The sequence below is a fragment of the Streptomyces sp. NPDC055013 genome (genome assembly GCF_053608645.1).
The window spans coordinates 1-57671 of record NZ_JBSGVW010000033.1 but is presented as its reverse complement, the minus strand read 5'-3'; the positions used below and the strand labels follow the sequence as shown (position 1 = coordinate 57671).

The 57671-nt window shown below is 69.9% G+C and carries 47 protein-coding genes, 1 rRNA gene, 1 pseudogene and 1 riboswitch (1 of these 50 running past the window's edge); of the genes and pseudogenes, 16 read left to right on the top strand and 33 right to left on the bottom strand.

Annotated features, from left to right (window positions below; all coding sequences use genetic code 11):
* Positions 1-666: the 3' portion of a PhzF family phenazine biosynthesis protein gene (locus ACWGDB_RS32075; protein ID WP_453825645.1), read on the top strand. Its footprint begins 144 nt before the window's first position; 666 of the gene's 810 nt are visible here — the last part of the coding sequence; the start codon falls outside the window, past its left edge; it ends in the stop codon at positions 664-666.
* Positions 667-775: 109 nt separating this feature from the next.
* Here ACWGDB_RS32075 and ACWGDB_RS32070 read toward each other — a convergent pair whose 3' ends face one another.
* Positions 776-1576 carry a CPBP family intramembrane glutamic endopeptidase gene (locus tag ACWGDB_RS32070; protein ID WP_453825644.1) on the bottom strand — a complete coding sequence of 267 codons (801 nt, stop codon included), beginning with the start codon at positions 1574-1576 and terminating at the stop codon, positions 776-778.
* A gap of 194 nt (positions 1577-1770) precedes the next feature.
* Between ACWGDB_RS32070 and ACWGDB_RS32065 the strand changes: the two genes are divergently transcribed.
* Positions 1771-3564 carry a substrate-binding and VWA domain-containing protein gene (locus ACWGDB_RS32065; protein WP_453825643.1) on the top strand — a complete coding sequence of 598 codons (1794 nt, stop codon included), beginning with the start codon at positions 1771-1773 and terminating at the stop codon, positions 3562-3564.
* A 41-nt stretch (positions 3565-3605) separates the two neighbouring features.
* Here ACWGDB_RS32065 and ACWGDB_RS32060 read toward each other — a convergent pair whose 3' ends face one another.
* Positions 3606-5123, bottom strand: coding sequence for a glutamate--cysteine ligase (locus ACWGDB_RS32060; RefSeq protein WP_453825642.1), 1518 nt, complete (start codon positions 5121-5123; stop codon positions 3606-3608).
* Between the two features lie 578 nt (positions 5124-5701).
* On the opposite strand from ACWGDB_RS32060, the gene ACWGDB_RS32055 reads away from it, so the two are divergent.
* Both ACWGDB_RS32055 and ACWGDB_RS32050 read left to right on the top strand, forming a co-directional pair.
* On the top strand, positions 5702-6304 hold the full coding sequence (locus ACWGDB_RS32055) for a hypothetical protein (protein WP_453825641.1): 603 nt from the start codon (positions 5702-5704) through the stop codon (positions 6302-6304).
* 463 nt (positions 6305-6767) lie between these two features.
* Positions 6768-6974, top strand: a complete 207-nt coding sequence (locus ACWGDB_RS32050) for a DUF5999 family protein (protein ID WP_453825640.1) — start codon at positions 6768-6770, stop codon at positions 6972-6974.
* A gap of 135 nt (positions 6975-7109) precedes the next feature.
* Here ACWGDB_RS32050 and ACWGDB_RS32045 read toward each other — a convergent pair whose 3' ends face one another.
* The 10 genes from ACWGDB_RS32045 to ACWGDB_RS32000 all read right to left on the bottom strand — a co-directional run bounded on the left by ACWGDB_RS32045 (position 7110) and on the right by ACWGDB_RS32000 (position 18364).
* Positions 7110-8183, bottom strand: a complete 1074-nt coding sequence (locus tag ACWGDB_RS32045; RefSeq protein WP_453825639.1) for an endo-1,4-beta-xylanase — start codon at positions 8181-8183, stop codon at positions 7110-7112.
* A gap of 55 nt (positions 8184-8238) precedes the next feature.
* Positions 8239-9003: a carbohydrate ABC transporter permease gene (locus ACWGDB_RS32040; protein WP_453825703.1), complete on the bottom strand. Its 765-nt coding sequence runs from the start codon at positions 9001-9003 to the stop codon at positions 8239-8241.
* A gap of 86 nt (positions 9004-9089) precedes the next feature.
* Positions 9090-10088 (bottom strand): carbohydrate ABC transporter permease, encoded by a 999-nt coding sequence (locus ACWGDB_RS32035; RefSeq protein WP_453825638.1) that lies wholly within the window; start codon positions 10086-10088, stop codon positions 9090-9092.
* A 6-nt stretch (positions 10089-10094) separates the two neighbouring features.
* Positions 10095-11390, bottom strand: a complete 1296-nt coding sequence (locus ACWGDB_RS32030) for an extracellular solute-binding protein (RefSeq protein WP_453825637.1) — start codon at positions 11388-11390, stop codon at positions 10095-10097.
* A gap of 248 nt (positions 11391-11638) precedes the next feature.
* A complete protein-coding gene (kdpA, locus tag ACWGDB_RS32025) occupies positions 11639-13288 on the bottom strand; it encodes a potassium-transporting ATPase subunit KdpA (protein WP_453825636.1) in 1650 nt (549 codons plus the stop codon).
* A 4-nt stretch (positions 13289-13292) separates the two neighbouring features.
* A complete protein-coding gene (locus tag ACWGDB_RS32020; RefSeq protein ID WP_453825635.1) occupies positions 13293-14171 on the bottom strand; it encodes a potassium-transporting ATPase subunit C in 879 nt (292 codons plus the stop codon).
* 2 nt (positions 14172-14173) lie between these two features.
* On the bottom strand, positions 14174-16339 hold the full coding sequence (gene kdpB, locus ACWGDB_RS32015; protein ID WP_453825634.1) for a potassium-transporting ATPase subunit KdpB: 2166 nt from the start codon (positions 16337-16339) through the stop codon (positions 14174-14176).
* Positions 16339-16428, bottom strand: coding sequence for a K(+)-transporting ATPase subunit F (kdpF, locus tag ACWGDB_RS32010; RefSeq protein WP_453825633.1), 90 nt, complete (start codon positions 16426-16428; stop codon positions 16339-16341). Before kdpF (ACWGDB_RS32010) ends, kdpB (ACWGDB_RS32015) begins: the two co-directional genes overlap by 1 nt.
* 132 nt (positions 16429-16560) lie before the next feature.
* Positions 16561-17901 (bottom strand): diaminopimelate decarboxylase, encoded by a 1341-nt coding sequence (gene lysA / locus ACWGDB_RS32005; RefSeq protein WP_453825632.1) that lies wholly within the window; start codon positions 17899-17901, stop codon positions 16561-16563.
* Positions 17902-17914: 13 nt separating this feature from the next.
* Entirely contained in the window at positions 17915-18364 is a 450-nt protein-coding gene (locus ACWGDB_RS32000) for an SAV_915 family protein (RefSeq protein WP_453825631.1), read from the bottom strand.
* A 325-nt stretch (positions 18365-18689) separates the two neighbouring features.
* On the opposite strand from ACWGDB_RS32000, the gene ACWGDB_RS31995 reads away from it, so the two are divergent.
* Positions 18690-19253 carry a universal stress protein gene (locus ACWGDB_RS31995; protein ID WP_453825630.1) on the top strand — a complete coding sequence of 188 codons (564 nt, stop codon included), beginning with the start codon at positions 18690-18692 and terminating at the stop codon, positions 19251-19253.
* 35 nt (positions 19254-19288) lie between these two features.
* On the opposite strand, the gene ACWGDB_RS31990 is transcribed toward ACWGDB_RS31995, so the two are convergent.
* The 7 genes from ACWGDB_RS31990 to ACWGDB_RS31960 form a co-directional block, all read right to left on the bottom strand.
* Positions 19289-21832 carry a DUF4118 domain-containing protein gene (locus ACWGDB_RS31990; protein WP_453825629.1) on the bottom strand — a complete coding sequence of 848 codons (2544 nt, stop codon included), beginning with the start codon at positions 21830-21832 and terminating at the stop codon, positions 19289-19291.
* Positions 21833-21834: 2 nt separating this feature from the next.
* Complete coding sequence (locus ACWGDB_RS31985) at positions 21835-22518, bottom strand: response regulator (protein WP_453825628.1); 684 nt, start codon at positions 22516-22518, stop codon at positions 21835-21837.
* 133 nt (positions 22519-22651) lie between these two features.
* Positions 22652-23320, bottom strand: a complete 669-nt coding sequence (locus ACWGDB_RS31980; protein ID WP_453825627.1) for a potassium-transporting ATPase subunit C — start codon at positions 23318-23320, stop codon at positions 22652-22654.
* A 5-nt stretch (positions 23321-23325) separates the two neighbouring features.
* On the bottom strand, positions 23326-25458 hold the full coding sequence (gene kdpB / locus ACWGDB_RS31975; RefSeq protein ID WP_453825626.1) for a potassium-transporting ATPase subunit KdpB: 2133 nt from the start codon (positions 25456-25458) through the stop codon (positions 23326-23328).
* Positions 25458-27119 carry a potassium-transporting ATPase subunit KdpA gene (kdpA, locus tag ACWGDB_RS31970; protein ID WP_453825625.1) on the bottom strand — a complete coding sequence of 554 codons (1662 nt, stop codon included), beginning with the start codon at positions 27117-27119 and terminating at the stop codon, positions 25458-25460. The genes kdpB (ACWGDB_RS31975) and kdpA (ACWGDB_RS31970) overlap by 1 nt, the downstream gene beginning before the upstream one ends.
* 8 nt (positions 27120-27127) lie before the next feature.
* A complete protein-coding gene (gene kdpF, locus ACWGDB_RS31965; RefSeq protein WP_016434100.1) occupies positions 27128-27217 on the bottom strand; it encodes a K(+)-transporting ATPase subunit F in 90 nt (29 codons plus the stop codon).
* A gap of 241 nt (positions 27218-27458) precedes the next feature.
* Positions 27459-29300 carry an APC family permease gene (locus ACWGDB_RS31960; protein WP_453825624.1) on the bottom strand — a complete coding sequence of 614 codons (1842 nt, stop codon included), beginning with the start codon at positions 29298-29300 and terminating at the stop codon, positions 27459-27461.
* A gap of 263 nt (positions 29301-29563) precedes the next feature.
* Between ACWGDB_RS31960 and ACWGDB_RS31955 the strand changes: the two genes are divergently transcribed.
* Positions 29564-30124 (top strand): hypothetical protein, encoded by a 561-nt coding sequence (locus ACWGDB_RS31955; RefSeq protein ID WP_453825623.1) that lies wholly within the window; start codon positions 29564-29566, stop codon positions 30122-30124.
* 72 nt (positions 30125-30196) lie between these two features.
* Positions 30197-30532: pseudogene (locus tag ACWGDB_RS31950) on the top strand (cation transporter); the annotation flags it as partial.
* Between the two features lie 155 nt (positions 30533-30687).
* Here ACWGDB_RS31950 and ACWGDB_RS31945 read toward each other — a convergent pair.
* On the bottom strand, positions 30688-33186 hold the full coding sequence (locus ACWGDB_RS31945; protein ID WP_453825622.1) for an ATP-binding protein: 2499 nt from the start codon (positions 33184-33186) through the stop codon (positions 30688-30690).
* 1131 nt (positions 33187-34317) lie between these two features.
* Here ACWGDB_RS31945 and kdpB (ACWGDB_RS31940) point away from each other — a divergent pair.
* The 6 genes from kdpB (ACWGDB_RS31940) to ACWGDB_RS31915 all read left to right on the top strand — a co-directional run bounded on the left by kdpB (ACWGDB_RS31940) (position 34318) and on the right by ACWGDB_RS31915 (position 41525).
* Positions 34318-36471 carry a potassium-transporting ATPase subunit KdpB gene (gene kdpB / locus ACWGDB_RS31940; protein ID WP_453825621.1) on the top strand — a complete coding sequence of 718 codons (2154 nt, stop codon included), beginning with the start codon at positions 34318-34320 and terminating at the stop codon, positions 36469-36471.
* A gap of 341 nt (positions 36472-36812) precedes the next feature.
* Positions 36813-37622 (top strand): SDR family NAD(P)-dependent oxidoreductase, encoded by an 810-nt coding sequence (locus tag ACWGDB_RS31935; RefSeq protein ID WP_453825620.1) that lies wholly within the window; start codon positions 36813-36815, stop codon positions 37620-37622.
* A 269-nt stretch (positions 37623-37891) separates the two neighbouring features.
* Positions 37892-38089 (top strand): hypothetical protein, encoded by a 198-nt coding sequence (locus ACWGDB_RS31930; RefSeq protein ID WP_453825619.1) that lies wholly within the window; start codon positions 37892-37894, stop codon positions 38087-38089.
* A gap of 20 nt (positions 38090-38109) precedes the next feature.
* Positions 38110-38667 (top strand): GNAT family N-acetyltransferase, encoded by a 558-nt coding sequence (locus tag ACWGDB_RS31925; protein WP_453825618.1) that lies wholly within the window; start codon positions 38110-38112, stop codon positions 38665-38667.
* A 278-nt stretch (positions 38668-38945) separates the two neighbouring features.
* A complete protein-coding gene (locus ACWGDB_RS31920) occupies positions 38946-40901 on the top strand; it encodes an amino acid transporter (RefSeq protein WP_453825617.1) in 1956 nt (651 codons plus the stop codon).
* Between the two features lie 102 nt (positions 40902-41003).
* A complete protein-coding gene (locus ACWGDB_RS31915) occupies positions 41004-41525 on the top strand; it encodes a hypothetical protein (RefSeq protein ID WP_453825616.1) in 522 nt (173 codons plus the stop codon).
* Here the strand turns inward: ACWGDB_RS31915 and ACWGDB_RS31910 are convergent.
* A complete protein-coding gene (locus ACWGDB_RS31910; RefSeq protein WP_453825615.1) occupies positions 41503-42087 on the bottom strand; it encodes a DUF1707 SHOCT-like domain-containing protein in 585 nt (194 codons plus the stop codon). The genes ACWGDB_RS31915 and ACWGDB_RS31910 overlap by 23 nt on opposite strands.
* Before the next feature lie 108 nt (positions 42088-42195).
* On the opposite strand from ACWGDB_RS31910, the gene ACWGDB_RS31905 reads away from it, so the two are divergent.
* The gene (locus ACWGDB_RS31905; RefSeq protein ID WP_369269756.1) at positions 42196-42591 is read left to right on the top strand and encodes a TOBE domain-containing protein; all 396 of its coding nucleotides are present in this window, start codon (positions 42196-42198) and stop codon (positions 42589-42591) included.
* A 102-nt stretch (positions 42592-42693) separates the two neighbouring features.
* Positions 42694-43113, top strand: a complete 420-nt coding sequence (locus tag ACWGDB_RS31900) for a TOBE domain-containing protein (RefSeq protein ID WP_453825614.1) — start codon at positions 42694-42696, stop codon at positions 43111-43113.
* Between the two features lie 65 nt (positions 43114-43178).
* On the opposite strand, the gene gcvP is transcribed toward ACWGDB_RS31900, so the two are convergent.
* Complete coding sequence (gene gcvP / locus ACWGDB_RS31895) at positions 43179-46064, bottom strand: aminomethyl-transferring glycine dehydrogenase (protein ID WP_453825613.1); 2886 nt, start codon at positions 46062-46064, stop codon at positions 43179-43181.
* Between the two features lie 176 nt (positions 46065-46240).
* A riboswitch (glycine riboswitch) is annotated at positions 46241-46337 on the bottom strand.
* Between the two features lie 114 nt (positions 46338-46451).
* On the opposite strand from gcvP, the gene ACWGDB_RS31890 reads away from it, so the two are divergent.
* Positions 46452-46859: a PRC-barrel domain-containing protein gene (locus ACWGDB_RS31890; protein WP_328882999.1), complete on the top strand. Its 408-nt coding sequence runs from the start codon at positions 46452-46454 to the stop codon at positions 46857-46859.
* Positions 46860-47201: 342 nt separating this feature from the next.
* Here the strand turns inward: ACWGDB_RS31890 and ACWGDB_RS31885 are convergent, their stop codons facing one another.
* From ACWGDB_RS31885 to rrf, 11 genes are all read right to left on the bottom strand, one after another.
* Positions 47202-48686 (bottom strand): DNA polymerase IV, encoded by a 1485-nt coding sequence (locus ACWGDB_RS31885; RefSeq protein WP_453825612.1) that lies wholly within the window; start codon positions 48684-48686, stop codon positions 47202-47204.
* A 130-nt stretch (positions 48687-48816) separates the two neighbouring features.
* Positions 48817-49479 carry a MerR family transcriptional regulator gene (locus ACWGDB_RS31880; RefSeq protein ID WP_383616950.1) on the bottom strand — a complete coding sequence of 221 codons (663 nt, stop codon included), beginning with the start codon at positions 49477-49479 and terminating at the stop codon, positions 48817-48819.
* Positions 49480-49742: 263 nt separating this feature from the next.
* Positions 49743-50216: a bifunctional nuclease family protein gene (locus ACWGDB_RS31875; RefSeq protein WP_004002801.1), complete on the bottom strand. Its 474-nt coding sequence runs from the start codon at positions 50214-50216 to the stop codon at positions 49743-49745.
* Positions 50217-50301: 85 nt separating this feature from the next.
* The gene (gene ftsR / locus ACWGDB_RS31870; RefSeq protein ID WP_453825611.1) at positions 50302-51039 is read right to left on the bottom strand and encodes a transcriptional regulator FtsR; all 738 of its coding nucleotides are present in this window, start codon (positions 51037-51039) and stop codon (positions 50302-50304) included.
* 41 nt (positions 51040-51080) lie between these two features.
* Entirely contained in the window at positions 51081-51986 is a 906-nt protein-coding gene (locus tag ACWGDB_RS31865) for an FHA domain-containing protein (RefSeq protein ID WP_453825610.1), read from the bottom strand.
* A gap of 61 nt (positions 51987-52047) precedes the next feature.
* Complete coding sequence (locus ACWGDB_RS31860) at positions 52048-52902, bottom strand: DUF881 domain-containing protein (protein WP_453825609.1); 855 nt, start codon at positions 52900-52902, stop codon at positions 52048-52050.
* 5 nt (positions 52903-52907) lie between these two features.
* Positions 52908-53240 (bottom strand): small basic family protein, encoded by a 333-nt coding sequence (locus tag ACWGDB_RS31855; RefSeq protein WP_003988855.1) that lies wholly within the window; start codon positions 53238-53240, stop codon positions 52908-52910.
* Positions 53237-54142, bottom strand: a complete 906-nt coding sequence (locus ACWGDB_RS31850) for a DUF881 domain-containing protein (protein ID WP_453825608.1) — start codon at positions 54140-54142, stop codon at positions 53237-53239. Before ACWGDB_RS31850 ends, ACWGDB_RS31855 begins: the two co-directional genes overlap by 4 nt.
* Before the next feature lie 106 nt (positions 54143-54248).
* The gene (locus ACWGDB_RS31845) at positions 54249-56744 is read right to left on the bottom strand and encodes a sugar phosphate nucleotidyltransferase (protein ID WP_453825607.1); all 2496 of its coding nucleotides are present in this window, start codon (positions 56742-56744) and stop codon (positions 54249-54251) included.
* A gap of 114 nt (positions 56745-56858) precedes the next feature.
* A complete protein-coding gene (locus ACWGDB_RS31840) occupies positions 56859-57467 on the bottom strand; it encodes a CDP-alcohol phosphatidyltransferase family protein (protein WP_383616935.1) in 609 nt (202 codons plus the stop codon).
* 109 nt (positions 57468-57576) lie between these two features.
* A 5S ribosomal RNA gene (rrf, locus tag ACWGDB_RS31835) occupies positions 57577-57671 on the bottom strand; the annotation flags it as partial.

Sequence of the window (57671 nt, the reverse complement as noted above, 5' to 3'; positions counted from 1 at the left end):
CACCCGTTGGAGGAGGGCGGGGAGGCGGACTGGGCGCTGCGGTGGTTCACGCCCGTCGACGAGGTGGCGATGTGCGGGCACGCCACGCTCGCCACGGCCCACGTACTGCAGAGCACCGGCGCCCACGAGGGGCCCGTACGGTTCGCCACCCGCAGTGGCGTCCTCGTCGCCACGCCCCGCGAGGACGGCTCGATCACGCTCGACTTCCCGACGGCCCCGCTGACACCGGTCGAGGTACCGGACGGGGTCGCACAGGCCCTGGGCACCGAGCCGCTCGTCGCCTTCGACACCGGCCCGAACGTCGGCGACCTGCTCCTCGAGGTCGCCGACGAGAAGACGGTCCACTCGCTGCACCCCGACCTCAAGGCCCTGGGCGCCCACTCCGAGCGCGGCATCATCGCCACCGCCCGCGCCGAGGACCCCACCCGCGGCCACGACTACGTCTCCCGCTGCTTCTTCCCGAACCTCGGCATCGACGAGGACCCCGTCACCGGCAGCGCCCACACGGCCCTCGCGCCCTTCTGGTCCGAGCGCCTCGGACGCACGGACCTCACCGGCCTTCAGGCCTCCCGCCGCTCCGGCCACGTCCGCACGGAACTGCGCGGCGACCGCACGCTGCTGAGCGGCCGCGCGGTGACCGTGATCGACGGCGAACTGATCGCCTAGACGCGTCGGCCGGTCCGCACGGCGAGCAGACCGGCCGGGCATACGGAAGGGGGCGTACGACGGTCTCGTACGCCCCCTTCGGCACGTTCCTGGCGACCGCCGACCGGCGTCACGCCGTAGGCAGCCACCCCACCTTCCCGGCCAGGAGCGCATATCCCACGAACGCCCCTATGTCGAGCAGGGAATGGGCCACGACCAGCGGGCCCACCCGGCCCCAGCGCCGGTACAGGTAGACGAACACCACGCCCATCGCCATGTTGCCGAGGAAGCCGCCGATGCCCTGGTAGAGGTGGTACGAACCGCGCAGTACGGAACTGGCCACCAGCGAGGCCCCGGGCGTCCAGCCCAACTGGTCCAGCCGACGCAGCAGATAGCCGACGACGATGACCTCCTCGACGATCGCGTTCTGCATCGCCGAGAGGATGAGCACCGGGTACTTCCACCACACGTCGGGCAGCGCCTCGGGCACCACGGTGAGGTTGAAGCCGAGTCCGCGCGCGGCCAGGTAGAAGGCGATCCCGGTGCTGCCGATCACCGCCGCGATGCCCGCGCCACGGCCGAGGTCCGGCCAGGGGCGAGTGCGGTCGAAGCCGAGGCTGCGCAGGCTCCGCCCCTCGCGCATCAGGAAGTGCGCGACGAGCGCGACGGGGATCAGGGCGGTGGTGATCCCGAACAGCTGCCAGGCGAGATCCAGCCAGGGACGGCCCGGCGCGGCCGAGGCGTTGAGCGTGGCCGCCTGGTCCTTGAGGCCTCCCGGTTTGGTGACCGAGCCGACAAAACTGATCAGCGCGGACACACCACTCGCACCGAGCGACAGCCCCAGAACGAGCAACGTCTCATCACGGAAGATCCGCCGCGAGGGCCGCTCATGCGGAAAAGAATCGGCCACGGGGCCTGCCTCGCCCTGCACACCTGCCTCCAGTTGAGTAATCCAGCCTCATCCTCATCGCCATCCCGCTAGGGTCTCGAATGCACTTACGAAGACCGTGCGCGACAGGCCGTTGGGGGGACGGGCGCCGTACGGGGCGTACCGCCCCTTTGCCTGCCATACGGCCGGACTCCGGCACGTGGTTCAGCAGGGCAACAGGGAGGGGCACCACCGTCATGGGACGTCACAGCTTGCCCGATCAGTATGGGGCGGGCGGCAGCGACCCCCGTCGACGCGGCCTCCGTCGAGGCGCACGCCGCCGCACGGTGGTCATCGCGACCGCCCTCGTCCTGACCGTCGCCGGCGGTACGGCCGCCGCGGTCGGCGGCGGGCTGTTCTCCTTCGGCTCCTCCTGCCAGGACGACCCGGTGCGGCTGACCCTGGCCGCCTCCCCCGACCTGGCCCCGGCCCTGCAAACGGCGGCGAAGCAGGCCAGGGAGGCCGACCTCACCTCGGACGGGCGGTGTGTCGCCGTGACGGTGAGCGCTCGCGAGTCGTACGAGGTCGCGGACACACTCCTGGCGGGCGAGGACCCCGACGCCGAGGTGTGGGTGCCGGACTCGGAGCTGTGGCTCCAGCGGCTCACGGCGGACGGTGGCACGGCCGCGATCTCCACGGTGGGCCATGTCGCCTCCACGCCGGTCGGGGTGGCGATGGTGCCCGCGGCCGCCAAGTCGCTGGGGTGGCCGAGGAAGACCTACGGCTGGCTGGAACTGGCCGGTGCCCGCCTGCGCGACGACTCGCTCCGGCTCGGCGCGGCCGACCCCGCGCGCAGCGCGAGCGGACTGCTCGCCCTCACGCAGCTGAGCACGGCGGCCGGCGCGGGCGAGGGCGGGGACACGCAGGCCGCGGCGATGATGAAGGCGCTGTCGCAGCGCGTCTCCGACAGTGACGGCCAGGTGCTGGAGACCCTGCCGCGCGACTCCTCGGGCACCGAACTGGGCAACCCGAGACGCAACCAGGCGCTGGTCGTCAGCGAGCAGGCGGCGCACATGTACAACTCCGGGGCTGACGGCGGCAGCAGCCTGGACTTCTTCTATCCGAAGGACGGCTCCCCCCGCCTCGACTACCCGTACGCCCTCCTCGACCAGACAGGGCTGACGACCGACGAGAGCCGAGCCGCGATCCGGTTCATGAGCTACCTCGGCGACGCTCGACAGCGGCGGCTGCTGGAGCGGCACGGCTTCAGGACGTCCGACGACGCGGCACCGCCCGACGCGCTGGTCACCCGGGCCGGCGGCAGCAGCCCCCAGCCGTACGCGGAGCCGGCGGGCCGGCCGGCCTCGGCGGCCTCGGTCCAGGAGACGCTCGGCGTGTGGACGATCACCGTGCAGAGTGCGCGGATCACCACGGTCGTGGACGCCTCCGCGTCCATGGCCGAGCCTGTGCCGGGCACCGAGCAGTCGCGGATGGACGTCACCAAGGCGTCGCTGCTGCAGGCTCTCGCCACGTTCACGGCGGACGACGAGGTCGGCCTGTGGGACTTCGCCACCGAGCTGGACGGCGACAAGGACTACCGCGTCCTGGTGCCGACGGAGCGGCTCGGCGACGGGAACGGCGGTGGCGCGCAACGCGAAAAGCTGTCGACGGCGTTCGGCGACCTGGAGCCGGTGCCGGACGGGGCGACCGGCCTGTACGACACCACCCTCGCCGCCTACCGGGCGGCGAGCGACTCCTACGCCAGGGGCAGGTTCAACGCCCTGGTCGTCCTCACAGACGGCCGGAACGAGGACCCGGGCAGCATCGCGCGCGCCGACCTCGTCGCCCGCCTGGAACGCCTCACCAACCCCGAGCGCCCGGTTCCCCTGATCATGATCGCCGTCGGCCCCGACGCGGACCGCGAGGAGGCCGACCGCATCGCCAGGGCGACGGGAGGCTCGGGCCACGAGGTGACGGACCCGTCCCAGATCCACTCGGTGATCCTGAAGGCCATCGTGGGGGCGGCGTCACCGGGCGCCCCCAGCAGGTGAGGGGCCGACGCCCGCCAACCACACTCGTCCCGTCGGGGCCGTCACCGCAACGGCACCGGCTCCGGCAACCCGACCGGCCACGTGTGCACCGGGTCCCCGCGGTGCATCAGCTCGCGGTACCGGCGCGTCGTCGCCGCCAGGGCCGCCTCTCGGGACAGGCCGGACTCCAGGGCCCGGTGGAAGGTGGCCGCCTGCCAGGACGCGCCGTTCGTGCGCCTGCGGCAGCGCTCCTCGATGACGCCCAGGTAGAAGTCCCGGTCGGCCGGCTCGACGCCCCACGCGTCCAGTCCGGCCTCGGCGAGCGGCAGCAGTTCGTCGCGTACGAGGCTCACCGCGTCGACCTCGGTCGTCCCGCCGTAGCGCCCCCGCCGGGGCCAGCGCAGCCGCGCGTCGATGCCGTGCTTGCACGCCTCGTCGAAGTTGGCGGCCGCCGCCTCGAAGGGCAGCCGGGTCCACACCGGCCGCGACTCCTCGGCGAGGGCGCGGACGACGCCGTAGTAGAAGGCCGCGTTGGCGACGACGTCCGTGACGGTCGGCCCGGCGGGCAGCACGCGGTTCTCCACACGCAGGTGCGGCACGCCGTCGGCGATGCCGTAGACCGGCCGGTTCCAGCGGTACACGGTGCCGTTGTGCAGGACGAGTTCGGCGAGCGACGGAGTGCCGCCGGCGTTCAGGACCTCGAGGGGGTCCTCGTCGTCGCAGATCGGCAGCAGGGCCGGGAAGTACCGCAGGTTCTCCTCGAAGAGGTCGTACGCCGAGGAGATCCACCGCTCCCCGAACCAGGTGCGGGGCCGCACGCCCTGGGCCTGGAGCTCGGGCGGGCGGGTGTCGGTGGACTGCTGGAACAGCGGCGGCCGCGACTCCCGCCACAGCTCGCGCCCGAAGAGGAACGGCGAGTTGGCGCCCACGGCGACCTGTGCGGCGGCGACCGCCTGGGCCGCGTTCCAGACGTCGGCGAAGCGCCCTGGGGTGACCTGGAGGTGCAGCTGCACGGAGGTGCAGGCGGCCTCCGGGGCGATGGAGCCCGAGGTGCACGTCAGGCGCTCCACACCGTCGATGTCGAGCGTGAACTCCTCACCGCGGGCGGCCACGATCTGGTCGTTGAGCAGGGTGTAGCGGTCGACGGCGGAGAGGTTCGAGGAGACCAGGTCGTCCCGGTCCAGCGTCGGCAGAATGCCGATCATCACGATTCCCGCGTCGAGCTCACCCGCTTTTCGATCGGCATATGCCAGTGACGTACGAAGTTCTTCGGCCAGCCGGTCGAATACCCGCTCCTGAAGCCGGTGCGGGGCGATGTTGACTTCCAGATTGAACATGGCGAGCTCCGTTTGGAAATCACGGCTCGCGATCCGCTCCAGTACCTGCATGTTCAACATTTTCGGCATGCCGTCGGCGCCGGCGAGATTCAATTCGATCTCCAGCCCCATGAGGTTCTTGGGGCGGTCGAACCGCTTCTCCTCCAGCAGCCGCTCCAGGCCCGTCAGACACCGCCGCAGCTTCTCGCGGTAGTGCTGGCGATCGGACAGATCGAACCGACCTGCCACGACCTTCTCCCCCATCGACGCTTCCCTCCTCGGATGGCCGGGCTCTGAGGCCCGCTCGGCGGACCCTGGATCCGACCGCCGGTCCCGGGTCAGGTGGGATGATGCCCAGCGGAAGCGATCGATAACGTCCCGCGGCGGCCCGGCGGCCGCTACTCTGTCGGACGTGACCGGCGGCACATTCACCGGGCATGGGGCACTATGCAGTTGCGGACGGCTCAAGGAAGTCGTGAAAAACGCCGACGAGAATTGGCCGACCGCACCCGGGGTATTTTTCGAGGTCATGGACGTATGACCGGTCGGCAATCGGGATGATTCCCGCAAATCACCGGCCGAATGGACCCTTGCCGGGTGCACCAAAAGCGGCTAGATGAAACATCATCTGAACACTCGTCGTATAAACTCCGCAATCAAGGCAGAGGGTTGGCGCCCACGGTCCCAGGGACCTGCCGTCAGGTGACGTACGGCAGGCCTCGCTGTTCCCCTCGCGCTCCCAGACCCCGGCCCCCGCCTCTCTGACCTCCGTGAGCAGACAGCGCCGTCCGCCCCCGCCACGCCCTCGCGCCACCGTGCCTGTCAATGAGAGGCGACCCACCATGCCGCTGCATGTTCCCCCGGCTCCCGCGCCCGCACTTCGCTCCGTCCTCACCGCACTCGGCTCGCCCACCGCGGTCCGCGAGGCCCGAACACCCTCCCTGCGCGCAGCCCAGGGCCCCGCCACACCCGAACTCCCGCTGCCCGTGCACGTCGTGGACGAAATCACCCCGGCAGGCGTGACCGCGACCCGGCTGGCCGGCTGGCGCTTCCTGATCCGGTGCGGGGAACGAGCGGTGGCCGCGGCCGAGACCCGGCTGACCCCGGACGGCTGGACCTTCTCGCACTTCTTCGAGGGCCCGTACATCGCCTCCACCGAACGGGCGTTGCGCCAGGCCGAGACGATCGCACAGCCCTACCAGCCGCGCCTGCTGTCGTTCCCCGGCCTCTACATGCTCACCCTCTGGCTGCACGGCGACTGCACCGCGGACGCCGCCACCGGCCACCCGGCCGCCACGGACCTCCTGGTGCCGCTGGCCCCCGCCCCGCCCGGCATCGCGGCTCATCTGCCGCACCTGGTCGCCGAGCTGCTCCCGGTGCTGACCCACCGGGCGACCCCGGCTCCGCTGCCCCCTCTGCCTCCGCTGCTCGGCTCACCCGCCTGACAGCGCGCCGCGCGAGCGCCCTCGTACCCCGCCGCCCCCATTCCCGGGTTGCGGGGTACGCCGCTGTCCGGGGCGGAATCGGACGGCACTCGACACTCGTACGAGCAGGAATGCACTCGCCTGAGCGAAGAATAGGCAAGAGTGCGAGGAGAATATCGCTCGCGCGAGCGACAATGCGCTCGAACGAGCCACTCAAGGCCCCGGCCCGTCCGGACTAGCCCCATCCGGCCACGGCGAACCACCCGAAATGACAGTGCAGTTGGGATGAACCGTCCGCGCGGGGGATGCGTCATCAACCTGTAAGAAAGCGGTGCTGCGAAATCCCTGCGGATTGACGCCCGTGGGGCAACACTGGGTTCCGACCGACTAATCACAACGGGGGGCGGCCATGAACGAAGCTTCACGCCGCGAAACAGACGCCACAGCCATCTCACACATCACGACAGAGCGAAAGATCCCATCCATGTGCCAGCACCAGCCACAGTGCCCCTCAGCCGACTCCGCCGACCGGGAATCCGCCCGTCTCGTGGCGCACCACCCGGAGCAGGGATGGAGCCTGCTGTGCAACGGTGTCCTGCTCTTCGAGGACACCGGTGAGCTCCTGCCGGACGGCCAGATCATCGCCCCGCACCGTCCGCTGGGCACCGGCAAGGTGATGACCGCCGCGTAGTGCCTTCCGGCGGCATGCCGGAGAGGTCCTGCAGCACTACCGGGCGGAGCGATCACCGACGCCCGGCGTACTTCCAGGGGCCGGTCGCAGACCCTGACTGCGAGCCGGCCCCCACGTGTATCCAGGGGTGGTCACTCAGCGTAGTTCGCCGTGCGCCGTGGCGGCCTGCCTCAGCGCCTGCCGTATCGCGAAGTACGCCGGCTTCGGACGCAGTTCCTCGTCCCACGGCAGCGCGGCACCCTCGCCCTCGAAGAACGCCGGGATCCAGGAGTACTTGTCGGTGTAGTCCCAGACGGTGACGCCGACACACCGGCGCACGGCCAGGCACGCCTCGGTCAGATCCCGGTACCACTCGGCCTGCTGGGCGAGCTTCTCCTCGGTCGCGGGCAGGACCATCCGGATGTCGACCTCGGTGAGCGCGGTGTCGAGCCCCAGCCCGGCGAAGCGCCGGAGGTTGTCCTCCAGCGTGGTCGGATAGCCGTACTGCAGTGCCAGGTGTGCCTGCAGCCCGATGCCGTCGAGCGGGACGCCCTGGGCCTTCAGTTCCTTCGCGAGACGGTGGTAGGCGTCGCTCTTCGGGCCGACCGCCTCGATGTTGTAGTCGTTGAGGTAGAGCTCGGCCTTCGGGTCGGCCTGGCGGGCCCAGCGCAGGGCGTCGGCGATGTAGCCGGGGCCGAGCGTCTTGTAGAAGACCGTCTCACGGTAGGAGCCGTCCTCGTTGAAGGCCTCGTTGACGACGTCCCAGGCGAACACCTTGCCCTTGTAGTGCCGTACCACCTGCTGGATGTGGTTCTTCAGTACGGCCCTCAGCTCGTCCGCCGTCCACTCGCGGCCGGTCAGCCAGCCGGGCAGCTGGCTGTGCCAGACGAGGGTGTGGCCGCGCACCTTCTGGTGGTTGGCGCGGGCGAGGTTGACGATCTCGTCGCCCTTGGAGAAGTCGAACACGCCCTGCTGGGGCTCGGTGGCGTACCACTTCATGCCGTTGCCGGGCGTGATCTGGTCGAACTCGCTGCCGAGGAGCGCCTTGTACGGCTCGTCGACGAGTTCGGGGTTGTCGGTCGCGCTGCCGAAGTAGCGGCCGTGGCGCTGGGCGAGGTCGGCGAGGGTGGGCGGCTTGCCGTGAGCCTGGGCTGCCGGGCCGCTCACGACGCCGGCGGCGACCAGGACGGCGGCGAGGGCGCCTGCGAGTCTCAGACGGTTCTTGCGCATGGTGCGACTCCTCACGTAGCGGTGGTGTGTTGAGCCGTACGTCCGCCTGCGCGCGTCAACCCTTGGTCGCGCCGGCGGTGAGGCCGCCGACGAGCTGGCGCTCGGCGACCGAGTAGAAGGCGAGTGCGGGGACCATGGCCAGCACCAGGTAGGCGAAGACGCGGGCGTAGTCCGCGGAGTACTGCCCCTGGAACTGCTGGACGCCGATCGGGATGGTCCACCACGTCGAGTCGGTGAACACCAGCAGCGGCAGGAAGAAGTTGTTCCAGCTGGTGACGACGGCCAGGACCGAGACGGTGCCCAGCGCGGGCCGTGCCATCGGCAGCAGCACCCGCCAGAAGAAACCGAAGGAGCTGCACCCGTCGAGCGTGGCCGCCTCCTCCAACTCGCCGGGGATGTCGCGGAAGAAGCCGCGCAGGATGATGATGGTCATCGGCAGCCCGAAGGCGGCCTGCGGAAGGATCACTCCGAGCGGGTTGTCCAGCAGGCCCAGGGAGCGCAGCAGCAGGAACAGCGGAAGGGCCGCGACCGCGAAGGGGAACATCAGCCCCATCGTGAAGAGGGTGAACAGCGTCTCCCGGCCCCGGAAGGCGAATCGCGCGAAGGAGAAGGCGGAGAGCGCGGAGACCGCCACGACCAGGACGGTCGTCCCCACCGCGATCAGTGTGCTGTTGCCGATCAGCCGCCAGAAGTCCCCCGAGCCGAGGATGTCCGTGTAGTTGCCGGCCACCCACGACTCCGGCAGCCCGACCGGGTTGCGGGAGAGCTCGTCGGTGGACTTGAAGCCGGACACGACGGCGTAGAGCAGGGGCACGACCATCACGGCGCCGACCACCAAGAGGATCACGTGCAGCGGCAGACTCTTCCTGCTGCTCGTCCTGCCCGTCTTCCTGCCGGACCTGGCCGTCACTTGGCGCCTCCCCGCATGGTCGTGGTGGCCCCTTCGAGGTCGCGGCGGAGCACGAACCGCTGGTAGGCGAGGGCGAAGACGAGGCTTATGCCGAACATGACCACGCTGATCGCGCCGGCGTAGCCGACCTGATAGCGCTTGAAGCCGTACTGGAACATGGTCACGGCCATCGTCTCGGAGTGGTGGTCGGGACCGCCCGCGGTGGTCACCCAGACCAGGTCGAAGAGCTGGATCGACCCGATGACGGACAGGAACACGCTGATGCGCAGGGTGGGCGCGAGGAGCGGCAGGGTGACGCTGCGAAAGCGCTGCCAGGCATTCGCACCGTCGATCAGCGCGGCCTCGGTCAACTCGGCCGGGATGGACTGGAGTCCGGCCAGGTAGAGCATCATGTGGAAGCCGAAGTACTTCCACGTCATGACCAGGAACAGGGTGGCCATGACCATGGACGGGTCGGCGAACCACTCGCCGCCGAGCCCGTCGAGGCCGATGTGGCCCAGGACCTGGTCGGCGAAGCCGTCGCCGGGGGCGAAGATCATGCCGAACAGGACGCCGGTGATGGCCTCGGACAGGACGTACGGCCCGAAGAACAGCATCCGGTAGAAGGCCCGGCCGCGCAGCTTCTGATTGAGCAGTACGGCCATGGCGAGCGCGAACGGCAGCTGTACGGCGAGCGACAGCGCGACCAGGATCAGGCAGCGCCACAGGTCGCCGAGGAAGACGGGGTCCTGGAAGAGCCGGGTGAAGTTGTCGGCGCCGATGTAGTCGGACGGCATGCCGAAGCCGCCCCAGCGGAAGAAGGCCGCGTACAGCGCGAACAGCATCGGCAGCAGCACCAGGACGAGGAACAGCACCAGCGCGGGCACCTGGAAGCCGACCGCGGTGAGCCAGTGCAGGGCCCGACGCCGGGCCCGTCCGCGAGCCGCTCCGGTGGGCGGGGGCGCGGGATCGACGCCGGGGCCGGTGCGCTTGTCCGGCAGGAACGTGGAGGTCATCGCCGGCTACTGCTCTTCCTTCGCGGCCTGCGTGATCGACTCGGCCACCTGCTGGGGTGACTTGGACCCGGCGACGAGCGCGCCGACGCTGTCGTTGACCTCCTGGCCGACGGCGGGCGCATAGGCCTGGTCGAGATAGAGCTGGAAGCCGGTGGCGCCCTTCAACTGTGCCTGTACGGCCTTGATGTTGGGGTCGGGGATGGCACGCTCGGCGGCCGGGACCACCGGCAGGGCTCCTGTCTTCTTGACGAGCTCCACGTCGGTCGCCTCGGAGGCGAAGAACTTCAGGAAGTCGACGGCGGCCTGCGGAGCCCCGCTGCGCAGGGCGTGCCCGCCGCCCCCGCCGAAGACCTCGGTGATCGCGCCCTTGCCGCCGTCGACCTCGGGGAACGGGAAGAATCCGAGGTCCTCGCCAAGACCCTTGCCGGCATCCGCCTGCACGACCGGGGCCCACTGCCCCATGAGCTCCATGGCCGCCTTGCCGTTGCCGACCGCGGCGGCCTGGCCGGTGGGGGTGGAGTAGGCGGCGCCGAGGAAGCCCTTCTGGAACGGCTGGAGGTCGACGAGTTCCTGTAGGTGCTGACCGGCCTGCACGAAGGCGTCGCCGGTGAAGTCCTTGTCGTCGTACGCCTTCTGCAGGGCTGAGGCACCCGCGGTGCGCATCGAGAGGTACGCCCAGTAGTACATGCCGGGCCACTTCTCCTTGCCGGCGAGGGCGAGCGGGGTGATGCCCTTGGCCTTCAACTTCCCTACGGCGTCGAGGAAGTCGCTCCAGGTGGTCGGCGGCTCGCTGACGCCCGCGTCCTCGAAGAGCGCCTTGTTGTACCAGAAGCCGATCATGCCGATGTCGAACGGGATGCCGTAGACCTTCTCGTCCAGGAGATACGGCTCCTTCGCGACCGGCAGCAGGCCGTCGGCGAAGTCCTTGGTGCGGTCGGTGAGGTCCTCGACGAGTCCGGCGTCGACCTGCTGCTTGAGGACGCCGCCGCCCCAGGTGTGGAAGATGTCGGGCAGCTTCCCGGACGCGGTCAGAGCCGTCATCTTCGACTTGTAGGCGTCGTTCTCCAACTGGACGATCTTTATCTTCACCTTGGGGTTCTGGGCCTCGAACTTCGCGGCCAGCGCCGCCCAGACGCCCTTCGTCGGCTCGGTGGTGGAGATGTTCCACCACTCGATGGTGGTCGTGCCGTCCGACGACCCTCCGTCCGAGTCACCGCCGCAACCGCTCAGTGCCGTGATGCCCACACCGGTCGCGGCCGAGGCCGCCAGGAAGCCTCGGCGGGACAGTCCCGGGTCGCCCATGATGCGCTCCTTGGGTTAGCTTCGAAAGTTTCGGAATCGATCCAGAAAGCTTCGCTGTTGCCGCACCCTAGAGACAGCTGCCAAACGGTGGCAACCCTTTGAACGCGGTGAATCCGCGGTAACTGACCTCCGCTTAAGGCCCGAAACATTCGACCTTGGAGGCGAACATTAAGTAGCCGGGCTGGAACGACGATGCCCGAGTCGGCGCAGGGCCGACTCGGGCTCGGTGCGGGGTGACACCCCGCCTCCTACAGGAGCCCCTCCGCCAGCGGGCCCAGGGACAGGGCCGGCAGGAAGTTGAGGAGCGCCAGGATGAGGGCGGCACCGGTGGCCAGGGCGACGAAGTTGACGCCGCGGGCCTGGAGCGTGCCGACCGTGACCACGCCGGGTTGCTGACGGGCCAGCCGTCCGGCGAGGGCGAGCAGGAACGCCATCGGGAGGTAGCGGCCGATCAGCATGGCCGCGCTCATCAGCAGGTTGTGGAAGTCGGTGGCACCGTTGAAGCCCGCCATCGCGCTGCCGTTGCTGTTGACGTTGGAGGTGTAGGCGTACACCAGCTCCGTCAGACCGTGCGGTCCCGCGTTGCCCATGGACGACTGGCCGTGGCCGAGCGCCACCGCGAACGCCGCGCAGCCGAGGATCGCCGTGGGGGCGACCAGCGCGTACAGGACGACGTAACGCATCTCGGGGAAGCCGATCCGCTTGCGCAGGTACTCGGGGGTGCGGCCGACCATCAGGCCGCCGATGAAGACCGCGATCATGACCGCCATGAGCAGGCCGTACAGGCCGCTGCCCGTCCCGCCGGGGGCGATCTCGCCGAGCATCATCGCCGACAGCAGCACCCCGCCGCCGAGGCTGGAGAAGCTGTCGTACGACGCGTTCGCCGCGCCGTCGGCCGTACCGGTGGCCGCCACGCCGAAGAGCGTGGACGCGGGGATGCCGAAGCGGGTCTCGGTTCCCTCGTACTGCCCGCCGACCGCCTCGGTCACCGTGCCGTTGTGGGCGCTCTGCGCGAGATTGCCGGCGGCGAGGAGCAGGCCGAAGAGGATGCCGACGACCGCGAGCAGCGTCCAGCTCTGGCGGAGGGAACCGATCATGCGGCCGTAGGCCCGGATGAAGGCGGTCGGGATCAGCAGCATCAGCACGATCTCGATCGCGTTGGTCACCGCGGTGGGGTTCTCGAAGGGGTGCGCGCTGTTGGCGTTGAAGACACCGCCGCCGTCGCCCGACATCAGCTTGAGCGGCTCCCAGGAGCCGACCGGGCCGCCGAGCAGCGTCTGCTGTCCGCCCGCGACCGTGGTGGCGGTCTGGGCGCCGGACAGGTTCTGCGGGACGCCCAGGGCGATCAGGACGATGCCGAAGACGATCGACAGGGGCAGGATGACCCGGAAGATCGTGCGGATCAGGTCCACCCAGAAGTTGCCCAGCCGGTCGGTGTCGCGGCGGACCAGGCCCCGGATCAGGGCCAGCGCGGCGCAGATGCCGACGGCCGCGGAGGCGAAGGCCTGCACGCCGAGTCCCGCCATCACCGCGAGGTGGCCGGTGGTGGACTCGCCCGCGTAGTTCTGCCAGCTGGTGTTGGTGGTGAAGCTGACCGCGGTGTGCAGGGCGAGCCGCCAGGGCATGCCCGCGTGGCCGGTGGACCAGGGCAGCTTGCCCTGGAGGGTGAAGAGCGCGAACAGCGCGGCGATGCTCGCGAGGCTGAAGGCGAGGAGGGCGAACAGGTAGTGCCGCCAGTCCTGTTCGCGGTCGGGGTCGACACCGCAGGCCTTGTAGAGCACGCGCTCGGCGCGTCTGTGCGGGCCGCCGTCGAGGGTGCGTGCCATGTAGTCGCCGAGCGGGACGTGCAGTCCGACGACGACCGCGAGGATGAGGGTGGCCTGGAGCCAGCCGTACATGGGTTCAGGCTCCCTTGGCCGAGACGGGATGGGTGCGGTCGAGGGCCGCGTTCAACTCCACGACGTTCACGGCCGGTTCGCCGAGGACGCCGAGTCCGCGGCCGCTGGTGAACTCGTCGATCAGGTCGCGTACGGCGCTCTCGCTCATCGCGCGTTCACGAGCGACGCGCGGGGTCTGAAGTTTCGCGTACGCGGGGCTGATCTGCGGGTCGAGGCCGCCGGCGCTCGCGGTGACCGCGTCGGCCGGGACCTTCGGGTGCGCGGACGCGTTGCCCCTCACCGGCGTGACGACGGCTGCGGAGTAGTCGGCGCCGGGCTTGCCGCAGTCGACCTCCACCCCCTCGTAGGAGGCGAGGAAGGGCTTGGCCGGGCATGCCTGGTTGAGGCTGACGACCCGGGTCGCGGTGCCCGTGGCGCCGTCGGCCCGGAACACACCGAGGACCGCGCCGACCCCGTCGTCCGTGCAGTACGGGCGGGAGCCGTCGACACGCTCCAGCTCACCGACCGCCTTGCTGCGTGCGCAGACCTGGGTGAGCAGGCTCTGCTTGCCGTCGGGCCCGAGTACGTCGACGGTCGACTCCGGGCCGAGGTTGCCGGCGGCGGAGGCCGAGGCGTCGTAGCCGTCACCGGCGTTGGAGGGCCGGGTCTGGAAGTAGGACGGGATCGGCTCACCCTTCTCGTCGAGGAAGGACTGGCCGATCAACTTGCTCCCTCCGGTGGAGAGTTCGGAACCGCGTGCCTGGTCCCGCAGGCCGGGGACCTGGGCGATGGCGGTCATTCCGAGCGGGTAGGCCAGCCCGAGGAGGACCGTGAGCACGATGACCACCCGGATCGCCGCCACATGGTGGCCGACCCAGGCGGGCGTTCTGGACAGGAGGTTCATGGTCAGATCCCGGGGATGAACTGGACGACGGCGACGTCGATGAACTTGATCGCGAGGAAGGGCAGGATCAGACCGCCCAGGCCGTAGATCCAGAGGTTGCGCGTGAGCAGGGCGTCGGCGCTGCTCGGTCGGTAGCGCACACCGCGCAGGGCCAGCGGGATCAGCGCGACGATGATCACGGCGTTGAAGATCACCGCCGAGAGGATGGCGGACGTCGGCGAGTGCAGCCGCATCACATTGACCGCGTCGAGCGCCGGGTAGATCCCACCGAACATGGCGGGGAGGATGGCGAAGTACTTGGCGATGTCGTTGGCGAGGGAGAACGCGGTCAACGCGCCCCTGGTGATGAGGAGTTGCTTGCCGATCTCGACGATGTCGATGATCTTCGTGGGATCGGAGTCGAGGTCGACCATGTTGCCGGCCTCTTTGGCGGCCGAGGTACCGGTGTTCATCGCCACGCCGACGTCCGCCTGCGCGAGCGCCGGAGCGTCGTTCGTGCCGTCGCCGGTCATCGCGACCAGCTTTCCCCCGGCCTGTTCCCGCTTGATCAGGGCGAGCTTGTCCTCGGGAGTCGCCTCCGCGAGGAAGTCGTCCACGCCCGCCTCGTCCGCGATGGCCTTCGCGGTGACCGGGTTGTCGCCGGTGACCATGACCGTGCGGATGCCCATGCGGCGCAGTTCGGCGCAGCGTTCGCGCAGGCCGGGCTTGACGACGTCCTTGAGGTGGACGACACCGAGCAGCCGGGCGGGGCCCTCGCCGACACACTCGGCCACGGCGAGCGGGGTGCCGCCGGAGGCCGAGATCCGCTCCACGCAGGCGTCGAGGGCGGCGGGAACCGTGCCGCCGTTGTCCCGCACCCAGCCGGCGACCGCGGAGGCGGCGCCCTTGCGCAGCCGTCGGCTGCTCGGCAGGTCCACGCCGGACATCCGGGTGGTGGCGCTGAAGGTCACCCATTCGGCGTCGGAGGGGGCCGTCTCCGCCACGCCGAATTGCTCGTGCACGTACTCGACGATCGACCGCCCCTCGGGCGTCTCGTCGGCGAGGCTCGACAGCAGGGCGGCGTCCGCCAGTTCACGGCCGGTGACCGACTCGAGCGTCCGTATCCCGCTCGCCCGCCGGTTGCCGTAGGTGATGGTGCCGGTCTTGTCGAGCAGCAGCGTGTTGACATCACCGGCGGCCTCGACCGCGCGTCCCGACATCGCGAGCACGTTGCGCTGGACGAGCCGGTCCATGCCGGCGATGCCGATCGCCGAGAGCAGCCCGCCGATGGTGGTCGGGATGAGGCAGACCAGGAGCGACACCAGCACGATGCCGGTCACGCCGTTCGCCGTGAGCGCCGCGGTGTCGGGGGCGGCCGCCCTGGCGTCCTGGGAGAAGATCGCCATCGGCTGGAGGGTGAGGACCGCGACCAGGAAGACGAACGTCAGCATGACGAGCAGCAGGTTGAGGGCCAGCTCGTTCGGTGTCCGCTGTCGGTCGGCGCCCTCGACGAGGGAGATCATCCGGTCCAGGAAGGACTCGCCGGGCTCCTGGGTGACGCGTACGACGATCCGGTCGGACAGCACGCGGGTGCCACCGGTGACGGCCGAGCGGTCGCCGCCCGACTCCCGGATGACGGGCGCGGACTCGCCGGTGATGGCCGACTCGTCGATGCTGGCGACGCCCTCGATGACGTCGCCGTCGCCGGGCACCAGCTCCCCCGCCTCGACGACCACGACGTCGCCGCGCCGCAACTGCCCGGCGCCGACGCTCTCCTCGATGTAGTCCCCCTCGGCGGCGCCCGGCTCCCACCCCGCGAGCCGGCGGGCGACCGTCTGGCGCCGCATGCCGCGCAAGGTGTCCGCCTGTGCGCGGCCCCGGCTCTCGGCCACGGCCTCGGCGAGGTTCGCGAAGACGACGGTGAGCCATAGCCAGGCGGTGATCAGCCAGCCGAACAGGGTCGGGTGGGCGAGGGCGATGCCGGTGGTGAGGGCGGCACCGATCTCGGTGACGAACATGACCGGGTTGCGGGCCAGGGTCACGGGGTTGAGCTTGCGCAGCGCGTCGGGCAGGGCGATCCAGAGCTGCTTCGGGTCGAGCAGTCCGGCGCCGATCCGGCGGGCGGGAGCCGGCCCCGGTGGGCCCACGTCGATGTCGGGCTTCTCTCTCACGGGTGCGGGCGCGGTCATCAGAAGCGCTCCGGTTTGAGCAGGGCCACCACGAGGTAGGCCAGCAGACCGATCACGACGATCAGCCCGACGATGTTCTCGGCAGTCACAAGGACCTCACGTGTTGCGTATGAGCGGTGGGAACGAGGGGTACGGGGGCATGGCTTGGACACCTCCGGGCGAGGGCCGGGCCGGTGGCTCGCCCGGAGGTGGATCGGGGACGTGCGGGGATGCGGCGTCGGCTACAGACCCACGTCGCGGCTGCGGATGTCCTCCAGCGACTCGCGGCGGATCAGGAGCCGGGCCTGGCCGTCGTCCACGGCGACCACGGGCGGGCGGCCGACCATGTTGTAGCCGGATGCCATGGACAGGTGGTAGGCGCCTGCCGCCGGGACGGCGAGCACGTCGCCGGGACGGATGTCGTCGGGGAGTTCGACGTCGGTGGCGAGGATGTCGCCCGCCTCGCAGTGGCGGCCCACCACGGTCACCGGGGTCGGGGCCGCGGTGCTGTGCCGGCCCACCAGACGGGGCGCGTAGCGCACCCCGTACAGAGCGGGCCGGGGGTTGTCGCTCATGCCGCCGTCCACCGCGACGTAGGTGTGCGCTCCGGTGCGCTTGACGGACAGGACGTGGTAGAGCGCGACTCCGGCCGGACCCGCGATGGCCCTGCCTGGCTCGATGATGAGGCGGGGCACGGTGATTCCGGCCGCCGCACACGCCCCGGCCAGCTCGGTGCGCACCTTGCGGGCCAAGGTGGTGAGGTCCAGGGCGGGTTCGCCCGGCCGGTAGGCGATGCCATGGCCGCCGCCCAGGTCGAGTTCGCGCAGGACCAGGCCGTGCTGTTCGTACAGCCGGGCCATCAGGCCGACCATGCGGCGTACGGCGGCCAGATACGGCTTGACACTGGTGATCTGGGAGCCCAGGTGGCAGTGCAGGCCGGTCAGTTCGAGCTGCGGCTGGTCAAGTATCCGGGCGATGGCGTGCTGGGCGTAGCCGTCCCTGATGGACAGGCCGAACTTCTGGTCCTCGGTGCCGGTGCGGATCTTCTCGTGACCGCCGGCGCTGATGCCGGGCACCACGCGGACCATCACCTTCTGGTGGCCGTCGGGCCCGACCGCCGCGGCCAGCCGGGCGATCTCGGAGGGGCTGTCGATGACGATGCGGCCGACGCCGAGGCGTAGGGCGGTCTCCAGGTCGCGCGGGGACTTGGCGTTGCCGTGCAGCACGATCTTCTCCGGCGGGAAGCCGGTGGTGACCGCGAGCTCCAGCTCACCGGCCGAGCAGACGTCCAGCCCCAGGCCCTCCTCGTCCACCCAGTGGATCATCGCCCGGCACAGGAACGCCTTGGCGGCGTAGAGGACTTCGGCCTCCGGAAAGGCGTGCTTGTAGGTACGGCAGCGCTCGCGGACCTCGTCCTCGTCGATGACGTAGACGGGCGTACCGAAGCGGTCGGCGACATCGGCGAGCGGCACACCGCCGACGGTGATCTCGCCCTCGCGGGGCTCGACGGCCGAGGCGGGCCACACCGAGAGGGCGTGGGCGGCGGTCGCGGTGGTGACGGCGGGTTCGTGAATGGTGGTCATCGTGCGTTCCCCCTCAGCCGATCCACATGGTCAACGCGGAGATGAGCGCGGCGGCGCCGGTCACTCGCAGGGCTCCTACGGCCTGGGGGTCCCAGGCGCCTTCACGGAATCGGGGACCGGCGTGCTCGGCGCTGTCCCGCGTGGCGGGCGCGTTCGCGGTACGGGCGGTCGCGGTCGGGGCGGGGGCGCAGAACTGGGGGTCCACCGTGACGGTCGTGACGCCGAGCGGCGCGGTCAGGGAGCGCAGGGCGGGCTCGGCGAGCCGGATCCAGGGCTGGTCGGGGCCGAGCGTCGCGGTCAGTTTCCGCTGGGAGGTGAACCCCACGGCCGTACGGTCGCCGATGGGCGTGCGGAAGAGGCGGGCCGCGCAGGCGGCCTGTCCCGGCCGGACCGGAACGTACAGAGGGCCGGCCGGGAACCGATCAGAAGGCTCCGGGTCTTCGTCGTACTGGATGTCTGCCATGGGGTGCCTCCGGATGGAACCGAGGTGGATCGGGTGGTTGCTGATGCCCCGGACGCGGGGAGGCGGACCGGGGCTCGCAACTGACGCTATGCCCGGTGCCCCCGGGTTCCGGACGGCTCATGACGGGATGCTGACGGCGATCGGCCGGACTCTGACGGGATGCTGACACCCGGCCCGCGAGGCCTGGGAGGAGGCCGTCAGAGGTGTGCCAAGAAGTGCCGTCGGGGCTGGCTGTGGGGGTGCGGCAGGCGTGTGATGGAAGGGGCCCGTCGTGGGCTTCCCGCGGGAGCAGCCCGCGGCACGTGCAAAGAGGAACGGTGGAGTCATGTCTGGTAGCGACGGCCCCGCGACACCACGGGTCGTGGTGGGCGTGAGCGGCTCCCTGGGCAGCCTCACCGCCCTGTCCCGGGCCGCCGACGAGGCGCGCCGGCGCGGCGCCGAGCTGTGGCCGGTGCTCGCCTGGCAGCCGCCGGGCGGGGACCTCGCCGCGCGGCGGGGTCCCGCGTCGAGCCTGCTGACCGACGAGTGGCAGCGCCTGGCGCGTGAGCGGCTCGTCGGCGTCCTGAAGGACGTGTTCGGCGAGGCCGGCCCCGGCGTGTGGATGTACGCCCTGGTCGCCCAGGGCAGCCCTGGGCTGGCCCTGGTGGAGATCGCCGACCGCGAGGACGACGTCCTGGTCGTCGGCGCGGGCCGCCGCAGCCACTTGCATCGCGCCTGTCACCGCTCCGTGAGCCGCTACTGCCTGGCCCACGCCGCCTGCCCGGTCCTCGCGGTACCGCCCTCCCCGCTGGAGTCGGAGCTCGCGGCCGTGCACCGGCGCAACGCATGGCGGCTGCGGTTGCACACCGGGCATCTGGCCGGGGAGACGGTGCCGCGGGAAGGGGCGTGACCCGGGCCGGCGCCGTGCGGAGTGTCGTGGCGCCGCTACGACACCACCGCTGCCGGGAGCTCCGGGCCGTCCGGCTTTCGCCCCTGCGCGATCCGCAGGCTCAGCACCATGGTCAGCCCGCCCCCTGGCGTGTCCTCGGCCGTGATCGTGCCGCCCATCGCCTCGGCGAAACCGCGGGCGACCGCGAGGCCGAGCCCCACGCCGGCGCCGCGCGGGGCGTCGCCGTAGCGCTGGAAGGGCTCGAAGATGCGTTCCTTGGCCTCGTCCGGGACGCCCCGACCACGGTCGACCACGCGTACCTCGACCCGGTCGCGGATGGCGCTCGCGGAAACCAGCACGGGCTCGTCCTGCGGGCTGTACTTGACGGCGTTCTCGACGACGTTGGCGACGACGCGCTCCAGCAGGCCCTTGTCGACACCGACCATGGGCAGCGTCTCCGGAATGTCGAGCCCCACGCTGCCCTCCGGCACCCCGCCGAGCGCCATCGGCACCACCTCGTCGAGGTCGATCTCCCGGATCAGCGCAACGACCGTGCCGGTCTGCAGGCGCGACATGTCCAGCAGGTTGCCGACGAGGAGGTCGAGGCGGTCGGCGCCCTCCTCGATCGCCTGGAGCAGTTCGGCCTCGTCCTCCTCGGACCAGGCCACGTCGTCGGACCGCAGTGAGGAGACCGACGCCTTGATGCCGGCGAGCGGCGTTCGCAGGTCGTGGCTGACGGCGGCCAGCAGCGCCGTACGGATCCGGTTGCCCTCGGCCAGTTCCTTGGCCTTGTCGGCTTCGTGCCGCAGGCGCCGGCGGTCGAGGACCACGGCGGACTGCGCGGCGAAGGCGGCGAGCACCCGGCGGTCCTCGGCGGGCAGCACCCGGCCGGTCAGCGCGAGCGCCAGGTGGTCGCCGACCGGCACATCCACGTCCGCGTCGTCGGGGTCCTGGCAGGGCCGGGGACCCACACTGCCCGCGCAGGTCCAGGGGTCGACGTCGCTCTCCCGTTCCAGCAGCGCCACCGACTCCATGCCGAACGTCTCGCGGACCCGCTCCAGCAGCGCCTCCAGGCTGGTCTCACCGCGCAGCACGTTCCCGGCGAGGAAGGAGAGGATCTCCGACTCGGCGCGCAGGCGGTTCGCCTGGTGGGTGCGCCGGGCCGCCAGGTCCACCACCGAGGCCACCGCCACCGCGACGCCGACGAAGATCGCGATGGCGACGATGTTCTTCGGGTCGGCGATGGTCAGCGTGTGGACGGGCGGGGTGAAGAACCAGTTGAGCAGCAGCGAACCGACCACCGCGGACGCCAGCGCCGGCAGCAGGCCGCCGAGCAGCGCCGACGCCACCGTCAGGGACAGATACAGCAACATGTCGTTGGCGAGGCCGACTTCGGGGGCGACGTGCGTCAGCAGCACCGTGAGGACGGCCGGGCCGAGCACGCCGACGAGCCAGCCCCAGATGATCCGCGACCGGCCGAGCCGCGCGCCGCGGGGCAGCGGCAGCCCGCGTCCCTTGCCCGCCTCGTCGTGTGTGATCAGGTGGACGTCGAGGTCAGGGCCCGACTCGCGGGCGACCGTGGCACCGACGCCGGGTCCGAAGACGTACTGCCAGCCCTTGCGCCGGGAGACCCCCAGCACGATCTGGGTGGCGTTCACACCGCGCGCGAAGTCCAGCAGGGCGACGGGGACGTCGTCGCCCACGACGTGGTGGAACGTGCCGCCGAGGTCCTCCACCAGCCCTCGTTGTACGGCGAGTTCCTTCGGCGACGAGGACGTCAGCCCGTCGCTGCGGGCGATGTAGACGGCCAGCACCTCACCGCCGGCGCCCTTCTCCGCCAGCCGGGCGGCCCGTCGGATCAGCGTCCGCCCCTCGGGGCCACCGGTGAGCCCGACGACGATCCGCTCCCGCGAACCCCAGATCGTCGAGACCTCGTGTTCGCTGCGGTAGGCGTTGAGGTATTCGTCGACCCGGTCCGCCACCCAGAGCAAGGCCAGTTCGCGCAGGGCGGTCAGGTTGCCGGGACGGAAGTAGTTGGACAGGGCCGCGTCGACCTTGTCCGGCTTGTAGATGTTGCCGTGTGCCATCCGCCGGCGCAGCGCCTGGGGCGACATGTCAACCAGTTCCACCTGGTCCGCCCGGCGTACGACCTCGTCGGGGACGGTCTCCTGCTGCCGCACACCGGTGATCGACTCGACGACGTCGCCCAGCGACTCCAGATGCTGGATGTTGACCGTCGATATGACGTCGATCCCGGCCGCGAGCAGCTCCTCCACGTCCTGCCAGCGCTTGGCGTTGCGGGAGCCGGGGATGTTGGTGTGGGCGAGCTCGTCCACCAGCGCCACCTTGGGCCTGCGGGCGAGGACGGCGTCGATGTCCATCTCCGTGAAGGAGGTGTCCCGGTACTGGAGGTCCTTTCGCCGGATCTGTTCCAGGCCGTGCAGCATCACCTCGGTGCGCGGCCGGTCGTGGTGCTCCACGAACGCGACCACGCAGTCGGTACCGCGCTCCACCCGCCGGTGCGCCTCGGACAGCATCGCGTACGTCTTGCCGACGCCCGGTGCCGCGCCGAGGTAGATCCGAAGCTTGCCGCGTGCCATGTTCACCCTTCGAAGCGGTAACCCATGCCGGGTTCGGTGATGAGGAAGCGGGGGTGCGAGGGGTCCCTCTCCAGCTTGCGCCGCAATTGCGCCATGTAGACCCGCAGGTAGTTGGTCTTGCTGCTCTGGGAGACCCCCCAGACCTCCTGGAGCAGATGCTTCTGTGTGATGAGACGGCCGGGGTTGGTGACCAGGATCTCCAGCAGGTGCCACTCCGTCGGCGTGAGCCGGACGTCATGACCGGCGCGCGCGACCTTCTTGGCGAGCAGGTCGATGGTGAACTCGTCCGTCTCCACGAACGTCGTCTCGGGGCCGAGCGGGCTCTCCTCGGTGCGGCGGACGGCGGCCCGCAGCCGGGCCATCAGCTCGTCCATGCTGAAGGGCTTGGTGACGTAGTCGTCCGCGCCCGCGTCCAGCGCTGCGACCTTCTCCCCGGAGGCCTGCCGGGCCGACAGCACGAGGATGGGCACCCGGGTCCAGCCGCGCAGGGCCTTGATGACGTCGACGCCGTCCATGTCGGGCAGCCCCAGGTCCAGCAGGACCACGTCGGGCTGGCGGGCGGCCGCCAGTCGCAGGGCCGTGGCCCCGTCGGGCGCCGGGTCCACTCCGAACCGGCGTGCCTGCATGTTGATCACCAGCGCCCGCACCAGCTGCGGGTCGTCCTCCACCACCAACACCCTGGTCATGGGTGCACGCCTTTCCTGTCTGACGGTCGGCCGTGATCGCCGGCAGCGCTGCGACCGGCTTCATGGCGGCGGGAGCCGGCGGAACCGGGAAGTTTCCCAGGCCACCGACTCCCGCTCGGGTCGCGTAACGCCATCAGCCCTTGGCCACGAGTTCCTTGAGCGCGATGTTGAGTTCGAGGACGTTCACGCGGGGCTCTCCCATGAAGCCGAGCGTGCGGCCCTCCGTGTTGTCGTCGACCAGCTTCTGCACCTGGTCGGCCGACAGCCCGTTCTTCTCGGCGACCCGGTTGACCTGGAGGTCGGCGTAGGCCGGGGAGATGTTCGGGTCCAGGCCGGAACCAGAGGACGTCACCGCGTCGGCGGGGACCTCCGACGGCTTGACCTTGTAGTCGGCGGTCGAGTTGTCCTTGACGACGGCGGCCTTGGCGTCCTTCACCCACTGGATGAGCTCTTCGTTGTCGCCGGACCGGTTGGTCGCGCCGGACAGGATGAGGCTGTACTGGGTGTTGACGCTGTTGGCGCCGAGACCGTTCTGCGGGCGGCCCTGGAACCACTTCAGATCGGGATCCGGGGTCTCCTGGCCCTCCTTCAGCGGCAGGTTGTACGCCTGGCCGATCAGGGAGGACCCGACGACCTTGCCGTCCGCCTTGATCTCGGAGCCGTTCGCCTTGTTGTTGAACAGCGCCTGGGCCACACCGGTGACGACCAGCGGATAGATGACACCCGTCACCAGGGTCAGCACGAGGAGGGCACGCAGGCCCGCCCCGAGCAACCTGGCGGTGTTCGATACGGAGTTGTTCATGGCGGTCAGCCGATCCCGGGGATGAGGGAGATGAGCATGTCGATGATCTTGATGCCGATGAAGGGCGCGATCAGGCCGCCGAGACCGTAAATGGTCAGGTTCCGGCGCAGCATCCTGTCGGCGCTGACCGGCCGGTACTGCACGCCCTTCAGGGACAGCGGCACCAGCGCGATGATGATCAGCGCGTTGAAGATGACCGCGGACAGGATCGCGGAGTCCGGCGAGGACAGGCCCATGACGTTGAGCTTGTCCAGGCCCGGGTAGACGGCCGCGAACAGCGCCGGGATGATCGCGAAGTACTTCGCGACGTCGTTGGCGATGGAGAACGTGGTCAACGCGCCCCGGGTGATCAGCAGTTGCTTGCCGATCTCGACGATCTCGATGAGCTTGGTCGGGTTCGAGTCGAGGTCGACCATGTTGCCGGCCTCCTTGGCGGCCGACGTACCGGTGTTCATCGCCACGCCGACGTCGGCCTGGGCCAGCGCGGGCGCGTCGTTCGTACCGTCACCGGTCATCGCGACCAGCTTGCCGCCCGCCTGTTCCCGCTTGATGAGCGCCATCTTGTCCTCGGGAGTCGCCTCCGCGAGGAAGTCGTCGACGCCCGCCTCGTCGGCGATCGCCTTGGCGGTCAGCGGGTTGTCACCCGTGATCATGACGGTCTTGATGCCCATGCGGCGCAGTTCCTCGAACCGCTCGCGCATGCCGTCCTTGACGACGTCCTTGAGGTGGATGACGCCGAGGATCCGAGCGCCGTCGGCATCCTCCACGGCGACCAGCAGCGGCGTGCCGCCGGCCTCGGAGATGCGGTTGGCGATCGTGTCCGCGTCGTCGGCGATCGTCCCGCCCTGCTCGCGCACCCAGGCGATGACCGAACCGGCGGCGCCCTTGCGGATCTTGCGGCCGTCGACGTCCACGCCGGACATGCGGGTCTGCGCGGTGAACGCGATCCACTCGGCACCGGACAACTCGCCCTGGTGACGCTCGCGCAAGCCGTACTTCTCCTTCGCCAGTACGACGATGGAGCGGCCCTCGGGCGTCTCGTCGGCCAGCGACGACAGCTGGGCCGCGTCGGCGACCTCGGCGTCGGTCGTCCCGGTGACCGGCACGAACTCGGCGGCCTGACGGTTGCCGAGCGTGATGGTGCCGGTCTTGTCGAGCAGCAGCGTGGAGACGTCACCGGCGGCCTCGACCGCGCGGCCCGACATCGCCAGTACGTTGCGCTGCACAAGGCGGTCCATGCCCGCGATGCCGATCGCGGAGAGCAGGGCGCCGATCGTGGTCGGGATCAGACAGACCAGCAGGGCGACCAGCACGACCAGCGTCAGGTCCGTGCCCGCGTAGTCCGCCAGCGGCGGCAGGGTGGCGCAGGCCAGCAGGAAGACGATCGTCAGCGAGGCGAGCAGGATGTTCAGCGCGATCTCGTTCGGCGTCTTCTGCCGGGCCGCGCCCTCGACCAGGTTGATCATCCGGTCGATGAAGGTCTCGCCCGGCTTCGTCGTGATCTTGATGACGATGCGGTCGGAGAGGACCTTCGTGCCGCCGGTGACCGCGGAACGGTCGCCGCCGGACTCACGGATGACCGGGGCCGACTCACCGGTGATCGCCGACTCGTCGACGGACGCGACGCCCTCGATGACGTCACCGTCACCCGGGATGATGTCGCCGGCCTCGCAGACGACCAGGTCACCGATCTTCAGCTCGGTGCCCGGCACGCGCTCTTCGACAGAACCGTTGAGCCGGCGCGCCACGGTGTCCGTCTTGGCCTTGCGCAGCGTGTCGGCCTGGGCCTTGCCGCGGCCCTCGGCGACGGCCTCCGCGAGGTTGGCGAAGATCACCGTCAGCCACAGCCAGGCGCTGATCGTCCAGCCGAACCAGTCGCCCGGGTCCTTGAAGGAGAAGACGGTGGTCAGGATGGAGCCGATCCACACCACGAACATCACGGGCGACTTGACCATCACCCGCGGGTCGAGCTTGCGGAACGCCTCCGGCAGTGACTTGACCAGCTGCTTCGGGTCGAAGAGGCCCGCGCCGACACGGCCCTCGGGGGACTTGTGCCCGGTGGGTACGTCGCTGTGCGGCGCCCGGGTCGGAGTGGCTGTGGACATCGAGTCCTCTTGCTTCTCTATGCGAGTGGTCATCACGCCAGCCCCTCGGCCAGCGGTCCCAGCGCAAGGGCCGGGAAGTACGTGAGACCGGTGATGATGATGATCGTGCCGACGAGCAGGCCCGCGTACAGGGGCTTGTCGGTGCGCAGCGTGCCCGCGGTGGCCGGTACCGGCTTCTGCTCGGCGAGCGAGCCGGCCAGCGCCAGCACGAACACCATGGGCAGGAAGCGGCCGAACAGCATGCACAGGCCGAGCGTGCTGTTGAACCACTGCGTGTCCGCGTTCAGACCGGCGAAGGCCGAGCCGTTGTTGTTGGAGGCGGACGTGTAGGCGTAAAGGATCTCGGAGAACCCGTGCGCCCCGCTGTTGGTCATGGAGTTCGCCGGGGTCGGCAGCGCCATCGCGAAGGCGGTGAACACCAGGACCAGCGCCGGCGTGATCAGGATGTAGCAGGCGGACAGCTTGATCTCGCGGGAGCCGATCTTCTTGCCCAGGTACTCGGGCGTGCGGCCGACCATCAGACCGGCGATGAACACCGCGATGATCGCCATGATCAGCATGCCGTAGAGGCCGGAGCCGGTACCACCGGGCGCGATCTCGCCCAGCATCATGCCGAGCATGGTGATGCCGCCGCCGAGGCCGGTGAAGGACGAGTGGAAGGAGTCCACCGCGCCGGTCGAGGTGAGGGTGGTCGCCACAGCGAAGATCGACGAGCCGCCGACGCCGAAGCGCAGCTCCTTGCCCTCGTACGCCCCGCCCGCGAGGTCGAACGCCGGGCCGTGGTGGGCGAACTCGGTCCACATCATCAGGGCCGTGAAACCGAGCCAGATGGTGCCCATCGTGGCGAGGATCGCGTAGCCCTGCTTGACCGAGCCGACCATGACGCCGAAGGTGCGGGTCAGCGCGAACGGGATGACGAGGATCAGGAAGATCTCGAAGAGGTTGGAGAACGGGGTGGGGTTCTCGAACGGGTGGGCGCTGTTGGCGTTGAAGTAACCGCCACCGTTGGTGCCCAGCTCCTTGATGGCCTCCTGCGAGGCGACCGCGCCGCCGTTCCACTGCTGCTGGCCGCCCATGAACTGGCCGACCTCGTGGATGCCGGAGAAGTTCTGGAGGGCACCGCACGCGACCAGGACGATCGCACCGATCGTCGCGATCGGTACCAGGATGCGGACGGTGCCGCGGACCAGGTCCGCCCAGAAGTTGCCCAGCTCACCGGTGCGCGAGCGCGAGAACCCGCGCACCAGGGCCACGGCGACGGCGATGCCGACGGCCGCGGAGACGAAGTTCTGCACGGCCAGACCGGCGGTCTGCACGACGTGCCCCATGGCCTGCTCGCCGTAGTACGACTGCCAGTTGGTGTTGGTCACGAAGGACACGGCGGTGTTGAACGCCTGGTCCGGGTCGATCGAGGCGAAGCCCAGCGAACCGGGCAGCACGCCCTGTATCCGCTGGAGCAGGAAGAGGAACAGGACGCCGACGGCGGAGAAGGCGAGGACGCCGCGCAGGTACGCGGTCCAGCGCATCTCGGTGTCGGGGTTGGCACCGATGCCCTTGTAGATCCACTTCTCGACACGCCAGTGCTTGTCGGAGGAGTAGACCTTGGCCATGTAGTTGCCAAGCGGCTTGTAGACGAGCGCCAGGGCTGCGATCAGAGCCAGCAGCTGGAGCACGCCTGCGAGTACGGGACCCATGTCTAGTCTCAGAACCTCTCCGGGAAGATCAGGGCGAGGACGAGATAGCCCAGCAGGGCGACGGCCACGACGAGGCCGACGATGTTCTCGGCAGTCACAGCTTGGTCACCCCCTTGGCGACGAGAGCCACCAGTGCGAAGCACGCGATCGTGGTGACGACGAAGGCCAGATCGGCCATCGTGAACTCCTGGAGTGAGGTTCGTTGGACAGGGACGGTTCGAGGAAACAGCCTTCGTGGCCGGAATCGAGCGCCGTTGACGGCTCCCTTACGGCCCACTGCGCGCCTTTGACGGAACTCTTACGGCGAGACGATCACCGCAGGTCGCAGACGCGCCGGGGTCAGAACAAGCGGAACCGCAATCGGCAGATCACCGCGTCCGTCTCCTTGCGTACGGCGTGCGCGACCACGGCGCCCCGCTGGTTCTGCAGCAGCCGCTGCCACAGCCGCTCCGGTTCGGTCTCCGGGATCAGCACGGTGACCCGGGTGGCCGGCTCCGAGGCCATGACCTCGCGGACGTACGCGGCGATGGGGCGGCCCAGGGAGCGCCGCTCGCTGGTGAGCCGGACCAGAGGGACACCGGGGTCCCACTCGGCCCAGGAGAGCTCCAGGGCGTACAGCGCGGCCCGGTCCTCGGGGTCGGGATGGCAGACGGTGACCGCGCGGACCTCGTCGCCCAGCGAGGCGGCCGCGGTGAGGGCCTCGCAGGTGAGCCGGGAGAGCGAGGAGACGGGCACGAGCACGACCGAGCGGTCGCGGTGCGGATGCTCGGGGATGCGGCCGAGGCCCAGGCGCTCGCCGATGCGGGTGTAGGCGCGGTGCACGGTCTCGAAGGCCAGGACCAGCAGGGGCAGAGCGATCACGATCAGCCAGGCGCCCTCCCCGAACTTGGTGGCGGTGACGACGACGGCCGAGACACCGGTCAGCAGTCCCCCGAAGCCGTTGAGCGCCGCCTTGCCACGCCACCCGGGCCCGCGCTCGATACGCCAGTGCCGGACCATGCCGACCTGCGCGATGGTGAAGCCGACGAAGACGCCGATGGCGAAGAGCGGCACGAGGGTGTTGGTGTCGCCGCCGGAGAAGACGATCAGCGCGGTGGAGACGGCGGCCAGCGCCAGCACACCGTGCCGGTGCACCTGGCGGTCGGCCTTCAGTGCGAAGACGTGCGGCAGGTAGTTGTCGCGGGCGAGCAGTTTCAGCAGCACCGGGAGGCCGCCGAAGGAAGTGTTCGCGGACAGGGCGAGCAGGATCATCGTCGCGAACTGGATGACGTAGAAAGCCCAGTTGTGGCCGAGGGAGGCGTCCGCGAGCTGGGCGAGGACGGTGACGCCCTCGACCGGCTGGAGGTGGAAGCGGGAGATCAGCACGGACAGGCCGATCAGCATCACGCCGAGGAGGGCACCGAGTGCGATTTCCGCACGCTGGGCGCGCTTGACGCGGGGAACCCGGAAGGAGGGCACGGCGTTGGCGATGGCCTCGACGCCGGTGAGGGCGGAGCACCCGGAGGCGAAGGCCTTGAGCAGGAGCAGGGCACCGACCGTGGTGGCGTTGTCGGAGAGGACCGAGACGTGCCCGGCGGCCGTCGCGGTGCTGACCGGCTCGGAACGGAACAGGCCGACGGCGATGAGCACGAAGATCGAGCCGACGAACACCACTGTCGGCACGATGAACGCCTTGGCCGATTCCACGATGCCCCGCAGGTTGACCGCCGTGATCAGCGCGAGCACGGCCAGGCACAGCCACAGCCGGTCGTCGTAGAGGGCCGGGAAGGCGGAGGTCAGGGCGGCCACACCGGCGGTTACGGCGACGGCCACGTTGAGGACGTAGTCCAGGACCAGCGAGGCCGCCGCGACCAGGCTGGTCCGCTTGCCCAGATGCGTCTTGGCCACGGCGTAGGATCCACCGCCGTCCGGGAAGGCCGCGATCACCTGTCGGTAGGAGGCGACCAGCACCGCCAGCAGGCCGGCGATGGCGAGCGTGACCGGGAGCGTGAAGCCGAGGCCATGGGCGCCTGCGGCGGCCAGCACCAGCACGATCGCCTCGGGACCGTACGCCACCGACGCCATGGCGTCGAGGGACAGGGCGGCCAGACCTGTGACGGCGGTGAGCCGGTGCCGTTCGCCGGTATCCGGCGGTTCCTCGTCGGCGGGGGTCGCCCCCGGCACGGTGGTCAGGACGGACATGGGATGCGTGCTCCTTCGTACGGACGAGCCGTCACGTGCGAGGGGTGCCCGTGACTGACCAAGGTTGTGTCCGGATCCCGACGTACCCGACCGTTCCTTGCGCGTTCTTCGCGCTCAGGCGACCGTCCTTGACGGCATATTGACGCGCGCGGACGCGCAACAGCCGCGCCGTGTCGCTGTGGTCGCGTCAAGAACCGCCGGGCGCTCGTCAGGGTCCCATCAAGGTGCGCCGCCGCGGCTCGCGCGATCCCTACGGTCGCCGTATGGCACACCACAACGCTGCACGTGACAGCGATCTGATCGGGGAACCGGCCCAGGCCATCGCCGAAACGGCGTACGACCGCCGTTGGGCACGTGATCTGCTCGACTCGGTCCGCTGTGCGGCCGTGCTCCTGGGTCTGCTGTACGTGATCGACTGGGGCGCCGACACCCTCACCTCCGCACGCGCCGCCCTGTGGGTCGCGCTGGCGGTCCTGCTCTTCGTGGTGCTCTGCCCGGCGCGTGTCTCGGCCGGCGAGGGCTGGCTGGCCTCCCGGCGTCTGCTGCGCCCTCGGCGCGTCCGCACCGACCTGCTCGTGTCGGTGCGCTGCCTGGACGGTGTGTCCCAGCGCCTGGTGCTGCGCGACGCATTCGGCGAGCGCGTCGAGGTCGACCCGCGCGTCCTGGTCGACAACCCGGACCTCTGGCACCGCCTGCATGCGGACGCACACACGTCACTGACCCGCGGCACCCTGTTGTGCGGGGCCACCGCCCTGCGACTCCTGTCCGAACGAATCGATCGCGAGAACGCGGCCACCGTGTTCAAGGTCTCCGAGCTGGACTAGCCGAGGGTCCGGTGCCGTCGGCTCCACCTGTCCGCCGGACGCGGCTGCAGGCCGACGCACCGTATGCCCATGTTCGTCACCATCGACGCCGTCCGCGCGCCGGCCGGTACCGGCGAGGCCGAACGTTCCGTCCCCGGCATCGTCATCGCCGCCCCCTCGCTCGCGGTGATGCCGTTCCTGTCCGCCGCCCAGCGCAAGGCCGGTCGCGAACCTCATTCCGCCGGCGCCGTGGCCGGCGGCCCCCTCGCCGTCACCCGCCGCCACCCACCCCGAGTCACTGCCGCCATCGCCGTCAAGGATGGCCGCGACGCCCGGCAGGGCAAGGGGTGCTGCGCCCCCGCCGCCGCGGCGGTGCCCTCCACCGGCACCGCGACAGACGCCTGCGGCTGCCGCCCCGGCTGGGACTGCTGCGGCTGGACCGCCGATACCCGTGCACGCAAGGGACTCCGGCCATCACGCGGCCGGAGTCCTGCGCTGCCCATGATCAATCTCAGCGCCAACCGCTGTACCGACGTCCCCCAAGGACGGCATCACCCTCGCATGCCCGGTCGTCCTCCCGACGTTCATGCAACGCCGCTCGCCCCGGCCCTCCCCTGCTCGGTGTGCGCAGCCGGTTCCGCCAGTGGCAGCGACACCACCATCGTCAGGCCGCCTCCCGGTGTCTCCTCGGGACCGATCGTGCCGCTCATCGCCTCGGTGAGGCCGCGGGCCAGGGCGAGCCCAAGCCCGAGCCCGGTGTTGTTGTCCGTGTCGCCCAGCCGCTGGAACGGCTCGAAGAGACGGTCCCGGCCTGTCGACGGAAGACCGGGCCCGCGGTCGACGACACGGAGTTCGGCCCGTCCGGCCAGGACGCTCGCCGTCACCAGGACCTTGGCGTCGGGCGGGCTGTGCCGCGCGGCGTTCGCGACCAGGTTGGCGATCACCCGCTCGAGCAGCGGCGGATCGACCAGCACGGCGGGGACCTCCTCCACATTCCCGACCTCGACATCGGGCGTGTCCACCAACGCCGCCGGAAGGACCTCCTCCAGCGCGGTCGGCCTGAGGTTCAGCTTCAGCACGCCCGCCTCCAGGCGGCTGAGGTCGAGCAGGTTCTCCACCAGACGGTTCAGCTTGGCCATGGACTCGTCGGCGGTGGCGAGCAGTTCGTCCCGGTCCTCGGCGGAGAACACGACGTCCCGGCTGCGCAGAGACGTCACTGCGGCCCAGCCCGCGGCGAGCGGAGTCCGCAGGTCGTGGCCGACGGCCCGCAGCAGCGCCGTACGCATCCGGTCTGCGGCCTTCACCGGCTCGACCTCGGCGGCGGCCTCGGCGAGCCGCGCCCTCTCGACCGCCGACCCGACATGCGCGGCGAAGGCCGCCAGCACGCGCCGCTCGGACGACGACAAATCACGCCCGCGCAGCGCCAGGTACGCGCCCGGCCCCGCCGGCACCGTGGTGACACCGCCCGCATCGGGTGGCTCGTCGACCAGTTCCGCCGACTCCATGCCGAAGGTCTCCCGGGTGCGTTCCAGCAGAGCCGGGATGGTCTGACCGCCGCGCACGATGCTGCCCGCGAGGGAGGACATGGTCTCCGCCTCGGCGGTGGCCCGAGCGGCTCTGCGGGACAGACGTAGGGAGCGGTCGACGACGGCGGCCACCGTGGCGGCGACCACCACGAACACGGCCAGCGCCAACAGGGCGTCGGCGTTGTCGAGGGTGAATGCCCCTATGGGCGGGATGAACCAGTAGTTGAGCAGCAGCGACGCGGTGACGGAGGCGATCACCGCGGAGGCCACGCCACCTATGCAGGCCACGCCCACCACGGCGAGCAGGAAAAGCAGGGCCTCGCTGGTCAGGTTGAGGGTGCCGCGCATCTGTGCGAGGACGAGGGTGAGCAGCACCGGCAGCACGAGTCCGGCAACCGGTCCCGCGATCAGGCGGGACTTCGAGAGCGTGCGGCGACGGGACGGCAGCAACGTGCCGCTGCCGGCCCGCTCGTGGGTGACCCGGTGGACGTCGATGTCGCCGGAGAGCGCGACGACGGTCTCCCCCGTGCCGAGCCCCGTCACGAACCGTTCCAGGCGTCCGCGCCTGCTGGCCCCGAGGACGAGCTGGGTGGCGTTCTCGGCGCGGGCGAACTCCACGAGCGCGGTCGCGACGTCGTCGCCGACCACCTGGTGGTAGCTGCCGCCGAGGTCCTCCACCAGCCGGCGCTGGCGGGCGAGCGAGGCGTGCGAGGCACCGGTGGCCAGGCCGTCGCTGCGGGTCACGTGCACGGCGAGCAGGTCCCCACCGGCCGACCGGGCGGCGATCCGGGCGGCCCGGCGGATGATCGTGTCGCCCTCCGGGCCGCCGGTCAGCGCGACCACGACCCGTTCCCGGGTCTCCCACACCCCGCCGATCGCGTGCTCCGCGCGGTAGGAGTTGAGCGCCTCGTCGACCCGGTCCGCCACCCACAGCAGCGCCAACTGCCGCAGCGCGGTGAGGTTTCCGGGCCGGAAGTAGTTGGCGAGGGCCGCGTCGATCTTCTCGGGCGCGTAGATGTTGCCGTGCGCCATACGGCGGCGCAGCCCTTCGGGCGGGATGTCGACGAGTTCGACCTGGCGGGCCCTGCGTACGACCTCGTCGGGCACCGTCTCGTGCTGCGGCACCCCGGTGATCTTCTCGACCACGTCCTTGAGGGACTCCAGATGCTGCACGTTGACGGCCGTGATGACATCGATGCCCGCGGCGAGCAGCTCCTCGATGTCCTGCCATCGCTTGCCGTTGCGCCCGCCGCCGGGGATGTTGCTGTGGGCGAACTCGTCCACGATGGCGACCTGTGGGTGTCGGTCGAGGACGGCCGCCAGGTCCATCTCCTCGAACTGGCCGCCCCGGTAGTGGCACCGGGCGCGCGGCACGACCTCCAAGCCGTCGAGCATGGCCTCGGTACGGACCCGTCCGTGGCACTCGGCGAACGCCACCACCACATCGGCCCCGCGGCCGGCCCGGCGCCGCCCCTCATCGAGCATGCGGTACGTCTTGCCCACCCCCGGGGCCGCCCCGAGATAGACCTTCAGCCGTCCGCGCGGTACTTCGTTCATCAGGTCTCAGCGAACCGCTCCGCGCGCCCCCGGTCAGGCATCTTGACGCATCCCTGGCGCCTCCCACGAGGACGTTGACACCGTCTTGACAAGGCGGGGGCCGACAGGGTGAAGGCGGTGTGCCGGGAAGTCCGGTCGGCTCGAAGCCAGGGTGGCTTCGCTCGGAGCCCTCAAGGGGACGGACGGCACAACGGTGAGGTTCCTGCTGGAGAGCGTGGTGTTCTCCTTGATCGGCCTCGCTCTGCCCGCCCAGGTACGGGCGTCGTCCGAGTCCGACCGCGCCTGGCCGCTGTACGCGCCGGCGGCGGCCGGGACCCTGATCGCCGTACGACCGCTGTGGCTGTGCCGCTGGCGGCGGTGGTGCACCGCAAGGGCGGGATCTCGTGATCGGCGGCCGAGTCCCACGTGCCGGGGGGCGGCGAGGCCGATGGGGAGCAGCGGCGCCGCCGGGGCGATGGCGAGCAGGGCCGTGGCCGTGCGCAGAAGGCGCGGTCGCGCGGGCACGGTGGCCCGGTGGCGACGGCGCGGAGCGGCCCGCACGGCCACGACCCGGGCCCGGTGGGCCTGCCCCGGGCCCTTCGGTCGTGTTCCCCCACGAGACCGCGGCCCGGGGCTGCCCCCGGCAGGGGCGACCCCCTCTCGCCGTGGCTGAGCGGCACCCTCCGTTCGAGGTCTGCCGGTAAGGGCCGTCACGGCCTTTCCCACATCACGCCACGGACGGTCGCCCGTCCCCGTGCCGCTCAGTCTGCGACCCCTCCCACCCGTGAACAGCTCTCGTTGACGGGCTTCTGACGTGCACTCAGGTGACTTTGACGAAGCCCTGACGCGACAGCTGACCTGGCCGTATGAGATCCGCAAATTCCTCGCTGAACAGGGTCGTCCGGGCACGGAGCGCGACTACATTTCCCTGTCGGCCGCCGAGAAGGCCACGGGTACCAGTGGCCTCACGGGACCGGACCGCCGTCCGGAACCGGCCGAGGTGGCGAGGTGCGTGTCGAGGGCACGCACCGGCGCACGGCGTACCACTGCCTCACCGCCGACGTCCGTGCGCCCGCCGTGCGGGGCCGGGGCCCCGGTCCCGCACGGCTTCGGCGGCCGCTGCCCTGTCGTCGACGAGCCACGAAGGTTTCCATGTTTCCCGCCGCTCCCGAGCAGGCCCCGCCGTCCAGCCCCCAGCGCGCCCCAAGGCCCGGAGCAAGACCGAGTGCCCGACGGCGTGCCCCGGGCGGACTCTTCGAACCCGCCCAGCTCGTACGGTCCTTTCCCGACGCCCTGCGCAAACTGCACCCCCGTGTCCTGGTGCGCAACCCGGTGCTGTTCGTGGTGTCCGTCGGGGCCGCCCTCACCACGCTGTCGGCGCTGATCCACCCCGCCGCCTTCACCTGGGTCATCAGCGCCTGGCTGTGGCTGACGGTGATCTTCGCCAACCTTGCCGAGGCCGTCGCCGAGGGCCGCGGCAAGGCGCAGGCCGAGTCGCTGCGCAGGGCGCGCACGGACACGGTGGCGCTGCGTCTGCTGGACTGGCGCTGGGCCACGAATGCGCGCACCGCCCGCTCGGAGGCCGTGGCCGCGACCGACCTCAAGCCGCTGGACGTCGTGCTGGTCGAGGCGGGCGAGATGATCCCGGCGGACGGCGACGTCATCGACGGCGTGGCGGCGGTCGACGAGTCCGCGGTCACCGGCGAGTCCGCACCCGTCATCCGCGAGTCGGGCGGCGACCGCACCGGCGTCACCGGCGGTACGACCGTTCTGTCCGACCGGATCGTCGTGCGGGTCAGCGCCCGTCCCGGCCACACCTTCCTGGACCGGATGATCGCCCTGGTCGAGGGCGCCAACCGGCAGAAGACGCCGAACGAGATAGCACTGAACATCCTGCTGGCGTCTCTGACGATCATCTTCCTCCTGGTCGTGGTGACCTTGCAGCCGATGGCCGCGTACGCGGACGCCGCCCAGTCGACGACCGTGCTGGTGGCCCTGCTGGTCACGCTGATCCCGACCACGATCGGCGCCCTGCTGTCGGCGATCGGCATCGCGGGCATGGACCGGCTGGTGCAGCGCAACGTCCTGGCCATGTCCGGCCGGGCGGTCGAGGCGGCCGGCGACGTGGGCACCCTGCTGCTCGACAAGACCGGCACCATCACCCTCGGCAACCGCGAAGCCGCCGCCTTCGTCCCGCTGCCCGGCATCGACGAACGGCAACTCGCGGACGCCGCCCAGCTCTCCTCGCTCGCCGACGAGACACCCGAGGGGCGCTCCGTCGTCGTCCTCGCCAAGAACCGCTACGGTCTTCGCGAGCCCGCCGAGGGCGAGTTGGCGAACACCCGCTGGGTGGCGTTCAGCGCGCGGACCCGGATGAGCGGCGTCGACCTGAGCTGGGGCAACGGTGCCGTGTGCGCCATCCGCAAGGGCGCCGCCCAACAGGTGATCGACTGGGTGCGGATGTACGGCGGCGAAGTCCCGCCCGAGGCACGGCACTACGCCGACTCGGTCGCGGCCTCGGGCGGCACTCCGCTGCTGGTGGCCGTGCACGACTGGAACGGCCCGCGCGTCCTCGGTCTGATCCAGCTCAAGGACGTCGTCAAGGACGGAATCCGCGAACGCTTCGCCGAGCTGCGCCGCATGGGCATCCGCACGGTGATGATCACCGGCGACAACCCGCTCACCGCCAGGGCCATCGCTCAGGAGGCGGGCGTGGACGACTACCTGGCCGAGGCGACTCCCGAGGACAAGCTCGCGCTCATCCAGCGGGAACAGGCCGGCGGCAAACTGGTCGCGATGACCGGCGACGGCACCAACGACGCGCCCGCGCTCGCCCAGGCCGACGTCGGCGTGGCGATGAACACCGGTACGTCGGCCGCCAAGGAGGCCGGCAACATGATCGACCTCGACTCCAACCCGACCAAGCTCATCGACATCGTCGAGATCGGCAAGCAACTCCTCATCACCAGGGGCGCGTTGACCACGTTCTCGATCACGAACGACGTGGCCAAGTACTTCGCGATCATCCCGGCGATGTTCACGAGCGCCTACCCGGGCCTGGACGCGCTCAACATCATGGGCCTGCACAGCCCGACCTCGGCGATCACCTCGGCGATCATCTTCAACGCCCTGATCATCGTCGCGCTGATCCCGCTCGCCCTGCGCGGCGTCCGCTACACCCCGTCGTCGGCGCACGACCTGCTGCGCCGTAACCTGCTCCTGTACGGCCTCGGCGGGCTGGTGCTGCCCTTCCTCGGCATCAAGCTCATCGACCTGCTGATCTCCGCGGTGCCCGGTCTCGGCTGAGCCCGCCCGGTGTCCTGGCCCCGCGTCTGTCAAGGACACGTACGCGCACGTCAGAAGCCCGTCAGAGAACCGCACTTCGCCTTGTCCGGGGCGGGCGGAACGGCTTCCATGGGCACTGTGAACAGCGCATTGCTCCTTTTCGACGAGCCGCCGAGTCCCGCTCGGCCGCTCCGTCGTGCGCCGCGCTGCCCGGAAACGCCGCCGTCGTCCCGCTGACGCGTTTTCCGTGACCCGAGGGGTGCCGTGAATCCGTCCGGCGCCCCTCGGGCTTCCCTTCATCCCGCACGTGCACCGCCCCCTCACCGGGGGTTGCGTGGCGTGCCGTACCCATGGATTGGATCATGTCCGGCTCCACCCTTTCCTCCCGTACCGTCCTCGTCACCGGCGCCACTTCGGGCATCGGCTACGAGACCGCCCGCCGACTGGCCGAGCGCGGTGCCACCGTGCTGCTTCACGGCCGTACCGCCGAGGACGCGCGCGCCGCCGCCGACAGCCTGATCGCCACCGCAGGCGTCAACGCCGACCAACTGTGCACCTTCGCTGCCGACTTCACCCGCCTGGACGAGGTCGAGACCCTCGCCCACAAGGTGGTCTCCGAGCACCCGCACCTGGACGTCCTCGTCAACAACGCGGCCATGGCCGCTCCCGAGCGACACACCGTCACCGCCGACGGCAACGAGATCGCCTTCCAGGTCAACTTCCTCGCCCACTACCTGCTGACCTGCCTGCTGGAGGCGGCGCTCACCAGCGACCCGGGCGGGCGGGTGGTCAACGTGTCGTCCTCGCTGCACCGCACAGCGTCCATCCAGTGGTCCGACCCCAACCGGGCCCGTCGCTACTCGCGGCTCGCCGCGTACGCCCAGTCCCAGCTGGCCCTGACGGTGTTCGCGGCCGACCCGCGCGTCACCGCGGTCTCGATCCACCCGGGCGTCTGTGACACGGCACTGCTCCCCCTGTACGCCCACGAGGGCGTCACCCCGGCCGAGGGCGCGGAGCACGTGGTCCGGCTGTGCGACCCGGCGGTCGAGATCGTCAACGGCGCCTACTACGACCGAGGCGAGCGTGTCGAGCCTGCCCCGGCCGCTTCGGAGGACCGCACGGTGAAGCGCCTCAACAGGCTCGCCGACCTCCTCGTCGGCCGTACCACTTGAACTTCGTTCCACGGAAAAGGAGTTGACCCGCGTGTCGAAGCGCGCCCGCAAGAAGAAGACCCGTCGCAAGAAGAAGGCCAACCACGGCAGCAAGGCCGGTCAGCGCTGATGCCTCCGGCGGCCGGGCTCGGGGGTAGGGAACCGAACCGCCCCTGCCCTCGAGCCCGGCGTCGCCGCCACCCCACCCGGGGGCTTCGCCCCCCAGCCCCCCGCCTTCGCCCTGAACGGGCTCGTCCTCAAACGCCGGACGGGCTGGATTGGAGCCCCTGTTGATCGAGCTCGCCCCTCATCACGTCCCCACCCTCACTCGCTGGTTCCCGACCGGCACCCCGGGCCCCGCCGCCATCGGCGAGCACATGATGGCGACCGGCATCGGCCGCTGGTGGGCCGACCGGCCCGTCCAGCCGCGGGCGGTCGCCGCGTCGTGCGCCGGCTACGTCGTCCTGCGCGGCTCCCCGGAGGCCTGACTCCGGAGATCCTCGCGCCCTTGGCCGGCACCCGCATCGACGCCCCGGACCGCTTCCTGCCCGCGCTGGGTGCCGCCTTCGAGCGGCTCACGCCCTGGGACCGGATGATCTGGACCTTGCAGGCGGAGCCCCAGTCCGCCAGGGTGCCGCTCGGGGTGGCCGTGCGCCGCCTGGAACCGGCCGACACCAACGCGCTGGCCGCCCTGGGCCCCGACGCGGTGTGGATCTCGGCCAGCTGGGGCGGACCGCTGGGCCTGGCCTCCTCAGGGCACGCCTGGGCGGCGGTGGGCCGCAAGGGGCGGATCCTGGCCGTCGCCTGCACATACTTCCGGGGCAGCCGGTACGAGGATGTCGGGGTCTTCACCGCGCCGGACCATCGCCGCCATCGCCTCGGTGTGGCCTGCGTCAACGCCCTGAGCGCGGACATCGTCGCGCGCGGCCGGGTGCCCAGCTGGAACTGCTCGGTGCTCAACCGCGGCAGCCGTCTTCTCGCGTGGACCGGCGGTTTCCGCCTGGTGGGCGAGTACGTCCACTTCGCGGTGGGCAGCCCGGTGGTTCGGGGCCGGCTCAGCGCGTGAAGGTCACACGCCCATCGATCACGCCGGACGATGATGACGCTGAGTGTCCGCCCTTCCCTGCCGTCGCGCGCCTCCCCTACAGCCCCACCCCTGTTGAACGCGTCCCAGAGCTCACATCCTGATGTGCACCCACCGCCGACCAGGCCAGTCTTAACGGAAGCTTGACGCCCATGCCCCCCTTGATCCGTGGGCCTGTACGTCACTCTCCGCATACGCTGGTGCCGCCGTCCGCGTGATGGCCGGAATCCCACGCCGTCCCGCATTTCAGGAGCACGCCGATGGCCTCGACCAAGCACCCTCCGTCCAGTCGCATGCGCGCCTGGATGCTGGAGGGCCTGGCCGACATGGGCAAGGGCCATGGCAGCCAGGAACAGCGGACCCAGTCCAAGCTGGAGCACCAGGGCCAGCCCTGGTACCGCGTCATGTGCCTCACCGGCGTCGACTACTTCTCCACCCTTGGCTACCAGCCCGGCATCGCGGCCCTCGCGGCGGGCCTGCTCTCCCCCATTGCCACGATCGTGCTCGTGATCGTCACGCTCGCGGGCGCCCTGCCCGTCTACCGGCGGGTGGCCGAGGAAAGCCCGCACGGCCAGGGCTCGATCGCCATGCTGGAGCGGCTGCTGACCTTCTGGAAGGGCAAGCTGTTCGTCCTGACCCTGCTGGGCTTCGCCGCCACCGACTTCCTGATCACCATCACCCTGTCGGCGGCCGACGCCTCGACCCACCTGGTCGAGAACCCGCACCTGAACAGCGCCCTGCACGACAAGCAGCTGCTGATCACCCTCATCCTCGTGGCCCTGCTCGGCGCGGTGTTCCTCAAGGGCTTCCTGGAGGCGATCGGCGTCGCCGTCGCCCTGGTCGGCATCTACCTCGCGCTGAACGCGGTCGTCGTGGCCGCCGGCCTGTACCACGTCATCACCGAGGGGCACGTGATCACCGACTGGTCCAGCGCCCTCACAGCCGAGCACGGCAACGTCTTCGTCATGATCGGCGTGGCCCTGATCGTCTTCCCCAAGCTCGCGCTCGGCCTGTCCGGCTTCGAGACCGGCGTCGCCGTGATGCCGCACGTCAAGGGCGACCCGGGCGAGACCGAGGAGAACCCCAAGGGGCGTATCCGGGACACGAAGAAGCTGCTCACCACCGCCGCCCTGATCATGAGCTGCTTCCTCATCACGACGAGCTTCATCACCACCTTGCTGATCCCGGAGAAGGAGTTCGAACCGGGCGGCCAGGCCAACGGCCGCGCGCTCGCGTTCCTCGCCCACGAGTACCTGGGTGGCGCCTTCGGCACGGTCTACGACGTCTCGACGATCGCCATCCTCTGGTTCGCCGGCGCCTCCGCCATGGCCGGCCTGCTCAACCTGATGCCGCGCTATCTGCCCCGCTACGGCATGGCCCCGCACTGGGCTCGGGCGGTGCGCCCGATGGTCATCGTCTTCACCCTGGTCGCCTTCCTCGTCACCTGGATCTTCGACGCCGACGTCGACGCCCAGGGCGGTGCCTACGCCACCGGCGTGCTGGTACTCATCAGCTCCGCCGCGATCGCCGTGACCATCGCGGCCCGCAAGGCCGGTCAGCGCAACTGGACCATCGGCTTCGCGGTCATCTCCGCGGTGTTCCTGTACACGACCGTCGTGAACGTCATCGAGCGCCCCGACGGCGTGAAGATCGGCGCCTGCTTCATCGCCGGCATCATCCTCGTCTCCCTGCTCTCGCGGCTGATGCGCGCCTTCGAGCTGCGCGTGACCAGCGTGACGCTGGACGACATGGCGGAACGTTTCGTCCGGGACATAGCCAGCCGCAAGATCCGGTTCATCGCCAATGAACCCGACCGGCGCGACAAGGCCGAGTACCGCGACAAGATCGAGCAGATCCGCACCGACAACGACGTCCCCGTCCAGGAGGACTTCGTGTTCGTCGAGGTGACGGTCACCGACCCGTCCGAGTTCGAGGCGGGCGTGACCGTGCGCGGCGAGGTCCTGCACAACCGCTACCGCGTCCTCACCCTTGAGTCCTCCTCCATCCCCAACGCCCTGGCCGCGCTGCTCCTCCACGTCCGCGACACGACGGGCTGCATCCCCCACATCTACTTCGAGTGGACCGAGGGCACCCCCTTCGCCAACTTCCTGCGCTTCTTCCTCTTCGGCCAGGGCGAGGTCGCCCCGGTCACGCGCGAGGTGCTGCGCGAGGCGGAGCCCGACCGTGACCGCCGGCCCCGGGTGCACACCGGCTGAAACGGCCGCGGGCATCAGGATCGCGTCAAGGTTGCGCCGTAAGCCGTCAGAGCACCGACAGCGGCGGTCTTTCCTGCGCCCCGGAGCCCTACCGTCTGCACTGTGCAGGGAAGCGGACCTCGCCCGGTGCCGACCGGCGACCGCCACTGGCGTGGCAGCGCCCGGTTCGCCGTGGGCTGCACCCTGGCCTTCCTCGGCATGACCCTGCTGGTCGACCTGGACGGGGAGACACTGACACCGTCGCGTGCCCTGCTGTGGCTGGCCCTGACCGCCCTGCTCTTCACGATCCTGTTCCCCCAGCGGGTGACCGCGGGCCCGGGCTGGCTGACGGTGCGTGGCCTCGTACGACGGCAGTCGGTGCGTACGGACGCGCTGGTGGCCGTACGACAGCACGGCCGCGTCTCCGCTCTGCTGACGCTGCGCGACACGGACGGCTGCCGCCTGGATCTGGACCCACGGATCCTCGTCGCCAACCCGCTGCTCTGGCACGAGTTGGACACCGGGGTGCGCCGCTCGCTCGAACGCGGGACGCTCCTCGAAGGCACGGACGTGGTCGAGCGGTTGGGCCACCAGATCGACGACGCCACGGCGCAGGCGGTGCTCAGGGCGTCGGGGATGTTCTGAACGGCGTGCGCCGCGGAGGACGGACCACTATCCGGCCGTACTGCATTTGCCCGGCGATCTCGATCCGCAGCACGACCGGTGCACCGGCATCACCGGCCGGACGGGTCTTGACCTTGGCGTACTCGATCGCCAAGGAGTCGGTGTCCACCACCACGCCGGGCCGCGTGACCAGCCTCAGTGTGCCGCCGCGCATGTCCAGGTCGATCCGCAGCGTCCCGTCGGCCATCACCGCCTGCGTGAAGTCGAGGGTCACATCGCCCCAGGACGACTCGATCTCCAGCCGCCGGGGCACCACCCAGCCCCCGCCCCGCACGGCCGAACCGCCCTGTTGCTCGATCCGGACGACGTCCTTGACCTCGACACCGCCCGGCGCCGTCGGCAGATCCACCGTCAGCTCGGCCAACTCGCCCACCGTGCGGGCAAAGAGAGCGGCGGTCACCCGCTCGTCCAGCTCCTCCATGGTCAGCCGGCCGTCCCCCGCCGCGGCGTTCAGCACGTCCACCGCACGGTCCCGGTCCGCGTCCGAGGCCCGCAGCCCCGTGCGCGACAGCTCAGCCGCCATGCCCTCACCCCGTTCGAACCCGACCGACCCCACTAACGCTATATCGCGTTATACCCAACGGCCAACCCCCTGCCTCGAGTTCCCCGTCCGACCCCTATCGTGACCGGCATGCAGTCCTACACGATCGGCCAGGCGGCGCGGCTGCTCGGCGTGAGCCCCGACACCGCGCGCCGCTGGGCGGACGCCGGCCGCGTCGCGACCCACCGCGACGACACCGGACGGCGACTCATCGACGGCAAGGACCTCGCCGCGTTCTCCGTCGAACTCGCCAGGTCCGGCAGCGACGAGGAGGAGACCTCCTACACCTCGGCCCGCAACGCCTTCCCCGGCATCGTCACCGCGATCAAACTCGGCGACGTCGCGGCACAGGTGGAGATCCAGGCCGGCCCGCACCGACTGGTCTCCCTCCTGACCCGCGAGGCGGTCGAGGAACTGGGCCTGGAGGTCGGCATGGAGGCCACCGCCCGCGTGAAGTCGACGAACGTCCACATCGACCGCACGTAACCGGACAGTCGACGTCGCTACGTTAGGGGCCGGAGTCCGCAAACCCTTACAAATCCCCACCCACTCCCCCTCCCGCTCCCACCGTCTGCGAGGCGTCCCTCCATGAGTCTGAGCATCCGCAACCAACTCCCCGGCACGATCACCGCCATCACCCCCGGCGAGGTCATGGCCACCGTCAAGGTCCGCCTCGACGCCGGTCAGGACCTCACCGCGGCGATCACCCTGGACGCCGTCGAGGACCTCGGCCTGGCCGAGGGGACCGGCGTGACCGCCCTGGTGAAGGCGACGGAGATCTCCCTCTCCACCGCACCGATCAGCGGGCTGTCCATCCGCAACCAACTCCCCGGCACGGTCACCGGCATCGCCACCGGCGGCGCGATGGCCTCGGTGAAGATCGCCGTGGAGGGCGGTGTGCTGACAGCGGCCATCACCAGGGACGCCACCAACGACCTTGCCCTGGCCCCCGGAATGCCCGTCGTCGCGCTGGTCAAGGCGACCGAGGTGGCACTGACGACCGCGTGACGCACGAGGGCTCCGCCCGACCGAACACGGCCGGAGCGGAGCCCTCGATCACCTGGGCCGGTGCGTCAGCCCTCGTACGCGTCCATCGGCGGGCAGGAGCACACCAGGTTCCGGTCGCCGAAGGCCTGGTCGATCCGGCGCACCGGCGGCCAGTACTTGTCGGCGGCCGACACCCCGGCCGGGAACACGGCCTCCTCGCGGCTGTACGCGTGCTCCCACTCACCGCCCAGCGCACCGGCGGTGTGCGGAGCGTTCCGCAGCGGGTTGTCGTCCGCGGGCCACTCACCCGACCCGACCTTCTCGATCTCCGCACGAATGGCGATCATCGTCTCGCAGAACCGGTCGAGTTCGTTCAGGTCCTCGGACTCGGTCGGCTCGATCATCAGCGTTCCGGCCACCGGGAACGACATCGTCGGCGCGTGGAAGCCGTAGTCGATGAGCCGCTTGGCCACGTCGTCGACGCTCACCCCGGTCGCCTTGGTCAGCGGCCGCAGGTCGATGATGCACTCGTGCGCGACGAGCCCGCCCGGCCCGGTGTAGAGCACCGGGAAGTGCGGCTCCAGCCGCTTGGCGATGTAGTTGGCGGACAGCACCGCCACCTGCGTGGCCCGCTTGAGCCCCTCGCCGCCCATGAGCCGTACGTAGGACCACGAGATCGGCAGGATCCCGGCGGAACCCCAGGGCGCGGCCGAGATCGGGCCGACGCCCGTCTCCGGCCCCGCCGCGGGCTGCAGCGGGTGGTTCGGCAGATACGGCGCCAGGTGCGCACGTACACCGACCGGCCCGACGCCCGGACCGCCACCGCCGTGCGGAATGCAGAAGGTCTTGTGCAGGTTGAGATGCGAGACGTCGCCACCGAAGTGGCCCGGCTTGGCAAGCCCCACAAGGGCGTTGAGGTTGGCGCCGTCGACGTACACCTGCCCGCCGGCCTCGTGCACCTGAGCGCAGATGTCGGCGACGTGCTCCTCGAACACCCCGTGCGTCGACGGGTACGTGATCATCAGCACCGACAACTCGTCCCGGTGCTTCTCGATCTTCGCCCGCAGATCCTCGACGTCGATCTCACCGTCGTCGGCGGTCTTCACGACGACGACCTTCATACCGGCCATGACGGCGCTGGCGGCGTTGGTCCCATGGGCGGACGACGGAATCAGACAGACGGTCCGCTGCTCGTCCCCGTTGGCCCGGTGGTACCCGCGTACCGCGAGCAGCCCGGCCAGCTCACCCTGCGACCCGGCGTTGGGCTGCAGCGACACCTTGTCGTAGCCGGTGACCTCGGCGAGACGTTCCTCCAACTCGCGGATGAGCGTCAGATAGCCCTGCGCCTGCTCGGCGGGCGCGAAGGGGTGCAGCTGCCCGAACTCCGGCCAGGTGACCGGCTCCATCTCGGTCGTCGCGTTGAGCTTCATGGTGCAGGAGCCCAGCGGGATCATGCCGCGGTCGAGCGCGTAGTCGCGGTCGGCGAGCCTGCGCAGGTAGCGCAGCATCGCGGTCTCGGAACGGTGCTGGTGGAAGACGGGGTGCGTGAGGACCTCGTCGCTGCGCAGCAGCCCGCCCGGAAGTACGTCCTCGGCCCCCTCGTCCAGCGCCTCGACGTCACCCTCGACCCCGAACGCCGTCCATACGGCGCCCAGTTGGGCCCGCGTGGTGGTCTCGTCGCAGGCGAGGGACACATGGTCGGCGTCGACGAGGCGCAGGTTGACGCCGTTCTGCCGGGCGGCGGCGACAACTTCGGCGGCCTTCGCAGGCACCCGCACGGTCAGCGTGTCGAAGTAGGAACCGTGCACGACCTCGACCCCACCGGCCGTGAGGCCCGCGGCGAGGATGGCGGCGTACCGGTGAGTGCGCCGGGCGATGCCGCGCAGCCCGTCGGGGCCGTGGTACACGGCGTACATCCCAGCCATCACGGCGAGCAGCACCTGAGCCGTACAGATGTTGCTGGTCGCCTTCTCCCGGCGAATGTGCTGCTCACGCGTCTGGAGAGCCAGCCGGTACGCCCTGTTGCCGTCGACATCCACGGACACGCCCACGAGCCGCCCGGGCAGGCTGCGCGCGAACTTCTCGTGTACGGCCATGTAGCCGGCGTGCGGCCCGCCGAAGCCCATCGGCACACCGAACCGCTGCGTCGTCCCGACCGCGATGTCCGCCCCGAGCTCACCGGGGGACTTCAGCAGCGTGAGCGCGAGCAGATCGGCGGCGACGGTGACGAGGGCGCCGAGCTCATGGGCCTGCTCGATGACGGGCTTGATGTCCCGTACGACGCCGGAGGCGCCCGGGTACTGCACCAGAACGCCGTTGATCTCCCGCCCGGCGATCTCGGCCGGAATGCCGTCGCTGAGGTCGGCGACCACGATCTCCACGCCGGTGGGCTCGGCACGGGTCTCGATCACGGCGATGGTCTGCGGAAGTACATCCGCGTCGACCAGGAACAGCCCCTTCTTGTTCTTGCCCATCCGCAGCGACAGGGCCATGGCCTCGGCCGCCGCGGTCCCCTCGTCCAGCAGCGAGGCACCGGAGGTCGGCAGCCCGGTGAGGTCGGCGACCATGGTCTGGAAGTTCAGCAGGGCCTCGAGCCGCCCCTGCGAGATCTCGGGCTGATACGGCGTGTAGGCCGTGTACCAAGCCGGGTTCTCCATGACATTGCGCAGGATGACGGGCGGCGTGAAGGTCCCGTAGTACCCGAGCCCGATCATCGAGTCCAGCACCTGGTTGCGATCGGCGAGCGACCGCAGCTCGGCGAGCACCTCGGCCTCGGTACGCGCCCCCGGCAGTTCGAGGGAGTCGGCGTTCTTGATCACATCCGGCACCGCCGCGGCGGTGAGCTCGTCGAGCGAGCCGTACCCGACCTGGGCGAGCATCTTGGCCCGAGCCTCATGATCAGGACCGATGTGACGCTGCTCGAAGGGAATACCCTGCTCGAGCTCTGAGAGCGGAATGCGATGGGCGGTCATTGCGGAGGCCTCCTGGTCTGACACGACCTTCGAGGGGCACCACGGCGCGGGTACCCGGACGGCCTCCCCCTCTGTCATCTCAACCTGAGAGCTTCACCGGGTCACCACAAGGTGCCCGGTTTTCACCGTCGGTGAGAGCGGAGGCCATCGACACCCGCCCTGCTTTCCAGAGTGACCTCGTCCGTGCGGTACGTGTGCCTGAGAGATTCCGGGGAGGATTTGCTCCTTCGGCGCCTCCGGATGGTTCCCGGAGGACTCTCCCGCACGGGGTCAGCAGCCGCTAGCCAGACTACCAGCGGGGTCAACGCACGGTCCTTCGAGTGGCCGGGCTCACCAATGTGCCTTTTCGTAGTGCTTACGGATGAGTTGCGACCAAGTGGAGGGCCCGTGCAGACCGACATCGATCCGCGCAATCTGATCGGCCGCAAGGCCTTCGACCGCAACGGCACCAAGATCGGCACCATCGACGAGGTCTATCTCGACGACGCGACCGGAGTGCCGGAATGGGCGGCGATACGCACCGGCCTGTTCTCCCGGGACGCCTTCGTGCCCCTGGAGCCCAGCGATCTGGTCGAGGGCAGCCTCCACGTCCCCTTCGACCGCGCCCTCATCAAGGACGCTCCCGACTTCGGCGTGGGCCGCCACCTCTCCCCCGAACAGGAACTGCAGCTCTACCACCACTACGGCCTCGACGTAACCGCCCCTCCCCCACCCCCTGACCGAGACTTCGGCAACCTGGCGACCACAGAAACCCCGGACGACAACGGCCCCCGCACATCCCACCCTCACTCCTGAAGACGCCCCCCTCCGCCGCACATCCCCCAGCACACACAGTCACGCCCACCGCCGGCCCGCCCGCAGCTGACCCGCCACCTGCCACCTGCCACCTCCGCGCGGCCGCGTTCCGTTGCCCAGCCGCACCCCATCGCACCGCAACGCCCGCGGCGGCGCCCACGCGACAGCCGACGACCGACCGACGACCCACCTGGCTGTGGCAGTCGTGCCGCGGGGGCGGCACGGGTGGGCGCAGCGGCACCCCGCGAGCGCGGGCGAGCGACCCACCCCTGGCTGCAACCGCAACGCCCGTCGGCCGGCGCCCAGGAACCAACCGCACGTCCGGTTCCGCCCGCCCACGCCCTACCCAGGCACCACAGGCGGCGCCTCCCCCATACCCCCGCCACCCCGCTCCCGCCCCAGGTGACCGACCTGCACCTCTAAAACCCCACCAGCCCCAGTTCCCCCACCTCCCGCATCTCCCCCATCTCCCTCAGGCACCCCAGCTCTCCCCCGCACCAACGGCAACGGCTCCGCCGACTCCAGCCCCGGATCGTCAACCCGAAACGTCCGCACCCGCCCCGGCTCCGACGACTCAGGCGTCTCGAACCGCACCGTCACCCGCCCCAGCCCACTCCCTTGCACCCACCCATGCCCGTACTCGACGTGCCGCACATCGTGACCCGCAACCCACCGCCGCTCCACAGGCAGCGCAGCCTCCCGCTCCGCCAGTGGCTCCTCGTGGTCGCCCTCCTCGCCGTGCTCGACCCGCTCCCCCGCCACCTGCGCGAACAGATCCTCCTGCGTGTAGTCGGCCAGCCCGCTGACCCCGACCCCCAGCAGCCGCACCCCACCCGTCGTGTCCACGGAATCCAGCAGCCGCAGCGCGGCCTCCCGCACCACACCCGGATCGTCCGTCGGCCCCCGCAACGTCTCGGACCGGGTCAGCGTCGAGAAGTCGTACCGCCGTACCTTCAGCACGATGGTCCGCCCGGACAACCCGGCCCCCCGCAACCGCCGCACACAACGATCGGCCAGCCGCTGCACCTCGAGCCCCACCCGGACCCGGTCATGGATGTCCACGTCGTACGTGTCCTCGACGGACACCGACTTGGCCTCCCGCTCGGCCACCACGGGCCGCTCGTCGAGCGCCAGCGCCATGGCGTACAGGGCATGCCCATGGGCCTTGCCCAGCAGCCGCACGAGCTCGTCCTCGCCCGCCTCGGCGATCTCGTCGACCGTGTGGATCCCGGCCCGCCGCAGATGATCCCCGGTCGCCGGCCCCACCCCCGGCAAGGTCCGCACCGACATCGGCGCGAGCAACGCCCGCTCCGTCCCCGGCTCGATCACCACCAGCCCGTCGGGCTTGGCCTCCTCCGAGGCGATCTTCGCCAGCATCTTGGACGCGGCCAGGCCCACCGACCCCGCGAGCCCGGTGACGGCTCGTATGTCTGCGCGCAGCTTCACCCCCACCAGCCGCGCGGAAGCCTCGTCCCAGGCCACTCCACCGGCCTCCAGGTCCACGAACGCCTCGTCCAGGCTCAGCGGCTCCACCAGCGGCGACAGCTCCCGCAGCAGGCCCATCACCTGCTCGCTGATGTCGCGGTAGATCCCGAAGCGCGGCACGAGATACGCGGCATTAGGCGCCAGCCGACGCGCCTGCCCCATGGGCATCGCCGAGTGCACCCCGAACACCCGAGCCTCATAGGACGCGGTGGCGACGACCCCCCGCGGCCCGAGCCCGCCCACGATCACGGCTTTCCCGCGCAGGCTCGGCTTGGATGCCTGCTCCACCGAGGCGTAGAAGGCATCCATGTCGAGATGCAGGATCGTAGGCGCGTTCCTCACATCTCCGATGCTGCCTCACGCCACTGACAATGCCCTGCTGCAACGGCCTGATACGGCGCCTCGGGCCGATCGATCGACCCCACCCGGCAATCCCGCCGCACCACCACGCAGGTGCACCGGCGAAGACCGCTCAGACCGCCCGGTTGCGCCGCCGCGCCAGCTCGTCCGCCGGATTGTGCCCGACCAGCGTCTCCCCGGTGTCGATCCGCTCCCCGTGCAGCTGGGACAAGGCACTCTCGACGTCCCGCCACACCACGCCCACGGCGATCCCGAAGACCCCCTGCCCACCCTGGAGCAGCGCGTGCACCTCGTCCGGGGAGCTGCACTCGTAGACCGTCGCGCCGTCGCTCATCAGCGTCAGGCGCTCGAGATCCCGAAAGCCGCGCTCCCGCAGATGCTGGACGGTGGTACGGATGTTCTGCAGCGACACACCGGTGTCCAGGAACCGCTTGACGATCTTCAGGACGACGACATCCCGGAAGCTGTAGAGCCGCTGCGTCCCCGACCCATGAGCGGGCCGCACGCTGGGCTCGACAAGGCCGGTGCGCGCCCAGTAGTCCAGTTGCCGGTATGTGATGCCCGCGGCCGCACAGGCCGTCGGACCGCGATAGCCGATCTGCTCGGTCGCCATGGACGCCGCCCCTCCGCCGCTGCTCGGCACGGCCGTCGGTCGCTGCGGAGCGTGATCGGCCGCGCTGCCCTGAAGCGGGCTGCTGTGAAGCGGGTACGGGCCGCTCGCCCCGAGACTGCGTCCGGGGGCACCCCCAGCCGTACCGTCGCCGCTGCTTCTCACGCCGACCTCCGTCCTTGACCTGCCTTCTCGACGGTAGGCAGTCACCAGGGGTGCGTCAACGATCGCCACACTCGGCACGCCGAGTGATAATCACCCTAGGAGTGGTTTCCCGTGCCCCACCGCGGGGAAAGGCTAGCCGAATGCGCTCGGAGCAGGCCGCAGGACGCTCTTCCTCGCCGCTGGCAAATGCCGGCATTTGAGCCGTAACGGACTGTGGGCCGCACCACCACGGACCGCGAGTCCGCCGGGCCGCCGACGCCGCCTCACTGACTGCTGGTGCCGAAGTCCTCGGGCGAGATCTGGTCGAGGAACTCGCGGAACTTCTCCACCTCGTCCTCCTGCTCGTCCGGAATCGCGATGCCCGCGTCGTCGAGCACGCCGTCGCTGCCGTAGATCGGCGTTCCGGTGCGCAGGGCCAGCGCTATGGCATCGGAGGGGCGGGCACTCACCTCGACGCCGCTGGCGAAGACCAGCTCGGCGTAGAAGACGCCCTCACGCAGATCCGTGATGCGTACTTCGGTGAGCTCCTGGCCGACGGCCTCCAGCACGTCCTTGAACAGGTCGTGGGTCAGCGGTCGCGCGGGGGCCATGCCCTGCTGGGCGAAGGCGATCGCCGTCGCCTCCCCCGGCCCGATCCAGATGGGGAGGTAGCGGTCGCCTCCCACTTCACGCAGGAGCACGATCGGTTGGTTGGAGGGCATCTCGACCCGGACACCTACGACATCGAGCTCGTTCACACAGCAACCCTAGGCCGTGCTCGGGACGTTTGGGTAGTCGGGCCGAGAACGGGTGGCCGATCCGGGCTCCCCACCCCTGCCCGGCTCAGGGCAGCCGCACCCCGAGAGCGGTCTGCACCAGTGCGGCGTGCAGCTTCACGGCAAGCCCCGCCAGTTCCTTCGTGCGCGCCTCGGCATGAGCCCTGGTCTGCGGATTGCGGTGCCTCCGCAGGGGCGCCACGACCTGGTCCACGAGCCCGGCCTCACGATCTGCGGCGGCCTTCATCACCCGCAGATGCCGTGGCTCGATGCCGAAACGCCCCAGCTCGACGACGAGCGAGGCCACAGTGACCGCCTCGGCGTCGTACGCCCCGTCGGGCAACGGGGCGATCAGGCCGTACGACTCCCATTCCGCGAGCTCCTGCTCACCGATCTCGGCGGCGACGAGCAGCTCGGCCCGCCCGATCCGGGCCGAGGTGGGCGCCTCGACGGGCTCCAGGACCGTTTCTCCATCGCGCTGCCGGCACACGGTCGGCAGCGGTGCGGCCTCACCGCGTTCCATGGCGTCCAGGTGCTCGCGGATCACCTTGAGGGGCAGATAGTGGTCCCGCTGCATCCGCAGGACGTGGCCGAGCCGCTCGACGTCCTGCGCGCTGAACTTGCGATACCCCGAGGGGGTCCGCTGCGGCTCGACGAGACCCTCCGACTCCAGGAAGCGGATCTTGGAGATGGTGATGTCAGGGAACTCGTCGCGCAGCGCGTTCAGCACCGTGCCGATGCTCATCAGCCGACCGTCCGTGGCGGCGATGCCGTGCCCGGCACCGCCGCTCGGTGTTTTCAGCATGGACCTTCCCTGGGTCTCCCCGGACGGGCTCCGGGGGAGGGTCAGTAGCCCCGCTGGCTCGCGTAGAAGACCAGCCGGTACTTGCCGATCTGCACCTCGTCACCGTTGTTCAGAGCGACCTGGTCGATCCGCTCGCGATTGACGTACGTGCCGTTCAGGCTGCCGACGTCGGCCACCGTGAACGAGCCGTCCTGAGCGCGACGGAACTCCACGTGCCGACGTGAGACCGTCACGTCGTCCAGGAAGATGTCGCTCTGCGGGTGCCGACCGGCCGTGGTCAGATCGCCGTCCAGCAGGAACCGGCTGCCCGAGTTCGGCCCGCGGCGCACCACCAGGAGCGCGGAGCCCAGCGGCAGCGCGTCGACGGCAGCCTGCGCCTCCGGAGACAGCGCCGGGATCGCCGTCTGACCGGTGGTCTCGGAGTCGTAGGCCTCAAGACCGGAGATGGAGATCGTGGAGGTCGTCTCGGACGGACGCTCGGGCGTCGCACCCGGCCGCAGCGGGGCGCCGCAGTTGGAACAGAAGCGGCTGTTCTCCGCGTTGCGGTTACCGCACCTCGTACACACCAGGGCCGACATCGGGGAAAACCCTCCACCCGTACTTGAGGTTGACGGTTGCCCGAAACCTATGTCGCCGGACTGGCCAGGGTCAACTGACGGCGCGCCCTGACCACCGGAAATGTCACCACCCGGCCCAGGTACCTGGTCCCTGAACAGGGGGCGCTGGCCCTCATCGTCCCCCTGTGCGCGGTGCCGAGCGGTCGCGTTGTCGCTCCCCTCTCGCGCGCTCTTGCCGAACAACTTCGCAAACAACTTCACGGGCGATTCCCCTTGACTGAAACAGACCCGCCCGTGGGGCAGGACGAACCCTGACTGCACTCCTTGGCCGACCCGGACATCTTCACAACGTCCGTCTCCACCAGACAGTTTCCACCACGCACCACCCATTCGGTGCGCCGACCCCCCGCAAGCTCATGCCCTCGCCTGACGTCCCCCATGCACCGTCGGTTCACTGGGAGGACGACCGAGCGTAGTCAGGCCGCTTCGCCGCTCGCAAGGCGTCCACGACGATCTTGTCCGACCGCTCGATGGTCACGGTGGCCTGCTCCTTCTCGAGAGTCTGAACCACGCCGCCAGGGATGTTGAGGGCTGGTTCGAGGTCCTGCGACTTGCCGATGACTTTGAAACGATAGGGAGCGTTGATCTTGTTCCCGTCCACGCCAACGCTGTTACCGGCGTCCGTCAGATAGGTGCCGGCGACGACGCGTACGCCGTTCACTTGGATCGCTTCCGCGCCGGCCGCGCGCAGCTCCTGGATCGCGTCGAGCAGCATGTCCGCCTCGACCGTCCCCTTCGTGTCGTCGATGGTCATCGTGATGCCGGGTCCCTGAGCCGCCACCGTGCCCGCCAGAATGCCGAGTTGCCTCTCCTTCTCGACGGTCTGCTTGCGGGCCTCCTCGGCCTGGTTCGAACTGTTCTCCAGTTCGTCGCGCTGCTTCTCGAGACCTTGCTTCTCGTCCTCAAGACGCTGAGTACGGTCATCCAGTTCATCGAGGATGCGCACGAGATCTTCCTGACGTGCGCCGCGCAGGGCACCGTCACCCTCACTGTTCGACGCGACCTGGACGGCCAGGCCGAAGCCGAGGCCGAACAGCAGGACGGCGACGATGAGTTGGGCCCGACTGACCCGCGGCGGCCACAGCCCCTTCACCAACCGCTGCCGACCGGTCAGGTCGGTCGTCGGCCCCTCGGTGCCGTCCGCGTCCTGCGAGGCGTTGTCCACGGCCTCGGCTGCGCCCGGCGGCATCTCCTCGGGCAGCTCCTTGCGCAGCCTGTTCTCCGGCGCCTGGTCCTGGTTGCTCATCGGCCTCACGCCCGGAACACGTGCCGGCGAATGGCCGCGGCGTTGGAGAAGATACGGATGCCGAGCACGACGACCACACCGGTGGACAGCTGGGCGCCCACGCCCAACTTGTCACCCAGGAACACGATCAGCGCGGCGACGACCACGTTGGACAGGAACGACACGACGAAGACCTTGTCGTCGAAAATGCCGTCGAGCATGGCCCGCAGACCTCCGAAGACGGCGTCGAGGGCCGCCACGACGGCGATCGGCAGATACGGCTCGACGACCGCCGGAACCTCAGGCCGGACCAACAGGCCGGCCACGACGCCCACGACGAGGCCCAGTACGGCGATCACGATGTGCCCTTCTCGGTGTTCTCGGTATTCGGCTGTGCTGTACGTACGGTCACACTCGGGGCGGCGGGCAGCCGTAGGTCGCCCTGCACGGAAATGCCGGTCCGGATCCCGAAGTTCTCCTGCAGGGCGTGCAGATACAGGCCGTCGGCGCTGTCCTGGAACCTGGTGCTCAACCGCTCGCCATCCCCCACCGCGAGCACCGTGTACGGCGGAACCAGCGGCTTGTTGTCGACCAGTATCGCGTCTCCCGCGGCCCTGATCGCCGACAGGGCCGTCAACCGCTGCCCGTTGATCGAAATGGCCTCGGCGCCCGACTCCCACAGCCCGTTGACCACACGCTGCATGTCACGGTCGCGCACCCGGCCGGTGTCGGAGAACCCGGACGTCGAGCGCGGGTCGCCGTCGCCCCCCGAGACGGTCTCCTTGGCGTCGTTGACGATCAGCTTCACGCCGGGCCCGTGCACCTCGACAGCGCCCGCCAGGATGCCCACGAGCTCCCCCTGGTCGCTGTCACCGGTCGACTTCAGCGCTTCACGCTGCCGGGCGCTGACGTCGTCGCGGAGCTTGTCGACGGTCTCCTCCAGCTGGTCCGCCGCCGAGGTCTCACGGTCGATGCGGTCGATCAGCTCCTCGCGCTCCTTGGCCACGACAGGCGCCGCGACCCGTGCCTGAGCCGCCCCCACGGTCACCACGAGCGCCGCGAGCACCAGACCGGCAGCGAGCCCCAGCTTCGCCCTGAGCGTCTTGGGCAGCCCTCCGTCGCCCGCGGCCTTCTTGCGCGCGGCTGCCTCGGCGTAACCGTCGTCGAGGCTGTGATCCATGACGTTGGTGAGCAGCGACATGGACGCGTCCGGGCGCGCGGGGCGCGTAGGTGTGCTCCGAACGGGGGGCTGCTGCGGCATGCCGCACATCGTCGCACGTCGCCGCCGATACCTCCGAATGGCCCCACCGGCGTGCCGGACAGGCCCCCTGGGGAGGCCTGTCCGGCACGCGCGCGTGGTCCGTGCTTCAGCGGCCGGCGCTGTCCACGACCGCCGCCCATTCGTCGAGCAGCGCCTGCGCGGAGGCGTCGTCCGGGCCCTCCGCCCACAGATGGGTGACCGCCTCGGCCGGGTCGGGCAGCACCATCACCCAGCGCCCGTCCGTCTCCACGACCCGCACACCATCAGTCGTGTCGACAAAGCGATCTCCGGCCTCCTCAACGACCCGGCGCATCACCAGTCCCTTGACGGCCCAGGGAGTCGCAAGATCTCGCTTGATGACATGGGCCCGAGGAATCCGAGCGTCGATCTGGCTGAGCGTGAGCTGCGTCCGCGCCACCAGCCCGATCAGCCGCACGAAGGCCGCCGTACCGTCGAAGACACTGCTGAACTCGGGGACGATGAACCCGCCCCTGCCGTCGCCGCCGAAGATCGTCGTGTCGTCACGACCGACCCGGGTCAGGTCGTCCGGCGAGGTCGTCGTCCATTCCACCTGCGTCCCGTGGTAGGCCGCCACCTGCTCGGCGATCCTCGTCGTGGTCACCGGCAGCGCCACACGCCCGCTCCGCCGCTCCGCGGCCACCAGGTCGAGCATGACAAGCAGAGCCCGGTCGTCCTCGACGATCCGCCCCTTCTCGTCCACCAGCGAGAGCCGCTCACCGACCGGGTCGAACCGCACCCCGAACGCGGCCCGCGCGGACGCCACGATCTCTCCCAGCCGCACCAACCCCGACCGGCGCGTATCCGCCGACTCCGTGGGCCTCGACTCGTCGAGACCGGGGTTGATCGTCAGCGAGTCCACACCGAGCTTGCCCAGCAGGCTGGGCAGCACGAGCCCCGCGCTGCCGTTCGACGCATCGACGACGACCTTGAGCCCCGACTCCGAAATCCCCGTCGTATCGACGTTCCGCAGCAACGACCCGGTGTACGAGTCGAAGACACTGGCCGGAAAATGCAGATCCCCGATCTCTCCGGGAAACGCACGCCGGTACTCCTGCCGCGCGAAAACCCTGTCCAGCTTCCGCTGACTGGCCTGCGACAGATCGGCACCCCGCCCGTCGAAGAACATGATGTCCACGGAATCCGGCACCCCGGGCGTCGTACGGATCATGATCCCGCCGGCACTGCCCCGCGCAGTCTGCTGCCGTGCCACGGGCAGCGGTACGTTTTCCAGGTCCCGTACGTCGATGGCGCTGGCCTGCAGCGCCGAGATGACCGCCCGCTTGAGCGCACGGGCACCGCGGGAGTGGTCGCGAGCCGTGGTGACGGTGGAACCCTTTTTCAGGGTCGTCGCATACGCGCCGGCGAGTCGCACGGCAAGCTCGGGCGTGATCTCCACGTTCAGGATTCCGGAGACGCCACGGGCACCGAACAGATGCGCCTGACCCCTGGACTCCCAGATCACCGAGGTGTTGACAAAGGCGCCGGCCTCGATGGTCTTGAACGGATAGACGCGCACATTGCCCTGGACGATCGATTCTTCACCGATCAGGCACTCGTCCCCGATGACCGCGCCGTCCTCGATCCGAGCCGCACGCATGATGTCGGTGTTCTTCCCGACGACGCAGCCGCGCAGATTGCTGTGCTGCCCGATGTACACGTTGTCGTGCACGACAGCCCTGTGAAGAAAGGCTCCGCTCTTCACGACCACGTTCGAGCCGACGACAGTGTGTTCACGGATTTCCACACCGGCCTCGACCTTGGCATAGTCCCCGATATACAGGGGCCCACGGAGAACGGCATCAGGATGCACCTCGGCGCCTTCGGCCACCCAGACGCCCGGGGAGATCTCGAAGCCGTCGAGCTCGACGTCGACCTTGCCCTCCAGGACGTCGGCCTGCGCCTTCACATAGCTCTCGTGGGTGCCGACGTCCTCCCAGTACCCTTCGGCGATATAGCCATAGATGGGCTTGCCTTCCTTCATGAGCTGCGGGAAGACGTCGCCGGACCAGTCCACGGGGACGTCGGCCTCGACATAGTCGAAGACCTCGGGCTCCATGACGTAGATGCCGGTGTTCACCGTGTCCGAGAAAACCTGACCCCAGGTCGGCTTCTCGAGGAAGCGTTCGACCTTGCCTTCCTCGTCGACGATCGTGATGCCGAATTCGAGCGGATTGGGCACACGCGTCAGACAGACCGTGACGAGCGATCCCTTTTCCTTGTGGAAATTGATCAGCTCGGTGAGGTCGAAGTCGGTCAGGGCATCGCCGGAGATGACGAGGAAAGCATCGTCCTTCAACGCCTCTTCGGCGTTCTTGACGCTTCCGGCGGTACCGAGTGGCTTCTCCTCATTGGCATAGCTGAGCTCCATTCCGAGCTCTTCACCGTCACCGAAGTAGTTCTTGACCAGGGAGGCCAGGAACTGCACTGTCACGACGGTTTCATTCAGCCCATGCCTTTTGAGCAGCCGCAGAACGTGCTCCATGATCGGCCGGTTGGCCACCGGCAGGAGCGGCTTGGGCATGCTTGAGGTCATAGGACGAAGGCGCGTGCCTTCGCCCCCGGCCATCACGACGGCCTTCATGTCGGAAGCGTCCTCCTCGAAGAGACGACTGTCTAGCCGACTTCACCCGTCCAGATTGTCCCGCACTTTTCCGCCGCGGGCCATCGAGCGCTACGGGCTCCCCAATCCGCGAGTTCAATCGGCCATGGCGTCCGCACGGACCAGGCGGCGGACTTGTACCACGTAGAGGACTCCTGCCCACCAGTACAGGGTTGTACCCCATCCGGCGAACGCCCATCCGAAAATAGCAGCGAGTGACGGGATCCACCCGCTGCCGTCGCTGAGCAGCAACAACGGGAAGGCGTACATCAGGTTGAACGTGGCAGCCTTCCCAAGGAAGTTCACCTGCGGTGGCGGATAGCCATGGCGTCTGAGGATGCCCACCATCACCAGCAGAAGCAGCTCACGCGCCAAAAGTGCAGCGGTCAACCAGACCGGCAGAATCTCGCGCCAGGTGAGGCCGACCAAAGTCGAGAGAATGTAGAGCCGGTCGGCCGCGGGGTCGAGTAGCCGGCCCAGGCTGCTGATCTGGTTCCAACGCCGCGCGAGCTTGCCATCCAGGTAGTCAGTGACGCCGCTCAGAGCCAGCACCAGAAGCGCCCAGCCGTCACTCTTGGGCCCACCGAACTCAGGCCTGAGAATCAGCCACAGGAACAGCGGCACGCCAAGGAGCCGCGCCATGCTGAGGATGTTGGGGATGGTGAGCACTCGATCCGTCTGGACGCGAGTCTCCTGGACCTCCACCCGGGGGCCTCCTGTGGGAAACGTACCTACGATGCCCCCTGACCCTACCTCAACACAAAAAAGCTCTGGCCCTCGGGCTGTATGCCCAAGAGCCAGAGCTCTAAAAGGAGTTCGGCGGCGTCCTACTCTCCCACAGGGTCCCCCCTGCAGTACCATCGGCGCTGTAAGGCTTAGCTTCCGGGTTCGGAATGTAACCGGGCGTTT

Bases quoted from the DNA above. Each gene is read 5' to 3' on its own strand.
- ACWGDB_RS32065 (WP_453825643.1), top strand. From the start codon at position 1,771: ATGGGACGTCACAGCTTGCCCGATCAGTATGGGGCGGGCGGCAGCGAC.
- ACWGDB_RS32060 (WP_453825642.1), bottom strand. From the start codon at position 5,123: ATGGGGGAGAAGGTCGTGGCAGGTCGGTTCGATCTGTCCGATCGCCAG.
- ACWGDB_RS32055 (WP_453825641.1), top strand. From the start codon at position 5,702: ATGCCGCTGCATGTTCCCCCGGCTCCCGCGCCCGCACTTCGCTCCGTC.
- ACWGDB_RS32050 (WP_453825640.1), top strand. From the start codon at position 6,768: ATGTGCCAGCACCAGCCACAGTGCCCCTCAGCCGACTCCGCCGACCGG.
- ACWGDB_RS32045 (WP_453825639.1), bottom strand. From the start codon at position 8,183: ATGCGCAAGAACCGTCTGAGACTCGCAGGCGCCCTCGCCGCCGTCCTG.
- ACWGDB_RS32040 (WP_453825703.1), bottom strand. From the start codon at position 9,003: ATGGTCGTGCCCCTGCTCTACGCCGTCGTGTCCGGCTTCAAGTCCACC.
- ACWGDB_RS32035 (WP_453825638.1), bottom strand. From the start codon at position 10,088: ATGACCTCCACGTTCCTGCCGGACAAGCGCACCGGCCCCGGCGTCGAT.
- ACWGDB_RS32030 (WP_453825637.1), bottom strand. From the start codon at position 11,390: ATGGGCGACCCGGGACTGTCCCGCCGAGGCTTCCTGGCGGCCTCGGCC.
- kdpA (WP_453825636.1), bottom strand. From the start codon at position 13,288: ATGTACGGCTGGCTCCAGGCCACCCTCATCCTCGCGGTCGTCGTCGGA.
- ACWGDB_RS32020 (WP_453825635.1), bottom strand. From the start codon at position 14,171: ATGAACCTCCTGTCCAGAACGCCCGCCTGGGTCGGCCACCATGTGGCG.
- kdpB (WP_453825634.1), bottom strand. From the start codon at position 16,339: ATGACCGCGCCCGCACCCGTGAGAGAGAAGCCCGACATCGACGTGGGC.
- lysA (WP_453825632.1), bottom strand. From the start codon at position 17,901: ATGACCACCATTCACGAACCCGCCGTCACCACCGCGACCGCCGCCCAC.
- ACWGDB_RS32000 (WP_453825631.1), bottom strand. From the start codon at position 18,364: ATGGCAGACATCCAGTACGACGAAGACCCGGAGCCTTCTGATCGGTTC.
- ACWGDB_RS31995 (WP_453825630.1), top strand. From the start codon at position 18,690: ATGTCTGGTAGCGACGGCCCCGCGACACCACGGGTCGTGGTGGGCGTG.
- ACWGDB_RS31990 (WP_453825629.1), bottom strand. From the start codon at position 21,832: ATGGCACGCGGCAAGCTTCGGATCTACCTCGGCGCGGCACCGGGCGTC.
- ACWGDB_RS31985 (WP_453825628.1), bottom strand. From the start codon at position 22,518: ATGACCAGGGTGTTGGTGGTGGAGGACGACCCGCAGCTGGTGCGGGCG.
- ACWGDB_RS31980 (WP_453825627.1), bottom strand. From the start codon at position 23,320: ATGAACAACTCCGTATCGAACACCGCCAGGTTGCTCGGGGCGGGCCTG.
- kdpB (WP_453825626.1), bottom strand. From the start codon at position 25,458: ATGACCACTCGCATAGAGAAGCAAGAGGACTCGATGTCCACAGCCACT.
- kdpA (WP_453825625.1), bottom strand. From the start codon at position 27,119: ATGGGTCCCGTACTCGCAGGCGTGCTCCAGCTGCTGGCTCTGATCGCA.
- ACWGDB_RS31960 (WP_453825624.1), bottom strand. From the start codon at position 29,300: ATGTCCGTCCTGACCACCGTGCCGGGGGCGACCCCCGCCGACGAGGAA.
- ACWGDB_RS31955 (WP_453825623.1), top strand. From the start codon at position 29,564: ATGGCACACCACAACGCTGCACGTGACAGCGATCTGATCGGGGAACCG.
- ACWGDB_RS31945 (WP_453825622.1), bottom strand. From the start codon at position 33,186: ATGAACGAAGTACCGCGCGGACGGCTGAAGGTCTATCTCGGGGCGGCC.
- kdpB (WP_453825621.1), top strand. From the start codon at position 34,318: ATGTTTCCCGCCGCTCCCGAGCAGGCCCCGCCGTCCAGCCCCCAGCGC.
- ACWGDB_RS31935 (WP_453825620.1), top strand. From the start codon at position 36,813: ATGTCCGGCTCCACCCTTTCCTCCCGTACCGTCCTCGTCACCGGCGCC.
- ACWGDB_RS31920 (WP_453825617.1), top strand. From the start codon at position 38,946: ATGGCCTCGACCAAGCACCCTCCGTCCAGTCGCATGCGCGCCTGGATG.
- ACWGDB_RS31910 (WP_453825615.1), bottom strand. From the start codon at position 42,087: ATGGCGGCTGAGCTGTCGCGCACGGGGCTGCGGGCCTCGGACGCGGAC.
- ACWGDB_RS31905 (WP_369269756.1), top strand. From the start codon at position 42,196: ATGCAGTCCTACACGATCGGCCAGGCGGCGCGGCTGCTCGGCGTGAGC.
- ACWGDB_RS31900 (WP_453825614.1), top strand. From the start codon at position 42,694: ATGAGTCTGAGCATCCGCAACCAACTCCCCGGCACGATCACCGCCATC.
- gcvP (WP_453825613.1), bottom strand. From the start codon at position 46,064: ATGACCGCCCATCGCATTCCGCTCTCAGAGCTCGAGCAGGGTATTCCC.
- ftsR (WP_453825611.1), bottom strand. From the start codon at position 51,039: ATGCTGAAAACACCGAGCGGCGGTGCCGGGCACGGCATCGCCGCCACG.
- ACWGDB_RS31865 (WP_453825610.1), bottom strand. From the start codon at position 51,986: ATGGGTGGTGCGTGGTGGAAACTGTCTGGTGGAGACGGACGTTGTGAA.
- ACWGDB_RS31860 (WP_453825609.1), bottom strand. From the start codon at position 52,902: ATGAGCAACCAGGACCAGGCGCCGGAGAACAGGCTGCGCAAGGAGCTG.
- ACWGDB_RS31850 (WP_453825608.1), bottom strand. From the start codon at position 54,142: ATGCCGCAGCAGCCCCCCGTTCGGAGCACACCTACGCGCCCCGCGCGC.
- ACWGDB_RS31845 (WP_453825607.1), bottom strand. From the start codon at position 56,744: ATGAAGGCCGTCGTGATGGCCGGGGGCGAAGGCACGCGCCTTCGTCCT.